Consider the following 57,671-nt stretch of genomic DNA (forward strand, 5'->3'; position numbering starts at 1 on the left):
CAGTTGGAGGAGCAGTTCCGCCTGGCGCAGAGCAAGCGCTTCGCGCCGAGTAGCGAGAAGCTCGGGGCTCGTGTCTTCGACGAGGCCGAACAGATCGCCGCCACCGACCACGACGACGATGACGCCGGCGATGCCGAAGGCACGTTCGCGCTGCCCGATACTGGCCTGCCAGATGTACCCGGGGCGGCACGGAACAGGCCCGGACGCAAACCACTGCCGGCGCACCTGCCACGTCAGCGCATCGAATACGACCTGCCCGAAGAGCAGAAGATCTGTCCATGCTGCGCACACGCACTTCACCGCATGGGCGAAGAGGTCAGCGAACAGTTGCATATCGAGGTGAAGGCGTCCGTGCTGCAGCACGTGCGCTTCAAGTACGCGTGCCGCCACTGCGAACGCCATGCCGAACGCACGCCGGTGATCACCGCACCGATGCCAGCGCAGCCATTGCCGGGCAGCAATGCCAGTGCGGCGATGATCGCCACCGTTACTGCCGGCAAGTATGTCGACGGGACACCGCTATACCGGATGGCTCACGCACTGGCGCGCGCAGACATCGAAGTCGGACGTGGCACGCTGGCAAACTGGATCATCCGGCCCGCTGAACTGCATTACCGCCGGCTCTATGAGGCATTGCGCAAGACGCTGCTGTCGCAGCCGTTGATCCATGGCGACGAGACAACGGTGCAGGTGCTCAAGGAGCCCGGCAAGACCGCGCAGAGCACATCGTATATGTGGGTCTACCGCAGTGCCGAAGACTGTGCGGAGCCGGTCGTACTGTTCGACTATCAGCCGGGGCGGGGGCAGGAATATCCTCAGGCATTCCTCGCCGGCTATGAAGATCTGCTGATGACGGACGGATACGCCGCCTGGCGTACGCTCGAAGGACCAACCCACTTCGGCTGCCTGGCTCACGCCCGTCGGGCCTTCGTCGACGCGCTCAAGGGCATGAAAAAACCCGGCGGCCGCGCCGGGCAGGCATTGGAATACTTCAAGGCGCTGTATCAGGTCGAGGCGCTGGCCAAAGCCGATATGCCCGAAGGCGAGACGCGCGTTGACTACACATACCGGCTGCGCCAGCAGCACAGCGTGCCACTACTCGAAGCGTTCAGAAAGTGGCTGGACGAACAGGCGCCGCAGGTTCTGCCAGAAAGCCTGCTGGGCAAGGCAATCTCATATACACGCAACCAGTGGACGTATCTCTGCCGCTACGTGAGCGACGGGCGTGCCGCCGTCGACAACAACGTCATCGAGCGCGACATCAGACCATTCTGTACAGGCCGATCCTCATGGCTGTTCAGTGACACTGTTGCCGGGGCGAAAGCGAGCGCAATCGTTTACAGCCTGATGCTCACGTGTCGAGCCTGCAATGTCGAACCCTACGCATATCTCGTGCATGTGCTGACCGAATTGCCGCAACGCGCACCGGATGCCGATGTCACAGACCTGCTGCCCTTCAACTTCGCGAAGCTCACGGCTGCAGCACGCAACCCCGTTTGATTTGACCAGCGCATTGGCGCGAACTTCACCAATCGACGCGCTGTCGTGAGACGCCATCTCCCCACCACCCAGGGACGTCAATTCCGTGTGCTGGATCGTGCGCTTACGGCGTATTGATACCAGACTTCGACACACTTGAAGCTACGGTTAAACCGTGTTGCCTCCCAAAGAAACCGTTGCGTTCGACGAGGTGGCGACCGGATGGCTCATTCAAATCCGTCGAGGTTGTCCGGCAGCCGGCAAATGTGTCTGTCCTCGAGCGTTTGTCGTCGAAGTCACTGAGCGTGTCGTGGAGCGATCCGTGTACAGGCCGTTATGCTGATCAGATTTGGCGATTCGGTCTTGCGCAGGTTGACTCATTTTGCGCGTTGACGGGGAGGCCGATCCGTCGCGGTGATCCAGTGTTTAGACCTCGCTTAAGCTCAACGAGGCTTCCCGCCAATCACAACCGGATGATTCTCGCTTCTGCGATACCAGATATACCTGTGTGATGCCGTTCCATCCGTCCTTGACCAATGCTGGCGTTACTGTGGCATTTGGAATGCTTAATCGATTTTCAAAATGGCACCGGAATTAAAGTTATGAACTACATGCATCGAAACGAGATGATTGTGAAGGCGGAGCTATGTAGAAGTACTAAATTGAATGGATTGTTATGTTACTACGCGATCACCACGGGAGAGCAATTTGTTGATCTCTTGGAATCCCGTATCGGGTTGGCGGAGAGAGTTTTTGGGGGATTTTCCCTCGCGGTGGTGACAACGACTTTGCGGCATGGATGTGTTTGGTGAGAAAAGAATGACAACTTTAATAGAATATTTCGCAGTATTTATGGTAATTGTGCTGGCAATCATAGTTGGAATAGATAAGTGGTCGGAAAGGGATAAAAAATACACGATCGACCGGTCATTCCTTGAGGCTACCTATTTACGCAACGAGGCACGACGTTGATGGGAGGCAAGTGCGGTATCCGGCTGTTTCAATCGGAGGGTGGATCAGCTGAGGCTGTGTGGCACTACTCAAAAGACCTGGTGGCTTTAGGGGGGCGGATAAATTTCTCGAATCTCTTGCTTGCAGCGGCAACCAGCTTCGTCATGACAGCCGCGAAAGCAGCTGATATTTCAGGCGTTCCGGTGCGCTTTCGTCCGAACATAAGCGTGAGTCGGGATCCGGCTTTCATGTCGACAACAGCGGGCGGAATATCGACCGCAGATGATGAGCAGTCGGTGGCGTCCGTTACTTCGCGACAATACGTGAATTCCGTTATCCAATCCTTGCAATGGATTCGGGGCCCGCGGGTCGTCACCATCGATAAGAAGGCTGCCTTTTCCGTGCCAGCTGGATTTCTGCTCCTCAAAGAGGGGGACACCGACAGGCTCATGAAGCTTCTTCAGAATCCAATACAACGGCAATACTATCTTTTCTGCCCCCCGGATTTCTCGTGGTATGCCCTGATTTCGTACACGGAAACGGGACGCGTGTTACCAAATGAGCAGCTCGACCCAAAAGCGATACTCGATAGCATCAAGGCGAACACGCAAGGGAGCAACCTGGAGCGAGATGCAAGTGGGTGGGGGCGGATTTCAGTTTCGGGGTGGCGGCGCTTGCCCCGTTTTGATGAACGAACGAAGAGACTTGAATGGGCAGTTTCTGCAGTCGATTCTGAGGGCGTCGCTGTGACAAACTTCAATACCCAAATTCTGGGTCGTACAGGTATCGTTTCGGTCGACCTTGTAGTCGAAGATGCGGGGTTTGAAGCGGCAATATCTAGCGTTCGGGACGCCATGCGCAATCTGGCGTTTTTACCGGGCGAGAGATATGAAGACTACCGGGACGGGGATCCAACGGCGAAGTACGGCGTGAGCGGGCTCGTTGCAGACGGCACGCGGGAAGGCCATGGTGCTACTTTGAGCGGGTGGCTGGTAGTGATGTTTTCCGGAATGATCCTGTTTGCCGGAATGGTCCTGTTCGGTATCGCGCGGCGCGCCTCGAGGGGGCGAAAGCGAAAACCAACCATGATCGATACCGCCCAACGCGAATAGAGCGTGCCGCCATAGAACTCAATACGGAAACTGCGCCAAGGCGGGGCTGACATCTCGCCTGCGCGTGGGGCATCCGTTTCGGGGGCTCAGTGCAGTCTCTTCCAGGACTCAATCCGCTGAGCTCGCCGCACAGTCGTTTGGTACGGCATTTCCGCGGAACCGCTGTGTGATCCATTGCAGTTGATCTTTCAGGGAACCGTACACGACGGCATCGTGCCCAAGACCCGGGTAAAGCTTTCGCTGCACCTGTCCGCCGGCGGCGCAGATGCGATCGAAAACCTTCTGTCCTGCGACCTTGGTAAACAGAATGTCGTCGCCGCCGCCCACCAGCAATATCGATCCGTAAGTCGGTTGTGTGCCCGGCCGGTTGCGCGCGAGGAACAGCTTGACGTAGCGGTTTTCGCGCCAGCCGGGCAATAGCAGTTCGTCGGTGGGTAGCGCTGCAAATGCTCCGCTTGCCGCGCTGCAGCCGTCTTCCACGGAGGTGTCGTATATCGAGAGCGCCTTGCTGGTCAGCACATCGCGTGGCTCGAATTGCGGGTAGACCGTCTTTACTCCATAAATCCAGAACGCCACGAGCCCGTTTAGTACGGGGAGCCTGGCCTTAAGGATTCCGCCGACTGTATCGTCGAGATCGCTTGCGCCAGGGGCAATGCCCGGGTGGCATCGATGGCCTTTCCGGCTTCGAGAGAAGGCGCAAAGAGGCTTGCACCCCAAGCCGGTTGCTGGGCGGACGCGTCGTTCATCCACAAGCCGGTCAACCCAATGACAATCCAGGAAATTGTTGTGCGGAGATAAGTGTGAAAGCCGCTACGATGCGTTCGGTGTGCCAGTGAGTCACACCGCTTCGGAGTCACGTTCAATTCGTGTCGTTCCATTCGATCGTGATGGTCAGAAATCGGTTGAGTGGCAATTCGACGAGCAAGACGTCATCGGCTCGGTGCAGGTTGATGCCAGTGCGGCTCATTACCTCGCGTGCATCGCCGGAAGCGACTTGTATACCGTCTATCGCTAGCGTCCAGTTGCCCCGATTCCAATGATTGCCGATTGACAGCGTAGCCACAGGGGCTTGCCCAGGTGGAGGGCCGAGCCTCAGCGTCAAACGGGACACGTTTGCGTCGAACCAGGCGCTGCGGACATCGAGAGCAGGGCTCATTTCAACGAGCGCCGGCTCATCAAAATGTGCGGTGGCCGCCCAAGGATCGTCGTAAAGTTTGCGCAGTCCATGCGGAACATTCAGTCGCGCATAGGAAAGCAAGGCATTGCCAGTATGCGGATCCATCGCGATCGGTAGCCCCGCGCGGTCGAGCGCTTCGTCGCGGCGCGGATAGAAATACCCCCCGTCCCTCCAGCTGGGCTGAAGGAAGCGGTCGGCGTAGGCAAGCAAGCGTTCCAACGTGTCGTTGTCGCCGACCTCGGCGGCGCACACTGCCGCCCATCCGAAATCGCGCGCCGACGGTGCCGCGGCACTGCTGGGCGACAGCGGCGGCGACGGCCGGATAGTCAGCGTGCCGTCAGGTCCCTCGATCGACCATTTCGCCATTTGCCCGGGATAGTGCTCTTCGACTAACGCCGGATTCCACGCATGCATCATCGCTGCCGTCCAGAAGTCGGTCCATGGCGCCCCGTTCGGCGGTGTGATCACCCGACGTTCCTTCTCCTGGACCATCATGTTGAAGTGACCCGTGCCGCTCAACACGCCGAAGTCGGACCAGGCTCGCAGATAGCCTTCGGTCACCTCGTTAGCCAACGATCCACCGTAGACCACGTCGTGAAGACGAAAGCCGAGAATGGGTATCTGGTTACATACCTGAAACACGCAGTTCGGTTCGCAGGCAATGCCGAGGTAGCCGCGCTCGACCATATTCCAGTAAAGGTGCTCGTTCAGCGAACGCTCGTCGTACGCGAAGTGCTTGCCGCCCAAGGCCCAGAACAGAGGATTGACCGAGAAGGTCAGCGCGCCCGGTGCCGCGTATCGGGCGTCGCGGAACAGGTAGTGATACAGAAGCGCCATCGATTGCACATAGGCGCTGTACATGATGTTGTCGGTCGCGACAGGGTCCCATTGCGGCGGCAATTCGCCCAGCGAGCTATTGAACGGACCGTTGCCGGTGCTGACGTAATGCCAATAGGTCCAGACGTCCGGCGACAACATCTTCTGCACGAGTGCGTCGAAAGGCTGGCGAAACACGGCGGGCGCCGCGGGCAGGCGGTGGACATGGGTCAGCGCCAGCGCATACGACATGTAGGCTAACTGGAATCGGATCGAGCCGAAATCCTCCTGCAGCGAGGTTTTGCCTTGCATGCCCGACCAGTCATCAGGGAGTCTGGCGGCAAGGTTGAGGATGTGCTGCAGATGGCCGGCTTGAAGGTCGTCCAGCGAGGGCACCGTTGCTCGCTGGGCGTTTGTCGTCTCGTTGCTCATTTCGTGCTCGAACGGGTGATCCCAGGCCGCGCGCAATGTCAGCCTTGGATGGTCGGCGTCGAACGGACAGCCGCCTGTCCGCCTAAACCGGTGATCGCCGAACCGGTGGACTGGCGCGAAACCAATTCCACCGCGCCAGGTGCACCAGTTCGTGCTTCAGGTTGATGAACCTGGTCAAACCGGGCGGGGAACTGATCCCCGATCCTGGCAAGAGGCCGACAGGCACATCAAAAGCGCTCCTTTCGAAACTTGGGGGCATCACCGTAAGGTACCTGCGCCAGGTCATAATATTCCGTGCAGGACTTTATCTTCCCCGCTGGGCTAATTTCCAGGATCACCGCGCAGCGCCCGGAAAAGGGCTTGCCGGTCGGTCGGATCGGATTATCGGGTGGTCCTAACGGCTCTCCATCAAAAACCCCTATACACAAATATTGAGCGGCCGTGCCGGTATCCCCGACGACGACATTCTCAACCGTTATCTTGCAGTCGCTCACCGCTGCATGCCACCGCTGATGATGGAGGCGGACTTGCGCCTTCCCCTGCCTTTCGATACCGATAATGGGATCGATATAGGCTCCGTCCTCTTCAAAAATCGCTACAAAGGCATCGGAATCGGGCGACGCCAGCAACTGCGTCCACTCGACGGCAAGTTCGTAATGGCTTCTCGTCATAACATTGTCCTCTGAACACCGGCCAACCAGAAACCGACAGAAATGTGGCCGCTTCATTTCTAATAAAACACTTTAATTAACGCGTTCAGTTAACGTACACAACAAGGTCGCTTCTGTCAAGGCGCAAGGGTGGGGCGATGGCGGTTAGCCGCGAGCAGGAAGCACCGGTTGCGCTAGTGCCTAAGCGTGGATCATGGGGCGCGGGGAAGGGTGCCGAAGTACGCGGCGGGGCGCGCTCGGGTGCGTGCTTCTACTTTCGTTTCGTCGTGAGGATGCGCTTCGCGTTGGCGCCTTGGGCGCCGTCGGCCACCCAACTGTTGACGATCGCATTGACGGTCAATTCGACCATCCGGTAGATGTCGGACCAATGCTTTGTCGGCGTCGTGCGAGGGACCAGCACCACGCCATAGATCGCGGCGATCAGGGTGTCCCCAGCGAGGCGATTGGGTAGCGGCGACTCCGGGAGCGTATCGAATAGCGCGTCGACCGCATCGTAGTACACGTTGAGCGTGCGTGCGACGACAGGCGATTCACCGAAGCCCATTTCGCCGTCTTCGGCTGTGGACTGCCCTTTACCACCCATCGAAAACAAAAAATCGAACTGCTCGGGACGGCTAAGCCAGTAATCGATCGACCGTGTCGACACCTGGCGCACGCGTTCGACGGGATCCTTGACTCCAGCCGCAACCTTCTCGAAATACTCGGCCGCAGCAGCGAGGTCGTTTTCGCGGACCGCCACGAACAACGCCCGGTGGTCCTTGAAGTACTGGTAAATGGACGCAGGCGAATAGCCGGCTTCGGCCGCTATGCGCCTAAGCGAAACCTGGGAGGGGTGCTCTTGCGCAAGAAGGCGGCGGCCTGCGTTGATGAACGCCTGCCTGACCTGTGCCTTGTCTTCGGGGGTTTTCGCGCGACCCAGGCTGCCGCTTCCGGGGATACGTTTGCTCAACTTGTGTGTTCAACGAAAATCGACGGGCAAGTATAGCGCAGACCCGTTGGCGGTTGTGCCGGGCGCCGGCTTGTGCGCATGACTTCGTGCGCCTCGCGGGAAAACCACTAGCAGGGTGTTTCTTGACAAACGCGAGATCGAATAGGATATTGTAATTAATCGCGTTTATTTGTAGATCGGAGCGCATGGGCCTGGGGCGTTTGCGGCTGTCATGCGCGGCGCTGCGGACTACTGATGTCGAATGCGCATTCAACCAGGGGTGAAGTCAATGAAAGTTTCCACAATCGAGCTTGGGCAAACGCCCTATGCGATGACGATCGATGGCAAGCGAATTTTGTCTGCGGACACCGGTGCGGCAATCAACCCTGCCACTGAACAGGAAATTTGTCGCTTTCCGCTAGGTTCGCGAGACGACCTCGAGGCAGCCGTTTCGGCCGCCCGACGCGCTTTCCCGGCGTGGAGCGCGATGCCGATCGAGGATCGCCAGCGGGCAGTCTCCAGGCTTGGCGATCTCATCGAGCGCAATTTTGAGGCGTTCGTGCAGTTGCTGAGCACGGAGCAGGGCAAGGGTCGTACAGCGGCTGAATGGGAAATCGGCGGATCTATTCACTGGTGCCGGGAAATCGCAAAGCAGCGGCTTGACGACGAGGTCTCCCAAACGGACAGCAACGAGGAGATCGTCACGCGGTATACGCCTATCGGTGTGGTCGGTGGCATTACACCGTGGAATTTTCCGCTTCTACTGGCTATCTGGAAGATTGCGCCCGCGCTGGTTGCAGGCAATACGATGGTACTCAAGCCATCGCCCTATACGCCGCTGTGCACGCTCTGGTTTGGCGAACTCGCACAGGAAGTGCTGCCGCCCGGCGTATTGAACATCGTGTCGGGAAGTGACGATCTGGGTCGCTGGCTCAGCGAGCATCCGGGCATCGGCAAGATCTCGTTCACAGGTTCGACGGCGACGGGCAAAAAGGTAATGCAAAGCGCGGCGAGCAACCTGAAGCGCCTCACGCTGGAATTGGGCGGAAACGATCCTGCGATCGTCTTGCCCGATGTCGATCCCAAGACGATCGCAAAGGACCTTTTTTGGGCATCGTTCGCCAATAGCGCGCAGTTTTGCGTCGCATGCAAGCGGCTCTACGTTCACGAATCCATTTACGACGACGTCGCGGCCGAACTCGTTGCCTATGCGAAGGGCGTAAAGATGGGCGCAGGGCTCGAACCTGGGGTCGAACTCGGGCCGCTGCAAAACCGGATGCAATACGACAAGGTACGTGATCTGATTGCCGACTCGAAGTCCCAGGGGCACACGTTCCTGCTCGGCGGCGATGTGTACAAGAGTCCAGGCTATTTCATCCCCGTGACGCTGATCGACAATCCGCCCGAGGATGCACGCTGCGTCACCGAGGAAGCGTTCGGACCGGTGTTGCCGCTTCTGAAATGGCGCGACGTCGATGACGTCGTCGAGCGCGCGAACCGCACCAGCTATGGCCTGGCCGCGTCGGTCTGGAGTCACGACGCCGAGGCCGCACAGCGGATCGCAACACGTCTGGAGGCAGGCACCGTCTGGATCAACCAGGTACACGTGTTTTCACCGCATGTTGCGTTCGGCGGTCACAAGCAGTCGGGCGTGGGCATCGAGAATTCACTGCATGGACTCTCAGAGTACGCCAACTTGCAGACGGTCCGGCGCAAGTTGCTGATGGCGTGAACCGGACCCAGCCAAACGAATTGGAGACCACTAACATGCGAGCCATCAGGGCTGCTGTAGTAAGGGAGAAGTCGGGCCCGTTCGAACTCGAGGAGATCCAGCTCGATGCGCCGCGCGAGCACGAAGTGCTTGTCGAGATACGCGGTACCGGCATATGTCACACCGATGTGGTCGTGCGCGACCAGTACTTCCCGACGCCATTGCCAGCTGTACTCGGCCACGAAGGGGCTGGCGTCGTGGTGGAGGTGGGCAGCGCCGTGACGAAGGTCGCACCGGGTGATCATGTCGTGCTTAGCTACGCGAGTTGTGGTGTGTGCGCGAACTGTCAGAAGGGACTGTACGGCTACTGCCCGGATCTGTACGCACGCAACTTTTCGGGTGCGCGGCCCGATGGTTCGTCGCCTTGTTGTTCTGCGCACGGTCAGCCCCTTTCCGGGTATTTCTTTGCGCAATCGTCGTTCGGCGAATTCGCTCTTGCAACCGAGCGCAATGTCGTCAAAGTGCGGCGCGATGTGCCCATAGAAATCATGGGACCGCTAGGCTGCGGCATCCAGACCGGTGCGGGGGCCGTGATGAACGCACTCAAGCCTGGTGCCGGGTCGAGCATCGCGGTGTTCGGTGCTGGGTCGGTCGGGTTGGCGGCAATCATGGCGGCGCGGGTGGTTGGATGTACGACGATCGTCGCAGTCGATCTCAACGCCGGCCGGCTCGCGCTTGCCCGCGAGTTGGGTGCGACACACACGATCGAAGCTGGCGCGAACGATCCGGTCGAGCAAATCAAGGCGCTTACCGCAGGAGAAGGGGTTCAGTATTCGCTGGAGTGCACAGGGGTTCCCAAGGTGGTGCGTCAGGCAGTCGACAGCCTTCGGCTGACGGGCACTTGCGGTGTCATCGGCGTTGCGCCACTCGGGACGGAAGTCGTCCTCGACCTGAATTCCATCCTTTTCGGGCGGAACGTCAGGGGAATTATCGAAGGCGACAGCATCCCGGACATCTTCATTCCGCAACTCATCGATCTATGGAAGCAGGGGCGCTTTCCGTTCGACCGGCTGGTCAAAAAGTACCCTCTGTCGCAGATCAACGAGGCCGTTCACGCATCGGAGCGGGGCGAAGTGCTGAAGGCGATCGTTATCCCCTGACCGGTAGCCCGGCATCTCAACATCGGCGCAGGGAGTTCATATGCACAATTCTGTCGGCGAATTCATCACCCGGAGCGCGCAGCGACATCCGGACAAGGTCGCGCTCATATTCGAGCATCGAAGCTGGACGTTCTCCGAACTCGATAACGCGTCTTCGGCACTCGCCGCAGGATTCGAGCGACTGGGGCTCGTACGCGGCGATTGCATCACGTTGTACGCGCCGAATTGCCCCGAATGGATAATCGGGTACTACGCCGCAGTCAAGATTGGTGCGGTGCTCAATCCGTTGAACTCGATGCTGACCGCCGAGGAAGCTGCGTACGCTATGAACGATTGCGGCGCACGTGCGGTGGTCGGTGCGGCCGAAAAGATCGCCGCCGTGCAAGCCGTGTCGCACAAAACCCGGCTGGAATGGCAGATTGCATTCGGCGAGCATCTGCCGGCCGGTGCACTGTCGTTCGCTGGCCTTCTCGAAGAGGTGCCGCCCGCGTCGAAGCGGTATCCGGTGGAAGGTATCGGCCTCGACGATCCGTGCTCGATCGGCTACACCTCCGGCACGACCGGGAATCCGAAAGGCGCCTTGCTATCTCACCGAGCCATCGTCATGAATACCGCGATGACTGCGGTGATGCACGTGCGTACCGCACAAGACATCGTTGTGAGCGCGTTGCCGTGCACGCATGTCTACGGCAATATCGTCATGCATACGATGCTGGCGTATGGCGGCACGCTGGTGCTGCACCGGATGTTCGACGCTGCGCAGGTGCTCGAAAGCATTCAGCGCCATTGCGCGACGCTGCTGGAAGGCGTCCCCACGATGTACATGTACCTGCTCAACTTCCCGCGGCTCGGGGAGTACGATCTGGCATCGCTGAAAAGGGCGACCGTAGGCGGGCAGACCATGCCTGAAGCGAAGATGCGCGCCGTGGAGGCAGCGTTCGGGTGCCCGCTGATCGAATTGTGGGGCATGACCGAACTCGGCGGCCTCGGCGCCACGCAAACGCTCTACGGGCCAAAGAAGCACGGATCGATTGGTATTCCGCTGCCGCACCTGCAGGCGCGCATTGTCGATAGCGAAGATGGCCAAACCGGGCTGGCTGCGGGCGAGGTCGGCGAACTGCAGATCCGCGGCCCGGTAACGATGCGAGGCTATGTCGGGAATCCCGCCGCAACCGCCGACGCGTTGCTGGCCGACGGCTGGCTGCGCACCGGCGATCTGGCGCGCACAGACGAGGACGGGTTCATCTTCATCGTCGACCGATCGAAAGATCTCATCATTACCGCCGGCTTCAACATTTACCCGGCGGAACTCGAACGCGTGCTCGCCGAGCATCCCGGCGTTGCCATGGCGGCCGTAGGCCGCGTCGCGGACGAAACCAAGGGTGAGCTTGCGAAGGCCTATGTCGTTGCGAGATCCGGTGTAACACTCGATGTGGCGGATCTCGACCGGCATTGCCGTGAGAGGCTTGCCGCCTACAAGGTCCCGCGGCTCTACCAGATCGTGGATGATTTGCCCAAGACCAGCACCGGCAAGATCCTTCGAAAAGATCTGTTCAGGCTCGATACGTAAGCTGCGTGCTCCCAACGCGGGTCTAGCACGAGAACAGCATGGCGGTGCACGATGGTCGATCGCATAGACGACATGCCGCTTCTGCATGAAGTTTTCCGCTCTTTTGCCCGTGAGTATCCGGCACAATGACATTGCACCGCTCCTTATCGTCGCTGGCGGGGTGCTTACGGCGAGCACCGGTTTCATTCTTGGGAGGAACCTCACTTCCGGCAGCCGGCACTTCACGGACTCAGCGAAAAGACCGATGTGCTGCGCGCGGTCTACCTGAAAGCGCGCGACGCCCTGATTCTGACTTCGAGGAGCGTTGGGGGTGAACGCTCTGCCCGGTTAGAAATCAGCAACGTGCGTCATCGTTTCGGTCACTGGACGCTATACAGGAACGCCGAAAGAGTTGCTTCCGGTAACGCGAGTCGAGTCGATGCTTGCGATACCGTGCATGTCGAATGGCAGGATGAGTTCCTGGTGGTTCGGACCTCGATCGGTGAAGCAGTGAATTTCATCTTGACTCGGAGCTGAACGATGAGTGCACCTGTAGGAGGCGTGTTTGCGCTTACCAATCACTATGGACAGCCAGTTACCAACACAAGCTTTCACGGAAAGTATGTATTGCTGTTCTTTGGCTTCACGCACTGCAAAGTCGTATGTCCACGCGCACTTGCGCGGCTTTCCCAGGCGCTGGAAATGATCGGCGATGTGGCTGGCGATATTCAGCCTCTGTACATCACCGTTGACTCCGATCGCGACACACCTGATGTCATGCGAGCGTTCCTCGAACACACTTATCCACGCTTCCTGGGCTTAACGGGAGATCGGGAGCATATATCCGCCGTCAAGAGTGCATACAAGGTCTACGCGGAACGCAAAGACGATCCTGATGCTCCCGATGGGTATGTGGTGCCGCACACTGCGTTCTCCTTCCTGCTCGATCGCAAGGGCGACTACCTTGCGCATTTTGTCGATGCGGGTGACGCGACGGAACTCGCAGTCAGGCTAAGGCGATGCCTGTCTCCCGGAGAGGCGGGATGACTCGGCGTGTCGCATCGTCCTGGCGCTGTACCGGCCTGTCGTTGCTGCTTATGGCTCTCGGGTATTTCATCGATATTCTGCGGAGTCCAACTGGATCGTTCGGCGCTGTTTGTAGCTCGTCGAGCTCGCCGATCGATAGTCTTCACTTGGATATCGCCGCGATGCCCGCCACACACGTTGGAATGCTGCTCGCTCCTTTTGTGGTGGTCGCGACGGATTTTAGTTGGGGCGCACGGAATCCGGTCGGCGCGTTGGCTCGAACGGGAGAGTTGCTGCTCGAAATGCTGGCAGCCGAAATCGTCGTGCTCTTCCTCTGGGCAGGAACCCTGAGCGCCGGCTTCATGATGGTGGCAATGACGGGCGCGATGGGCGCGTTTGCGGGCGCGAAGAGTGTGGCAATTGCCCAATGCCGTAGTGCGAGCGAAGACGGCAAGCCAGAGCGAGCACTAACGGGAGTTTGATGAAGTAGTTACGTCACGATAGTAGATTCATTTCGCACATGTAATTAGTATTACTATACATAAATTGGAGACACGTCAACGATGAGGTTCACAAAACTGCAGCTTGCGGCAAGCGCCGTCGTCGCGGTAATGGCAAGTACAGCCAACGCTCAGTCGAGCGTCACACTTTACGGGATCGCCAACACCGCGTTTGTCTTTACGAACAAGACGGCGAATGCGTCTGGTGGCAACGCGGGCCAGACATTTGCCGTGGTTGACGGCGGCGACGGACCGTCGTTGTTCGGCATCCGTGGTGTGGAAGATCTTGGCTCAGGATTGAAGGCGGAATTCAGGCTCGAAAGCGGTATCAACATGGCCAACGGTGGTTTCAACAGCTCCAATGGCAACTTCTTCGGGCGACAGGCCTGGGTCGGGCTCGAGGGACAATTCGGTATGGTCAAGGCCGGCTTGCAACTTTCCCCGTTCTTCAGCGCCCTGTACGAATCCGACCCTCGTCAGTTTTCGGAGTTCGGCAGCGGCCTTGTGATCCTCGGGGACAACGTGTTGGTTACGAGTGCCTTCAATGCCAACGCAGTGTCGTATACGAGCCCAACGCTTGCGGGTTTCCAGGGGCAAGCGATGCTCGCGCTCGGTGGGCAGGCGGGTGATTTCTCGGCGGGACGTCAGTGGTCAGCCAGTCTAAAGTATGAAAACGGTTCGGTCATGATCAACGCGGCGATCTATGACGGAAATAGCGGTGGCACCGTTCAAACTCCCTTCCCGAGCACAGTTGCCTTCGAGGGGCGAACCATCGGTGCGGCATATACGTTCGGATCGCTCATCATTAAGGCGTCTTTTGTCAATTACAAGGTGGCGCAGTCTTTCAATTCCAATGTATACGGAGGCGGACTTAAATATCAGATCACGCCTTCAACCGACCTGAACGGCGGAGTGTGGTACTCCACTGACCGGAATGACACTGCGAATCACTCGGTGCTCGCTGCCGTTGGCACTAGCTATCACATCTCCAAGCGCACCTCGGTCTATGTTCAGGCCGCGCTGGTGAACAATCACGGCGCGATGAACACCGGACTCTCCCTATCCGAGTTCAGTCTCCTTCGAGGCGTAGCTGGCACTACCGTCGGCGCAAACGTCGGGATACGGCATACCTTCTGACGAGAGTTTGAAGATGCCTGCGCTGCACCGTATCGTTCCATGGAAGAAAAGGAGACGTCGGCGATTCTGGGGACGCCCTGCTGTACGCGACTGTTCGAGACGTTCGCGCTGGCAGCGGGGTCCTTACTCAGCGAACGTGCACGCTCCGAATGTGAAAAAACTAATCGGGGCGCGAACCGGTCGGTCCTTCCAACGCCTCTTAGCTTCCGGAGATCTCCTCTCTTAACTTGATAAAGGAATTAAGATCATGTTTTATGTAAAAAACGTCCCGGGCTGGGAGCGCGTTGTTCGCATCATTCTGGGTATCGCAGGCGCAGTACTGTCAGTCATTTTCTGGAAAGGCATCATCGGAGTGGTTGGGGTGGTGGCCGCGATCGGAATCGTGTTTTCCGGCGTGGTCGGATTCTGTCCTGCTTGTGCCCTTGTGGGCCGCCGGCTTAATAAGCAAGCGAAGCTCTGATATGCCCAGTGAGGAGCAACGGCAAGCTGCTGTTGACGCGGCGCGATCGGGTGACCCCGTCGCGCTTGACCGCTTGCTACGCTTGTGCCAGCCGGACATACGCCGCTACGCACAGCGCCATTGTTTTATCTCCGACGTCGATGATGCGGTGCAGGAGGTGTTGCTCATCGTGTCGCGCAAATTTGAGTCTGTCCGGGCCGTCGCAGCGTTCTCTGGCTGGCTCTTCAGCATTGTGCGCCACGAGTGCCGGCGGCTCGGCCGTAAGACCTTCAACTTCGATCCATACAACGAAGAAGAAGTTGATCAATGGTTAGCGCGGCACGACGTTCATTCGCTGCGGCTCGAACTCGTCGACGCCTTGGAGTCGCTACCAGCGGAGTACCGCAACGTGCTTCTACTACGCGACTTCGAAGAACTTACCATCAGCGAGATCGCCGAGCGGATCGGTTTATCCGTCTCCGCTACAAAGAGCAGGCTTCACAGGGCGCGTACGCTGGCCCGCGAGTATCTGCTTGCCTGATTGCAAACCGTCTAGCCCCAGCTATTCCCCCATCGGTACGAACATCAGTGTCGTCACCCGGCGCGACGCGACGCGAATTTTCGCGTGGCCACACTGTTGATGAAGGCGAGAGGGCCTTGCGGTCGAACCGCCATGCAAACCCACCGGTGCAGCAAGGATTCTGGCGCGCCACGCGCGGATGCGGCTAACCGGCAAAACGCTGTGAGTTCATGGACCGTCTGACTGAAATCGAACTATTTGTGCGAACCGCAGAACTGGGGAGCATAACCAAAGCTGCGGAAAAGCTGGACTTATCGGTCTCGTCCGCCAGCCGTTACCTGATCGGCCTCGAGACGCGTCTTGGCGCACGACTGGTTGATCGTAGTACGCGGCGAATCTATCTTACACAGATCGGACAGGAGCATTTCGAACGTTGCAGGCAATTGCTTGCTGAACTTCATGAAGCGGAGTCACTGGTGAGCGCCAGCGCCTTGAGTCCGAGCGGCGTTTTGCGCGTCACTTCAACTGTTTCTTTCGGCATGAACCACATCGGACCTCTGTTGCCCGATTATATGCGGCGCTTTCCGAACGTGCGTGTCGATGTCGAAGTCAGCAACCGGTACGCGAATCTGCTGGACAGCAATATCGACCTCGCGGTGCGCACGAGGGAACATGAGGCTGACTCCAGCATCACGATCAGGCGGCTGGCGCAGACCCGACGCGTGCTGGCCGCTACGCCCGGGTATCTGTCGCAGCAAGGCATTCCGCGCACACCGGAGGATCTGCATCGCCATCGGCTTTTGCTTTATAGCTATGCCAATCGACCCGACGAACTGCATTTCACCCGAGATGGGGTGTCGACCGTTTTGCCCGTCAATGGCGCGATGAAAAGCAATGAGGGCCAGGTGATCCGCGCGGCCGCATTACAGGGTCTGGGCATCCTGGTGCAGCCCAAGTACGTGATCTACGACGATATCGTTAGCGGGCGCCTCGTGCCCGTGCTGGATGCGTGGGATCTGCCGCGGCTGACAATCAATCTGGCGTACGCAAATCGAAAGTTCGTTCCGGCAAAAGTTCGGACCTTTATCGACTTCCTGGTCGAGCATTTCGAAAAGATGGATTTCGAGCGAAAGTGGACTCAATAAGTGCACATCGTGCTTTGCGTATCACACGCTTCTGGTCGCGTGGCCTCTGGTTGTCCCGTCCAGTGGGAAACTCATTTGCGGCGCCAGCATGTTCATTCAGGCGATGTTTCCCTACACTTGTTTCATCAACGCTGCGGCGGCAAACCGTCGCCTGCGGCGCCAGCGAAACCGGATTGTCTCAAGCAGGCGATGTCGACACCATGATCAAGCATATAGTGATGTGGACTCTGAAAGGGACCACGCCAAGTGAAAAAGCCGACGGTATCCGCAAGTTAAAGGCGGCGTTTGAGGGCGTTCAGGCCGCGATCCCGGGACTGAAGAAGCTCGAGATCGGTGCTGATTTCAGTGCAATCGACTACGCATGCGACGTCGTGCTCTATTCAGAGTTCGATTCCAGGGAAGCGCTCGACAACTACGCGACCCATCCGGAGCATCTCCGGGTAAAGCGCGATCTGGCTGACTTGCGGATAGCGCGTCATCAGGTTGACTACGTCGTGGAGTGAGGGTGCCCCGAGCGGATCCTCGACGAGCGCGCCGCAGGCATCTTTCCAAAGGCGGTGATGCACGTCCCGCCGAGCTTGCCCGGGATGCTCGAGACGAGGCTGTTCGCCTTTGCTCAAGCACGCGTACGACGTTGTGCGTCCCGATTAACCCTCACCGGTTGCACGGTCAATAACGAATCACCATGCAGACTTACGATTTCGATCTCTTCGTCATTGGAGCAGGCTCCGGTGGTGTGCGTGCAAGCCGCATCGCCGCGGGCTATGGCGCGAGAGTTGCCATCGCGGAAGAGCACCGCTTTGGTGGAACCTGTGTCATACGCGGCTGTGTGCCGAAGAAACTTCTGATGTACGCGTCCCAGTTCGCGCAGGCGTTTGACGACGCCGCGGGGTTCGGGTGGGGTGTGGGAACGCCAGTTCATGACTGGGCTTCGCTGATCGCTGCGAAGGATGCAGAGATCGGGCGGCTGGAAGCGATTTACGTGCGGATGCTGAAGGACGCCGGCGTAGAAACGATCGCGGGGCGCGCGCGGATCGTGGGTCCGCACCGCGTCGACGTCAACGGCGTCATCTTTACCGCGAAGGTCATACTCATCGCTACCGGATCGGCCCCTGTGAAGCCAGTCATCCCCGGAGCGGATCTGATGACCACATCAAATGAGGCGTTCTATCTGGATACGTTGCCAGGACGTATCGCAATACTCGGCGGCGGCTATATCGCATGCGAGTTCGCGGGGATCTTCAACGGGCTTGGCAGCCACGTCACGCAGTTGTATCGGGGCAGGCAGATACTGCGTGGTTTCGACGACGAGTTGCGCAATCGGCTGGCTGCCGAAGTGTCAAGGAGCGGTGTGGATTTGCGCCTCGGGGCGGTCGTCACGGCGGCGGAAAAGTGCCACGACGGCATGCGTGTCTATCTGACGACGGGCGAATCCTTTGAAGTCGATGCCGTGATGGCTGCGACTGGAAGGCGAAGCAACACGTCTGGACTGGGACTGGATACCGTAGGGGTCTTGCTGGACGAGACTGGGGCAATCAAGGTCGATGAATACTCGGCAACGTCCAGTCCGGGCATCTACGCGGTTGGTGACGTAACGAACCGACTTAACCTGACACCGGTTGCGATCCACGAAGGGCACGCGTTCGCCGACACTGTGTTCGGCGGCAGACCGCGCGCGACCGTGCACGACGACGTGCCTTTTGCCGTGTTCAGCCAGCCCCAGGCGGCATCGGTCGGTCTGACGGAAGCACGTGCGCGGAGCCGGCATGCGAATGTCGCGGTCTATAGCAGTGAGTTTCGCCCGATGTATGCCGCACTGTCTGGTCGCGATGAGCGGGCCCTGGTGAAACTTGTCGTAGATGCGTCGACGGATCGGGTTCTAGGCGCGCATATCGTCGGCGCGGACGCCGCTGAAATCATTCAGGGCATTGCAATTGCGATCAAGGCTAAGGCGACGAAAGCCGATTTCGACGCAACGCTGGGCGTTCATCCCACGCTTGCCGAAGAGTTCGTCACGCTGCGCAAGCCGCGATGACCGATCCGTCTGCCAGCACCGGTGATCCAGTGGCACGTCGACGTCGCAGCCGTATTCAAGAGATCGCGCTCCTCGAGCGCATGGGCATTCTGGAGCACACGACATGATTGATCTTTATACATGGGGCACACCGAACGGTCGAAAAATATCGATCGTGCTTGAGGAACTCAACCTCGATTACAGATTGCACCGGATCGACATCACGAACGGCGAGCAATTCGGTGAAGAGTTTCTGGCGCTGAATCCGAACAACAAGATTCCCGTCATTCGCGACAGCAGTGGGCCGGACGGACACCCGGTCACCTTGTTCGAGTCTGGTGCAATTCTCGTCTATCTCGCTGACAAGACGCAGCGCTTGCTACCGATTTCCGGGTTTGCGCGCTATGAAACAATTCAGTGGCTGATGTTCCAGATGGGCGGCATCGGCCCAATGTTCGGACAGACGCATCACTTCCGGCGCTACGCTGCGGAACAGAAATACAGCCTTGAGCGCTACACCGCCGAGACCCACCGGCTATACAAGGTGCTCGACGGTAAGCTGGCGAAAAGCGAGTTCGTAGCCGGCGGCGCGTATAGCATCGCCGATATCGCGATCTATCCGTGGGTTGCGCGCTTTGAACTGCATCAGCTTGACTGGGCCGCGGTTCCGCATGTCAAGCGCTGGTACGACACGCTGAGTGAACGGCCCTCGGTGAAGCGCGGCATGGAGGCACTGTGATGACGAGCCCTTCGACTCTGACCGTATTGGGGCGCGCGAACTCTTCGAATGTGCAGAAGGTGATGTGGCTGTTGGCGGAAATCGGCCAATTCTGTCAGCGCATCGACGTGGGTGGCAAGTTCGGCGGCAACAGGGAGCCGGCGTACTTGCAGAAGAACCCCAATGGTGTCGTGCCCACGTTGATCGACTCAGAGACGGTAGTGTGGGAGTCCAACACCATCGTTCGATACCTGTGCAACCGGTTCGAAGCGCATGCACTGTATCCCGCTGACTACGTGCGCCGAGCTTCGGTCGAGCGCTGGATGGACTGGCAGCTGTCGACGCTGGGCCCGGCGAACGCGCAGTTATTCCAGAGCATCGTGCGCACACCCGCCGGGGAGCGCGTGCAAGACCTGATCGACGGATACCGCGACCGCAACGCGACGCTATTCGCTGTCCTCGACCAAGCGCTGGAGGGGCAAGACTACGTTGAGGGCAACAGTCTGACGCTTGCCGACATCGTACTCGGGCCGTTGACTTATCGTTGGTTCGAGCTACCGATCAAACGCCCCCAATACCCGAATCTGCGACGGTGGTATGACCTGATCTATCAGCGGCCAGCGTTTCAGGAGCACGTTGCCGGAATCGGCCTGAGCTAGCGTTTTATGACCATGGTTCGCATGGGTGCGGACTCGAATGACAAACGGAGGAGTGACCATGTTGTTTCTGATCTACCGTAAAGACAAACCCGGCAACTTGCACGTCCGGCTCGAAAACTTCTCGCGTCATCTGGAATATCTCGGACCGTACTCCGACAAAATCCTTCTGGGTGGCCCGACACTGGGCGAGGGAACTGGAACCGGCGACGGCGATATGACCGGTAGCTTCCTGATTCTGGACGCTGCCGACTGGAACGAAGCCGAAACATTCGTCAAAAATGACCCGTTCACTCAGGCGGGGCTTTTTGCGACGACCATCATCGAACGCTGGAAGCACGGCAAACACGACGACGCGGCGCATTAACGCGTCGTGAGAACGGCAAGGTAGCGTGCCGGCGACGTCGTATCGCGAGTGCGCGCAGATGTTTTAACCAGCACGACGGAATAACTGTCTTTAGTCCCGTGCGAACCACAACATGAGGGAGGCGCCAGTGCGCAACCTTAACGAAGACAACATCACTCAAGCGGTTCTGGCACGTCTGGTCGACATGCCGGTAAGCCGGTTGAAGAGCATTCTCGTCAATCTGATTCAGCATTTGCACGCATTCGCCCGTGAGACCAAGCTGACCGAGGAAGAGTGGAAACAAGGCATCGATTTCCTGACGGCAACAGGGCACAAGTGCACCGACACGCGCCAAGAGTTCATTTTGCTGAGCGACACACTCGGATTGTCGCAACTGGTGGTGGCGCAAAACCACCGGCGCTCCAGCACGGCGACCGAGCAGACCGTATTTGGCCCGTTCCATGTGCCGGGTGCGCCGGAACTGCCGCCTCAAGGGGCCGATATTTCCAACGGCACAGCCGGTGAGCCGTGCTTTATTACCGCACGTGTCATGTCGGCGGACGGCGAACCGCTGGCCGGCGCGAACGTGGACGTGTGGCAGGCCGATGCAGAAGGGTTCTATGACGTCCAAGATTCTGAATGGTCGGACGACAACATGGCGCTTCGTGCCCGCTTCGTCACCGACGAATCAGGCACGTTGAAGTTTCGTACGGTCAACCCCAAGAACTATCCGATTCCCACTGACGGAACGGTAGGGCAGATGCTCGAGGCGATGCACCGTCATCCGATGCGTCCGGCGCACATCCACTTCATGGTGCAGAAGCCAGGCTACGATACGCTCGTCACGCACATCTTCTCGGACGGGGATCCGTACCTCGACTCCGATACCGTGTTCGGCGTGCGCTCGACTTGCATCGGCCGCTTTTTGCGGCATCCCCCTGGTACGGCGTCGGACGGAACGGTCATGGACGAGCCTTTCTTTACGATGAATTGCGATCTTGTTCTTGATCCCATACAGCAATCCTGACGACGCCGGGTGCCACGACCGGGCGGCACGTGTTTCGAGGAGATACAGATCCAGACTCGAAACGGAAGGAGGGAATCAGCGCCGCCCGGCAAAACGGACAGTACACTGTGGGCGCCGACTCGGCTTTGAGTCGCCGTGCCGACAATCGAGTGAGCCGCCCGATCGGTGCATGGCCCCCGCGCTACCCAACAGCGGGATTGCCACAATCCTGATTCGCGATATGCGATGCGACATCGCGAGGTAGCTCGCACTGGATCAGGTTACATTCGCAATGTAAGATCGACCGTCACTCTGTGTTCATGGCGGCGCAGATCCATTCCGCTGAGCTGTTCAAACTGCGTCAGGCGATAACGGACAGTTTTCTGGTGAACATGCAGCCTGAGCGCCGTCGCCTGCAGCGAGCAGTCAAGGTTGAAATACGCCCGGAGGGTTCTTGCGAGGACGCGATTGTGCTTCAGGTCGTGTTCGACCACCTCTCCGAGTATCGCGCCCACCACACCTGTTACATCGACATCACTGCGGATGGATAGCAACAACCCGAGTACGCCCAGTTCTTCGGAGATGGCAATGCTTTTCGCACCGAATTTTGTCGCAGCCAGCAGCGCGACAGCGGCCTCCCGATGTGCCGTTCGGTAGTCTACCGCGGCTCCGCTGATCGAACTCACGCCCCAGTTTGGATCGAAGCCGGGAATCCTGATTGCACCGCTGACCCGGATGGCGACTAGCGCGCGACGTAGTTGTTCAGCTTCGTTGCCGGCGATGAGCGCAATAAGAAGGTTACCGCGCGCTGTAGCTGCCGCGGCGGAACATCGACGGGCTGGAAAACGCACGCTGTGCTTGTAAGCGGTACATGGGCGCCCTAAACCGGCGGTAGCCTATCCTGCCATACCTCGTTTCAATGTCCGTTTTTATCTTCCGGCCAAGCGCTTTCAGCGAGGTTGGCCGGGAATTTCCGTCAGGTGGCCAGATGCGTCCGCGGGATGCACCCCATGAATCCGCTGTTCTTCCTTTGCTCGACCGCACACCGTATCTCATGGTGCGGGATGTCGATTGAACGAGTCTGCATACTGGGCAGGCGGATTTCTGCGTAGTGATCCGGTCCACTGCCGCTACCTGAATGTCAGATGTCTGCGAGGGCCGCGGCTGGAGTCGGTAATCGCACGCGCTGAATCGGCAACGTCGATTCAGCTTCGGGCGGCTGTTGATCTCCTAAAATCTCGCCGGTCTTTCCCAAAGATATGCAGGCAGGGCTATCGGGAGTTCGTAGAGTAAGGGATATAGTCTGCGAGACTATCGTGTCTCTATCGGCTCACAGTTCCATTGTGTGAATCCTGATGGCCAGAACGATTCAGCCCGTTGCCTGTGATCGTTCTGCGCCTGCGCCGTCGTGAAGTTTGCCCGGAATCCCTTCGCTACGTCTTTCCGGACATCAGCCCGGTCCGTTGCTCGTGCCAGACGTGTCCAAAATATTTCTTTTATTCCAACGCGATCCGTCTGATTCCATGACGTTCCGATAGCGAAAATCCGGCCAAAAACAGGTGTTGACGAGGTCTTCCCGAGTGAACAAGATGGGATAAAGAGAGCACGACGGAGCGAGCCATGCCAGTTGCGAAAAGCTATACCCGGGCGCAATGGGATGAGCTTGTCCGCACTCTGGAATCACTGCCGGTCAAGCCAGAGGCCGAGCAGCGCGTCTCTATTACCGATGCGATGAAAGAGATGCGTCTGGTAATCGGTGCGGTGAGGAAGAAGGGATATACGCTGGAAGAAATCGTTGAACATGCACGGAAGAAGGGCGTTGATTTTAGCGTTGGCTCTGTCAAGTACGCGTTATACCCATCGAAGAAAGACAAACCAGCTCGACAGTCTGCAAAGGAATCGGCGCGAGACAATGCCGCGCCATCGCCTCGTACGAAGAAGGTAAGCAAGGACGATGTACCGCGCGCGGAGGCTGTCAGAGAAAATCAAAAGCAGGATGCGGGAGAGATTGTCAGTAGGCCGGGAAGCATGGTGATGCGTGACGCGTTCTCATTCGAGATCAGGCCTGACACCGAGAACCTTTAGAGGATTCAAATGGACATGACGACTTACCCCATCTATCTCGTTGGTGGCAGCAAGGGCGGCGTAGGCAAGAGTTTTGTTGCGCTCGCGCTGGCCGATTATCTGCTACGGCGGGATATTCATGCGGCGCTTGTGGAAACGGATACCTCCAACCCAGACGTGATGAAAGCAGTCCAGGATGATATGCGCTGCATTGCCTATAGCCTGGACGATGCAGACGGCTGGATCGGCCTTGTCAATTTCTGCGACGAGCAACGAGACGCAGCGATCGTTGTCAACACGGCGGCGCGGAGCCAGACGGGTGTTGAGCAGTTCGGGGCGACACTGGCCGGCGCGCTTGGCGAGCTTCGGCGCCGGCTTGTTGTCCTGTGGGTGATCAACCGGCAACGCGACAGCCTTGAATTGCTGAGCGCTTTCAACGAGACGTTCCCGGACGCGGTGATAAACGTCGTACGCAATGGCTACTTCGGTCCGGCGGACAAGTTCACGCTGTATCAGGGGTCGCAGCTTCGCCGTTCCATCGAATCGCGCGGTCACTCACTGGATTTTCCTGATCTTGCGGATCGGGTCGCGGACGAGCTTCGCAGTCAGCGCATGTCGATTCGCAAGGCAGCGGAGACGATGCATATCGGTGAACGGGTCGAGCTATTGCGTTGGCGTTCGTTGTGCGATGCCATGTTCGCCAAGGTAACGGTCGATGGATAGCAGGCAGGGCAGGCCGGTGGACGAGCTCGCCTGTCTGTTTCTCGACGTCACGGGCGAATTGCCCGACGATGCCAGTGTGCTGCGAATGCGTCGGGTATCGAGTGCGCTCAACCTCCGCGACAACGATGCGCTGTGGTCTGTGCTGGTCATGCTCGAGCACTACGGGCGACTCTACGAGGCCATGCCGGAGCGCATCCGGCAGGCAGGCGCGGGCAGTCTGGATGTCGTGCGGTCGGAGGCGCGGGCAGCGACGGATGCGTTGATGACGCAGCATCGTGACGCGCTCGCGCGCTGCAAGGCCACGATTGAACTGGCCGGGCAGATGATCGATGAACATGAGGCGCGCTACCGGGCCGCGCTTGCGGCGCTGAACGATGAGGCGCTGGCTACACTCACGCAGCGGGCGGCGAATCACATTGCCCGCGTTGCCGGTAACCGGCTCGTGGGGGCGACGGCTGTCGCCGTACGTGACCAACAGAAACGGATCGACACGACGCTCACGTCATTCGAGCGCGTCGCGCTGCGGCGGCTCGTGCGGGCGTGCTGTGGGCTGGTCGTCGGCGGACTGATTGTGATGCTGCTGGCCGCGGGCGCAGGCGGGCTGGCCGGATGGTGGGCTGGCGTCCATTGGGTGCGGGCAGACGGCTCGCCGTCTGCCCGCACGGGTTATATACCTCGTCGGTGTCACCCTCCATGAATTCAGCAGCGTGGCGGAGCACGTCTGCAGCCGCGTCGTTTTGGTCGAAGGCGATCATCGGTGCCCGGTAGCCTTCATCTTCGGCGCGGGCAAGGGCCATGTCGTAGTGCTTGCCTTCGTTGTATTGCAGATCGGTGGCTTCAACGAAAGTCAGGGAGAGGTCGGGCGAGCCTTCGGCATTGATGGTGAGCACGGCCATGCGGATGCGGTTGGTCATGATGTGTTCCACCGGTTCAAGTCTGGCAGGCGGCGCATTCGGGCTTGCCGCCTGCCTCGTCCCGTTGCCGGGGCGAAAGGTGGGGTCACGCTACGAGGGGGCCGGATTGCGCGCTGTCCGTGCTGTCCGAAGTCGGGTACGGCCACGACGTCAGCGGGCTACTGGCGACAGGGGCGGCTTCTGCGTCGGCGGGCGTATCGTTGACGTGTTCCGTGCCGTTACCGGCATCCGGCTCAGCATCGACGTCTTCGTCTTCCGGTGTGTCGTCCGCGCCGTTGCCGGTATCGCCCGCATCGGCGCCGTCTTCATCCTCGTCGTCACGGTTTTCCCGTGACGGCGTGGCCGGGGCTTCGCGATCGGTGAGTATTTCCGGGAGCCATGCCACCTTTGCGAGCCGAAGCTCGGCGGCGGCTGCCGCGTCGGTCTTCTTCATCTTGTTGAGGTCGGTGGCGGCTTTCAGTGACACGGCAGCGGAGACAACGTCCGCGATGCGTGCCTTGCTCCCCGACAGCGGTTTCGTGCGGGCGTTGAGCGGTGAGGGCCGCAGGCTGGAATACGGCACGGTGACGAGCGGCTGTTCGTCGCCGAAGTTGGTTTCGAGCGGCGAGACGCCTTCGTCGGTGTTCGCCTTGACGGTTTCGACTTGAGCTTGCATGACTGACTCCAGAAAAATAAAAAGGAAGGTTCCGGGTCGGGTGCTGTCCGATTCCACCAGGACGTGACCCGGATAGGAGTCCTGATGGAATGTGACGGAGCGTGGGAGACAAAACGCTCCCGCCCCTGCGGCGCTTACTCCTTCATCTGGCGCATGGCGTCAGCGAGCATCCACAGCGCACGGTTGAGCTTCACGTTCTGGTCGATGCCGGTGATGGGGCGCGTGGACATGGCGCGCCCGCTGCGAGAGCGCCCGTGCAGGCCGCCTTTGGTGAGGTTTTCCTGCACCCGGTTAATCTTACTGTGTCACAAAATTCATTTGCAGCAAGGTGATGCCTGGTAGTATTGAATAATACAGACTTCGGGCGATCGCGATGAGAGAAGATGTCGACGAATTTGACGCGTATCTGAGTCATCTGGGGCAGGCGCTAGGGCACGCCGATCGTCTTGCGGGTCTGAAGGGTTACTGTTCGGGGCTGGTGCTGCCTTTGTCACGCAAGAGCGTCGAACCGATGGCCGCGCACATTGATCCACTTCACGCGAGCGCGACGCACCAGTCGCTCCACCACTTTGTGGCCAAGGCAGACTGGTCTGACTGTGCGGTATTGCAGCGGGTACGCGAATGGGTGATGCCCGCGTTAGACGCGCACGCTGCGGAAGAGACCGGCTACTACTGGATTATCGACGACACCGGTTTTCCAAAGAAGGGACGTCATTCGGTTGGTGTGGCACGTCAGTACTGCGGGCAGCTCGGCAAACAGGATAACTGTCAGGTCGCCGTGAGCCTGTCGATCGCGACACAACGCGGCAGTTTGCCGATTGCCTGGCAACTGTATGTCCCCAAAGAATGGATTGACGACCGGGAACGTGCCCGTCGCGCTGGCATTCCCGACGATCTGGCTTTCGAGACCAAGCCGCAGATTGCGCTGGCCCAGCTTCGCGAGGCTATGGCATCCGGCATTGCACCGGGCATCGTGCTGGCCGATGCCGGATACGGCGACGAAACAGCTTTCCGGGACGGGATAACTGAACTGGGTTTGCTGTATTCAGTAGGGATCCGGCCGGGCACCTCGGTGTGGGCACCCGGTACGGCGCCGCTGCCTCCTAAACCCTGGAGCGGGCGCGGCAGGCCACCGGCGCTGTTGCGCCGTGCGCCTGGCCATGAACCGATCGCCGTGAAGGAACTGGCCATGCAATTACCCGTGAACGCCTGGCAAGCCGTAACCTGGCGCGAAGGCAGCAACGCAGCACTTTCGTCTCGCTTTGCCGCTGTACGGGTTCGTCCCGCACATCGCGACTATTGGCGAAGCACCGTTCGCGACGAAGAATGGCTGCTTGTTGAATGGCCTGATGGCGATACGGAGCCGCTCAAATACTTTCTCACTACCGCCCCCGGGGAGGCGACACTTGAGCAGCTTGTGTTCGTGACCAAGATGCGCTGGCGCATCGAGCGCGACTATCAGGACCTGAAACAGGAGTTCGGGCTCGGTCATTACGAAGGGCGAGGCTGGCGTGGCTTTCACCACCACGCCACACTGAGTATCGCTGCGTATGGGTTTCTGATGGCTCAGCGACTCAGAATGCAATCAGATGGACGCGATAAAAAAAACTTCCTTGAACGCGCGCTCCCTGCCCTTCCCCCGGATTACATCCCCCGGGGTAGTCCAGCGCGCTCAACGCCACGTTCCTGATTCCATTACTACGTTGCGTATCCTGCTTGGAATGCGGCTCATGCAACGATGGCTCTCTTCCTGAGCGGCAGATAGATTCCCGACTTATTTTGTGACACAGTAAGATTAAAGACCGTCCAGAGATCGTCGTGGCGATCTTCGAAACGGCGCGGCACCAGTAGCTGACTTTCGGTGACCGGGGCGGCTGCCTCGGCGTCGGTCGGGTCGTAGCGCAGGGCGAGGGCGGAGCGGGCGAACGCATGCTGTTCGTCGAGGTTCAGTTCGACGGCTCGCATACCTTCCTTCTGCTCGCGGATCAGGTCGAAGCCGTCGAGAACGTCAAACGCGCCGTTAATCACGTTCTGTACGACGTTGCCTTTATGTGGTACGCGAATATCGGCGATGTTGTCGCCCGCGACCATGCCGTTCCGACAGACAAAGCGGAACGTGCCTGCGAGCATCTGGTAGCTGCTGGTGCCGTCATGAGAATTCAGCAGCACGATCTCATCGGCTTCCTCGCCAGTGATCTGATCAGCATGGCGAAGCCGCAGCATGTGCTTCGTGAATTCGCGCTTGCCCTGATCGCGCACGCGGGTCTGGCAGATCATGAACGGTTGGAAGCCTTCGTTCCGAAGACCGCGCAGGACGTCGATGGTCGGAATATAGGTATAACGTTCCGAACGGCTTTCGTGCTTGCCATCAGCGAAGATGGACGGGGCGACGCGCCGGATCTGATCGTCTGAAAGCGGCGAGTCAGCGCGCAGCATCGGGGAGCCGTAATGGAAAGAGGAAGCGAGTTGCATGGCAGTCTCCACAGTCAAGGTTGAGGACCTGAACCGGGCGATGGAATGTGGTTTGCCGTTGCGGCTGGACACTTTCCGGTGGAACTCGGGGTTGGCTTTGCTGCCGCCTGGCTCCCTGGCTCCCCCCCGTGCGACTCGAGGAGCCGATCGCGGGCAGGCGTCAAGGAAAAAGGCGAGGGAGGGGTGCGGGCAACACGGTCCCTCGCCCCTTGATGCGTGGCCGCTATCGGCTACGGTCGCGGGTCAAGGGCGGGGAGCGGGGAGCCGGGTGCATGCCGTGCCTCGGGTTGACCGGGCAGGGTTTGGCGCAGGACCCGCGGCGATGTGATTGATCGCGACACCGAAATAGACAGTGGGGTATGGCTGTGCCGCGGCTAGGTGACCGAGACGAAATTGAACGAGGCACGCGGCCCGGTTCATACTGCGACAGCTCGCTGTCTTCAATCATCCCTGCAGTCCATCTGCCGTCGTTAGGGGCGCCGCGGGATCTGCGGCTGTTCAACCACGACTAGCGGCCATTCACCGACGCGAGGCTGAATACAGCTTCTCGGCCTGAGCCGTCATTCGAGCATCGGTGCCGGTCAGGCGGGTATGGGGCGCTTTCCTGTCATTCACAGGTCGGTGGTCGCGAATGGCTCGTCCCGCGGAAAGTGAACGAGTACTTGCGACCCTGACGCGCCATTCAAAGCCCCACTTTAGGTGACTGGTATGCAGCCAGAAGATGCCACCCCGCCGGGCAGACCTTCGACAACCAGCCGAAGCCGCCTGTCGTCAGTGCGGCGTGATGTCGCGTAGCACCCGGCCATGAGGACGCGTTGTGGGACAATCCAGTTCGGCAACCACCAGTCTGGAGGGCGAACGCCATGGACTCGTCATACATCAAACTGACAACCCCAATCGTCGACAGCGGGTCAGCGCTGTGGTTCTCCGCGTATGGCTTCGGGTGGGGATACTGCGCCTTCGAACTCAGACCGGAGGTTGTTTGCGAATACCTCGGAGCGGCAGACGACAGCCAGAAGCAGTTGCTGCTCGCGTTTCAGTTGGGAAAGCAAAAGTTAGTGGGAGTTGCGGAACGCAAAATACCTCCATCGAGTGGAGAGCGCATCGAGATTACTGGCCCGGATCTTTAAGCCGCGCTGCAGCAATGCACACGACCGGCCGGTTCGGTCTAAGCACCCGTCATTCGCGCATGAAGTCGGACTGACCGGGACCTGGCCGAACCCGTTCCAGCGACGGTTGGCTCTTCCCGACCCATTGGAGGCAGTCGGAGAACATCCACGACAGTCCGCTTGTCGGGCGACACCAGACCATTGTGGATAGTGAGAAAGTGAAGCAACGCATGCTGACAACCAAGATTAATCGGGGACCGGCCTTATCCGGGCCATCGAAGCGCGGCCCACTCTGCAGGAGTCGTAACGGGCCGACAATCGCCTCGCCGATCGGCCGCAAAGATGCCCAGTCCTGACGAAGTTCACTAGACATACCTGTCTGCAGTCAGGATTGAAGCGAAAACGTCAATATCAATGCTGCCCCCTGAAAGGACCACGGCCACGCGTTTGCCAGCAAAAAAAGGATGGTAGGCGGCTGCAAGCGCCGCTGCACCCGCGCCCTCCACCACGAGATGATTGTGTTTTGCTAACTGACGAACGGAATCGGCAGTTGCGTCGAGCGACGATACAGCGACGCCGTCCACCATCGCGTTGAGGAGTGGCCAATTTGATTCCAGTACAGTCGAAACCCCAATGCTCGTGACGAAGGAATTGGCGTCGACAGGCACCGTGACAGGGCCGCCTGCTGCCAAAGCGGAACGCAGCGGCGTCGCAGCTTCGGTCTCGCATGCGTACACATCCGCGAGAGAACCCCAACGCGCGCACGCCAGCGCGATGCCCAAGACCAGTCCTCCGCCGCCGAAAGGCACCAAAATTGCGTCCACGTCTGGGAGATCTTCAAGAATTTCCTGCCCGATGGTTGCGTTGCCAACGATGACATCGCGACCCGAGCACGGATGAAGGAACGTTCCGTTTTCGTCCACCGGCTTTTCACCGCAGAGGATGGCCCACCATTTTTCGAAACTGATTTCGACGACTTTCGCACCCAACTCGCGAAGCGCCGCAATTTTGCTTTGCGAGGCGGTTTTCGTGATATAGACCCTCACGTCTGCCTGGCGTGCACGCGCTGCCTGCGTCACGCCCAGCGCGAAATTCCCAGTGCTTGCCGTGTACACCCCCTTCGATAACTGAGTGGGCGTAAGGTTGGAAACCGCATTGAGTGAACAACGTACCTTGAACGATCCGCGCGGCTGCAAATTCTCTGGCTTGAGAAATATTGAGCGATCGTTACCCGGGGCCGCATGCGGAAGTAGGGGCGTGCGGACGATGTTCTTCCCGAGCGCGCGCGATGTTTGCTGGATATCCTCGCGAGTTACACCTGACAGAAAATCCGCTTCGGTTCCGCAGTTGGCTATGGGTGCCCGACGATTGTGCAAGATGTCGGGAAGCTCCATTTTCGTTCCTCCTTTCATTATTGGTCAGTGCGGCAATGATCAGTGGCGTACGCTGAAATCGATACGCAAATTGCGGGGCATCATCGAGAATGCAAACACCTCTTCCACCGGAGCCATACCTTCGGATGCTGACAAACGGAAGTTGCGGCACATCATTGCGATCGCGGATCGTATTTCGAGCAAGGCGAGACTCCGCCCCGGGCAAAGGCGGGGCCCGGACCCAAAGGGCACGAAACCAGCGCGATGACGGCTGGCGGCATCGGCGCCAGAGAGCCAGCGGTCGGGGGCGAATGCGTCAGCCTCTGAAGCACTTCTGTCCTCTAAGCCCTGGTAACGTGTTAGCAGCGCGATGACTGTTCCCTTCGGGATGTCAACGTCACCTATCAGGACGTCGCGATTGGTTTCGAGGCCTAGAACGGGTGCGACCGGTTTGAGTCGCATGGTCTCGTTGGCCACAGCATCGAGAAACGCAAGCCGATCAGTATCGCCAAGGTCTTCAAGTATGACCGCCTGTCCAACGACGGAGTCGACTTCCTCTTGCATCCTGCGCTGAACGTCGGGGTGACGACACATGAAATAGGTCATCCAGGCGATCGTGTTTGCCGTGGTATCCTCGCCGGCCAAAAGTATCGTAAATACATTCGCAAACACCTCGTCATCTGTTAGTGGAGCCAAGCCGTCTTCTTGAGCAACTACCAATGCCTCCAAGAAGTTGGTCGGATGTGACGCAAGATCCTGTGACTGCGCAAGGCGTGCGCGACTGTCGCTGATAAATTCACTGACGATCTCGCGAAGCGCCTTTACAGCACGATCTAGCGCTCTGTCGTCGGGCAGTTTGAGGTAGTGCCAATAGGGAAACGGGGTGTTGATCCGATGATTGAGCATCGGAAATATCCGCTCGAGATGTTGCTGGATGACGTCACCCTCGCACTCAAGGGTGTTCATGTCGTACCCAAGCGTGAGGTTCGTCGTCACGTCTACCGTATAGCGCATCAGGTCCTTCTGAATATCAACAGATCGCTGTTCGCGAGCCGCTTTGTCCAGGCGGCGCCTCAGGCGCTCGGTCACTTTGCACAGCGTCGGGAAAAACGTTCGCAAATGCGCTGGGTCCAACGCTTGCGCAACCAACTGGCGTTGCCTTCTCCATGCCTCTCCTTCAGCGGAGAACACGCCGTTCATCCCAAGCTCCCTGGAGACGTTTTCAATTGCATCCCAGCGACGATAGGTTCTCGGCCGATCGCGCAGGATCTGATTGATCAGGTTAGGATCCGCAATAGCGACGAACGGTCGATGCATCAGCCTGTACGTATAGATGGGCCCAAAGTCGCGGCACCACTCCTCCAAGGTGAGATGCAGCCTCGTGGGATGTAACTGGAGTAAGTTACCCAAAATGGGGAGCCCCTTGGGGCCTGGAAGTTGTGCTAGCGAGCGGACTGGGCGCGGAGAGGCCGGCGACGATGGCTGACCAGCATTTACGTGCAAGGCTTTCCACTTCTGCACCTCATCCCTATAAACGAGCACGTGAGCGCCATCGACCAGCGCGCTAAACTGCTTCAGACGGACACCCTTCTGGCTGAGGGCGCAACCCGATGCACATTCAAACTGCCAGCCATGTCCTCGACAAGTCAGAACGCCGTCCTTTACCGAGCCTTCCGACAGCAGCGTGCCCTGGTGTGGACACCGGCCTTCGAAAATCGTTATCGCATCCGAATGCTTAATCACGACGATTTCGACGCCTTCGACTTGTGTCGCGGTGACGCTATCCTCGACAAGTTCAGGCTTCTGCGCCACGACAATTCTTTCCTGGTGACGCAGTTCACCTATACCAGTGCTTACATCCATTGCCCGCTCCTTCGCGCAAGCGCCTCCAACTGCAGACGTTAGGCCAAAGAAAAATCGGTTCAGGAACTGCAGTACGGCCAGACACAATTGCGCGCAGCATCCGCTCGTTAACTGAGAGCGATCTATCGTGGAAGGGAGTTGGCGTGAACATACCGATGGGGGAAGGCACGGAAAGACACAACCGTCACCCGGGTGCGCACGAACAATAGGTCCGGCCCTGCGTAGAGTCTCGTAGCGTGGACGCCGTACGTTCCGCGTGGTGTGTCACTGCGCGATGAGATCCAATCAACAATGATAGGTGCTATAGCGTGGCCGACAAGCCTCTTTTTCAGAGGCGTCGTTTGTATCGATCGAGATGTCCGGTCTGATGGCAATGCAACTGGACACTATGGTCAGATGATAGATGTGGCGGTGTTGCTTTCTCATTTGACCGCGCTAGCGACTCATCAGGCGGCGTAGAAATAGAATGTGGGAAAGGAAAGGTAAGGGTGCGGGTCAGCGCTGCATTGGGTCGGGAGTTTGCTCTGCATGACTCTACGGGTCGCGCGCTTCCCAGCGACGCGGTTGACGGAGCGGTTCAGAACGTAAAGCGGACGGTCAAAACGCCTTTTTTAACGTCTCAAACTGGCCGGGTGCCGACTCACGCAATTTGCATGCGCAGCATCAAGCTCGCGAGGCTGCGATCGGCAGCACACGACCCGTTTCTGCCCCTCCGTTGGCTTCTGCCAACGTCACCACCGCGCTGGCGGATTCAACCGGTCGATGCAATAGTTCGATGGAACCGTTCAGCCGGCGTTTCGTAATCCAACGTCTTCCTTGGACGCTCGTTCAGCCTTCGAGCCACGGCGTTGAGTTTGGCCTGTGAGTAGACCGACAGATCGATGCCTTTCGGGAAGTATTGTCTTAACAGGCCATTGGTGTTTTCATTCGAGCCACGTTGCCAGGGGTGTTTCGGATCGCAGAAATACACGGCAATGTCGGTGGCGATGGTGAACCGTTTATGGTCCGCCATCTCTGTTCCCCGATCCCACGTAAGCGATTTATAGAGTTCCTGAGGCAGCTTTCCAGCGTGTTTGATGAGCGCATTGACTACTGTTTCGCTGTCCTTGCTGGCGATCTTCACCAGCATGACATAGCGTGTCTGACGCTCTACCAGCGTTGCAATCTGGCTGCCGCCGCTGCCACACAGGAGATCTCCCTCCCAGTGCCCCGGCACCGCGCGATCTTCCACGGTGGCGGGGCGTTCACTGATTGATACCGCTTCGCGGATCCTGCCGTGATCGTCCGTTTTCTGCGTGTGATGGCGCGAGCGACGCATGGCCCGGGTGCGCCGTAGATGCTCCAGCAGCTCTTTCTTCAATGCACCCCGTGCCTGAATGAAAAGACTGCGATGGATGGTCTCGTGTGACACGTGGTAGTCCTCGTTGCCCCGCCAGCCTCGTTTGAGCCATCCAGCAATCTGCTGGGGCGACCACTGCAACTGGAGCTTGTTGGCCACGATATGAGCCAGCATCCGGTGCTCGACCAGTTTGCAGACTTTCGGGCGCAGCGACCGATCCCATGCCAGCTGGTCGGCGTGGCTGGCCCGATAGCCGGCCTGCCCACTGTTGCGCTTGATCTCGCGACAGACCGTGGACGGTGACCGCGACAGCCGCCGGGCGATTGACTGAATCGAATCGCCCGCGACGAGGCCTCGCGAAATCTCCTCGCGTTCGGCAAGCGTCAGCGCCAGCCTGGATCGCTGGCGGGGTGCAGGCTGGATTCCTCCAGTTTGCGCCAGAATTCCCTGTACTGACGAGTGATTGCGGTCAAATAGCCGGGCGATGTGCTGCAACGACTCGCCTTTACGCCAGCGTTCCCACATCAATGCCTTCTGGCTTTCGCTGTAATAGATCCGGCGCCTCTGTTTCATTTGCAACACTCCCGCCGCTCATGCGACGTTCATTGTGTTGCATCGACCGGTTGAATCCGCCGCTCCAAAGCGGCCGTTCCGCCGCAACCTCGCCTACCTCTCGCGAAGGACGATTCAGATCGGACGAGCCGTGCTGTCCTTTGTCCGATCCATCAAGCCAGCCCCGCTGGCATTAACCTTTTCAGTTGATTATATTTAACCAACCGGAAGGTTCGCGGCGTGCATATCGCGATGGTTGGGCGTTAAACGCGAAGAACTGAACATCCCCTCACGCCTCAATGCATTAAGGAGGTAGGACCATGGACATCTCGCAAGCGTTTGCTGCGTTAAACGGTAGGTTCATTGATACAGTCAATTCTCACGATACGCCCGGCTGGCTGGCTCTGTTTGCCGAAGACGCCATTCTCATCCCAGCGGGGCAGGAAGCCGTTTCCGGCCGAAAGGGACTCGAAGAATGGGCCGAAGTGGCAACCAAAGTCTGGAACCATTTGGAAATGCAGCAGGCGTTTTGCACATCTGATGGTAACGTGGCTTGGGAATCGGGAACCTGGACTGGGAATATCAACGTACCGGATGATCGGACCATGGACGTTAGCGGAAACTTTTTACTCGTTGCACAGAGGGAAGGCTCCATGTTGCGCATCAAAGCGCACACGTGGAACGTGAATATCGCGACGCCTTGACACGTTGCATTCGATACGAAATCTGAGCGCCGCACGCGGCGCTTGAATTGAAACTGGCACGTACGACGAATCGCAGCCAAATGGCGGCTCGTCACCGATCAGCAGACGTTCGCCAATCGATTACGAAGGACCGGTATTGGCCGAGAGCCGCGGTTCCCAATGTTAGCCGAAAGCGGCCGTCGGGTAAGCTGCGCATTTCGGTGAAGGGCAGTTTTGCGGCGCCAGCGCCCACAGGCAGCCGTCGGCCGTCAAGAGTCATTCGCCCGGCCAGTTTAAGCGACAGTCAAGCGGCGGCCATCGCACCGTCGCCGACGGCCAGCAGCAGGCCGGCCTGCAAGCCGCGCGCTTTCAGATCGAGCAGCAGCTCTTGCCATGACGCCTTCGATTCGCGATACCCGTCACCGATCGCCACACGCTCCTTGCGTCCATCCGGCCTCACGCCGATGATCACCAGCAGGCATTGGCCGTCCGAGTTCTCGCTGCGCAGCCCCGTGTGAATGCCGTCGACCCACCAGTACACGTAGCGCGACTTCGTCAGATCGCGCCGGCTCCAGTTCGCATATTCGTCGGCCCACTGCGCCTTCAGGCGGCTCACCACGTTCGCCGACAGCCCCTTGGCGTCCTCGCCCAGCAACACGCTCAGCGCCTCGTTCATGTCGCCTGTCGAGATCCCTTTCAGATAAAGCATGGCAGTGCGGCACTCACGCGCGGCGACTTCCTCACATACGGCGGTTTCATGGTGGATGGTTTGTTGTTTGCTGGTTTCCGACTTTGACAATCAGATTCTCAGCTGAAACCTCCACCGCCTTCAACTTCACGCCTCAACTCCCCCGTACACCATGCATGGACGCCCCCGGCTTGCCAAGCTCTCGTTTGTAACGGAGGGCAGGTAATGATTGCGGCCATGCATCCGGACTTCGCTGTCCGGCGCGAGGCCGGCGGTCCCTGATGGAATGCGCTGGCCGGACTCTCATCACTTTCGCGTACTCTTGCGCACACTGGTGTACCCAGAGTTTCCCGGCCACGGTCTGACCTGTCTGGCCATCACGTCATGATCGCCTGAGCAATCGGCTGTAGTCTCCTGCTGGTAGTTACGCGGCAAGCATGCGGCTGACAGTTACGCCGTCGCTGCAGGCGCATGGTAATCAGGGTGAAACTCGCGGCCGTGGACCAATAGCGCCCAGACGATCCGCGCGTTCTTGTTCGCGAGCGCGACGGCGGCGACGTTCGCGTTTCGCCGCTGCAGCAGGCTAGTCAGCCAGCCGCTCTTGCATTCCTTGCGTTTGGCAACCTGCAGAAGGGAGCGCGCGCCGTGGATCAGCAATGTTCGCAGGTAGGTATCACCGCGCTTGCTGATGCCCAGCAGCACGTTCTTGCCACCGCTGGAGTTCTGTCGGGGTACCAGACCGAGCCACGCTGCAAGTTGCCGGGCGTTCCTGAAGCTCTTTGCGTCGCCGACAGATGCGACGAGCGCGCTCGCGGTAAGTGGCCCGATGCCGGGGACGCGCGCGAGCCGTCGACTCGTTTCGTCACTGCGGTGCCAGGCCTGAATCTGCGCCTCGAACTCCCGGACCTGCCTGTCAAGCTCCTTCAGATGGTCCATGAGGCGCTGGATGAGCAATCGAAACGAGCCAGTGAGTTCGTTCTCTGCATCTTCGATCAGTTCGGGTACCTGACGCCCGAGATGCCCGATTCCCTTGGGAACAACGATCCCGAATTCGGCGAGCAGGCCGCGGATCTGGTTGGCCTGCGCGGTGCGGGCGCGCACAAAACCCTGGCGCACGCGATGCAACGACAGCACCGATTGCTGCTCGATGCTCTTGACCGGCACGAAACGCATGTTCGGCCGCGCGACTGCCTCGCAGATTGCCTCGGCATCCGCCGCGTCATTCTTGTTCGTCTTGACGTACGGTTTGACAAACTGCGGTGCAATCAGTCGGACCGTATGGCCCATGGCCTGCAGCTTGCGGGCCCAATAGTGCGCGCTGGCGCACGCTTCCATCCCGATCACGCAGGCCGGGAGGTTGGCGAAGAACTCCGCAACGTGATTCCGCTTGAGCACTTTCTTCAGCACCGTTCGACCATGCTCATTTACACCATGGACGGCAAAAACGTTCTTCGCCAGATCGATGCCAACTGTCGTAATCTTCATGATGGGCGCTCCCCTCGGTCAGGTGGTTGCTTCGACACATCCACTTTGGCACATTGATGCCGCTTCGGGTGGGGGCGTCCATCCCATTACTTTCGAGCTTATCTCCTGCTCGCCCTTCGGGGGGCGTTGAGAACCGAGGTCCATGCTTTCCTGGTCACGGCGCAGGACGCGCTGAACGAACTGGCGCCAGCAGAGGTATTGGCCGGCGCTCCGTTCGAGACACGCGCGTCCCTGCATGCGAGTCAGCAAAGGCTCCTGCAACTGCCCTCGAACGAGCGGCAGCGCAAGGTCCTTGCGTTGATCAACGGACCGGGAACAGCCATGGCCGCATGAACGGCTAGCCGTTGCGCACAACTGCCCGTCGGCCCTCGATCGACTTCACATTCGAATACTGCTCGAGCATCGCCGCCAGTTCCGCCTCGATTGCCTGCTGGATGATTCGTCGCGCCCCTTGCTGGATCAGATCGTCCAGACCCGGCGCCCCCTTGATTTCCGCGTCCGTCGTTTGACCGCTCTTCGTTTCCTGAGTATGTTTCGCGATGGTGGTGGAGTTCGATTGGGAAAGTGTTACCGTGGAAAGCAACATTCTCCTTCAATCGCCACCGCCTTCTCCTGCCTCCCGCCTACGCCGCGTACACCACTTTCAACGATAGCTCCTTGAATATTCGCGGTGATGTTTGCTGGGGATTCCTATGTTTGTATAATTGAAGAATTCGTTCTGACGTGAACGATTTTCAGCGTCGGCCGGCGTCTGCTTCGGAATGAAACCCCTGAATGACGCTTAGACGCCACGTGCCGTTCGTCCTCATCCAGACGGCTTCGTACTGGCTCGCAACCGCTATCGTCCCGCTTGCGATGCGCACGCTCGCCGTCATGGAGCCGCACACCAGCGCGAAGCGTTCACCCGTCTGAATCTCGCTCAAGTCGAACTTCACTGCTTCGTAGCGCATCGCGCCGCTCGTGAGCTTGTCGAGGTAGCTTTCGCGGCTGTCGCGCGCGCCTGTCGAATGGATATAGACGAGGCCTTCTTCGAACAGATCGCGCAGCGTGGCCGCGTCGCCCGCCAGCATTGCGGCGCATCGCGCTTCTTCGAGTTGATGAATGATGTCTGCGTCTTCGCCATGATTCATCGATATGTCCTTTTTTCCCGATTGCGCGCGACGGTGCGCCAGTCGCAATGCCGTCGCGCGCCGATGCTTACCTTACTGGCTGATTGCGTCCAGACGCGTCTTGTCGCGACCCTTGAGGCCGAGCATTTCGCGTGCTTCCGCGGGAGTCGCGATTTCCAGACCAAGGCGCGTGAGAATGTCGCGAATCAATTCGACCTGCTGGGCGTTCGAGGTGGCGAGCTTGCCCGGACCGATCATAAGGGAATCCTCAAGGCCGACACGTACGTTGCCACCCATCAGCGCGGCCTGCGTAATCAGCGGCATCTGATGTTTGCCGGCGCCGAGCACTGACCACTGATAGTTGTCGCCGAACAGCTTGTCCGCAATGCGCTTCATGTGCACGAGATTCTCGGGATCCGCGCCAATGCCACCCAGAATGCCCAGCACGAACTGCAGGAAGATCGGACCTTTGACGAGCCCGCGATCGACGAAGTGCTTCAGGTTGTAGAGATGCCCCACGTCGTAGCACTCGAATTCGAAGCGCGTGCCGTGCGCATCACCCAGCCGCTCGAATACTTCTTCGATGTCCGCGAACGTATTGCGGAAAATCGCACGCCGCGTGCTTTCGATAAAGTCTTTTTCCCACGAGTATTTGAACTCTTTCAGCTTGTCGAGAACCGGGAAGATCCCGAAGTTCAGCGAACCCATGTTGCAGGACGCCATCTCGGCCGAAATGTCGAGCGCGCCGGCGAGGCGTTCGTCCAGCGTCATATTGACCGCGCCGCCCGTGGTGAGGTTGATCACCGCGTCGGTTGCCGCGTGAATGCGCGGCAGGAATTGACGATACACCGACGGGTCGAACGCCGGGCGTCCGTCTTCGGCATGACGCGCGTGCAGATGCAGAATGGACGCGCCTGCCTCTGCCGCGGCAATGGCTTCGCGTGCGATGTCGTCGGGCGTCACCGGCAGATGCGGCGACATGCTCGGCGTATGAATCGATCCCGTGATTGCACAGGTAATGATGACTTTACGTGCCAAGTATTTTTTCTCCGTTGAGTCGATCAGACCGGCTCGGCCACGACGACGTTTTCAATGTGTCCGATGCCCTCGATCTCCACGCGCAGCACGTCGCCGATATTGAGGAAACGCGGCGGCTTGGCTGCGCCACCCACGCCCGACGGCGTGCCCGTCGCGATCACGTCGCCCGGTTCGAGCGTCATGACGGTCGAGAGATAAGCGATCTGCTGCCAGACGTTGTAGATCATCTCGCCGGTGCGAACTTCCTGACGGCATTCGCCGTTCACGAGCATGCGCATTTGCAGCGCGTGCGGATCGGCGATTTCATCCGGCGTCACGAGCCACGGACCAAACGGGCCGTGCGTGTTGAACGACTTGCCGAGCATCATCGTCGGCGAGCGCATCTGCCAGTCGCGTACCGAAACGTCGTTGCACACGACATAACCGGCGACGACCGACGCGGCCTCGGCTTCCGACACGTGACGGCAGCGGCGGCCGATGACGACGCCCAGTTCCGCTTCATAGTCGAGCTTGTCCGATACCTTCGGCATTTGCACGGGGTCGAACGGGCCGTTCACGCACGAGACCTGCTTGTTGAACCAGACCTGGCTGTCCGGCACCTGGATGCCTGCCGCTTTCGCTTCCTCGACATGGCGGCGATAGTTCATGCCGATCGCGAGGAACTTCGACGGGTTCGGCACCGGCGCGTCGAGTCGCACGTCCGAAAGCGGGTACGTGACGGCGTCCTCGATGCGCACGTTCCTGACGTATTGCATGAGCGCGGGGCCGCCCTGCAGCAGTTCCAGCATGGTGCGGGGCAATCTGCCGTCGCTGGCGGGCAGATCGATAACCTGCTGGCCTTCTACCTTACCGATCGATTGATATCCGCGGCATTGAAAAGTGACGAGTTTCATTGAAGTCCTGCTAAAGAGTGTTGAATGGTGACGGGTGCGCTCTGCGCGTCAGACACCGTGTTCCGAATTGGCGAAGAAGATCGCGGGCAGATCGGGACCCCACAGGTACATGCCATCCTCCGGCGCGTGATCTTCCGCGACCCAGTCCACCGAAGCGGGGATGAAATCCATCGTCGCGCTGTACTCGCAAAAGCTGCCCCACGGGTCCAGTACGTAGTAGAAGTAGTTGGAACCCAGCACGTGTCGGCCCACGCCCCAGCCTTCGCTGTAACCGGCGGCGGCCATCTGCATGTAGCCGAGGCCGACTTCCTCGACGGTCGGGACATCCCAGCTCAGGTGATGCAGCGCCGGGCCCGAGCTCATTGCAAAGGCGAACAGATGATGGTCGCCGCCGTGGGGCGCGTGGATGAACGCAACGCCGTCACCGGAGCGGTCTGAGAGGCGCAGGCCGAGCACCCGTTGGCAGAAGTCGATCTGTGCGGGAACGTTCGCTGTCGCGAACGCAATGTGCGAAAGTCGCGAGGGCTGCACCCGCCCTGTGCTGCGGCGGTAGGGTGCGCAGCGTACGCCGTCGAGGGGCAGCGCCGGGCTGGCGTGACTCGCTTCGTTCAGCGTCGTCTTGGCGCCGGCGCGGATCTGCAATGCGATGCCGTCAGGATTGCGAATCCAGAAGCCTCCGGCTTCGGCGCCTTCGGGCGGCGCGACGATCTCGACGCCGATCACCACGGCACGCGCGCGCAGCGCGTCGAGTTCGTCCTCGAAGCAGTGCAGCGTGAGCCAGTCGATCTTCTTGCACGGCCCTTCGCGCAGACGGCCCCAGACGTGCGGCGAGCCGAACGTGCGCACCAGTAGGCGAGCGTCGCCGTCCGGCTGGACATCGAGTCCAAAGGCCGTATAAAAGCGCCGTGCATCGTCGAGTGACGGCACGCTCATGCTGAAGGCGCCGATCGAATGAATGCCGAGGCGGTCGCGCCTGCGTTCTTGGGTCATTTAGGTCTCTTGGCCTTGTGGGGTGGTTTCAGTGTCGGGTTGCATCGCATACCGCCAGGCGTCGACGAGCGCATCGAGTTCGCCAGTCGTGCGGGCCGCGCCATAGCTGTAGAAGTCCGGACGTGCGATCACCGCCGCCACGCCGAGTTGCGCGAAGTAGTCGGCATACGCACCGTTGATGTCGACGAAGCCGCCTTCGCCGAAATGCGTGACGATCACGCCGCGCTCATCCAGCGCCTGCCGGTTAGTCAAGCTAAGCGCGTCGAGCACGGATTTATTCGTCGCAATCAAGGCGAAGCCAACGCCGAACACATCGTCGAACAGGCCGCGCCGGCCGTTGATCTCGACGAGGCCTTGCGGCGTCAGGCAGCCGCTGCCCGGTGTTTCCGCTTCATACAATCCCGCGCCGAGACGCGGTCGCGGCGCCTCGGGCGGCCGGAAGCCCGGTGTCGCCTGCGCGGACAGCATCTGGAGGTCGCGTGCGGCGGCCGCGTCGGGATTGGTGATGCAGATCACCTTGCCCAGTTCGATCGAGAAGTTGATGATCTCGCGCACGTGGTTCGATCGCTCGGGACCATAGCTGTCGAGCAGCGCGTCGCTGCCTTTGCCCGCGAGAATCGCGTCGAGCCGCCATGCAAGCGCCGCCGCGTCGCGCAGACCGCTGCACATGCCTTGCCCCGCGAACGGCGGCATCAGATGCGCGGCATCGCCCGCCAGCAAGACCTTGCCCGCACGCCATTGCTTCGCCCAGCGTCCGCGGAACGTATAAACCGCATGGCGCTCCAGAACCGCGTTGCCGGGCGTGACGTTCCAGCGGGCGAGCAGGTCCCACGAAACCGAGTCCAGGTTCATCTGCTCCGCGGTTTCGCCGGGCAACAGCATGAACTCCCAGCGACGGCGGCCGGGACCACCTGGCACGATGGTCGTCGGCCGCGCCGGATCGCACAGTTGCCAGGTTTTCGGCATCCACTCGCGCGGCGCAAGCGGTTTGACGTCGACCACCAGCCAGTCGAACGCGAAACCGAGATCTTCGAACTCGAGGCCGAGCGCGTTGCGCACCATCGAGTTCGCGCCGTCCGCGCCAATCACATAGCGTGCGCGGATCGTGTCCTTCTCGCCGCCGGCAACCCACTTGCCGTCCACCAGCCTTCCCGCCTCGATATCGACGCGCACGCCGTCGGCTTTTTCGACGAGCGCGTTAGCCGACCAGCCCTGACGCACCGTGACATTCGGCAGTGCCTTGACATGTCCGTCGAGGACGCGCTCGAGCTCCGGCTGCGCGAACAGCGTCGATGCAGGCCAGCCACTCAGGCCCGTGCCGCCCCAGTCGAAATCCATCAGAACTTCGTTGCTTGCGTTGCGCCACTGGTAGCGGTCTGTAACCTCCGCGATGCGGTTGATATCATCTATGACCCCGGCCGCCTGGAAGAGCCGGGCGATTTCGTGGTCGTAATGGACGGCGCGCGGCAGCGGATAGAGGTCGGGCCAACGCTCGACCACGCTCACGCTGCGCCCCGCGCGTCCGAGCATCAGCGCAAGTAGCTGACTCGTCGGGCCATAGCCGATAATTGCAACGTCGACGATCCTGTCTGCCACCATTTTTCTCCTGAGTCGGGCATCGTCACAAACTGACGATATAGTACAATTCATACTCTATTGTCATGTTGACCAACTCATTCATGCAATGGGGGAAACCCCGGGTACCGCGCTAATGACCAAGCATTCGAAAAGCGACAACCAGGGCCTCGTCCTCGCGAACGAGGACCACCGCGTACGGACCGGCGCCGTGCGACGGGAATCCACGCGCCGTAAACTGTTGAGCGCGGCCGTCGAAGTTTTTGCGGCCAAGGGGCCCGACGCGGCGTCGATCGACGACTTCCTCGCGGCAGCGGGCGTCGCACGCGGCACGTTCTACAACTACTTCAAGACGACCGCCGAACTGCTCGACGCAGTCACGTCGGAGTTGAGCGACGAGGTCATTGCCCGCATCGAGGTGTGTGTGGGCGCGATCGACAATCCCATCGAGCGGGTGTTGACAGGCTGCCTGCTCTATACGCAGGTGGCGATCAAGCATCCAGCGTGGGGGGCGTTTATTACGAGGACGGGCATCCGTGGCGGGGCCAGCGGACGGTTGACGGACGTGTATCTTCCGCGTGACCTCGCAAGAGCACGGGAGCAAGGCATCGCCCAGTTCACCAACGTCCGTGCTGCGAGGGACCTTTTGATCGGCGCGATCCATCAGAGCGTCGAGACGGTTTTGTCGGGCGCGGCGTCCGCCGAACACCCGCGCGAGGTCATGCAGTTGGCACTCGCGGCGCTTCGCGTGGCACGCCCGACTATCAGGCAGCTCAATGAAAAACCGCTACCGGAAATTGAAGTGCCAGATGGACTGAAATCGCTGGAGGCGAGCTCCAAGGCTCACGCCGGGTGACGTCGCTGCGCTCGGCCTGCTTCGCGCCGGTTCCATCCGAAGAGCGAAGCCCGGGGATGTCAAGGAATGTGGATTTTGAACCGGTGCGCTGAGGCCGAAACTGGTTGTCAGCTTGATTCATTTCATTTCTTAAGTTCCTCGGGGTGGCTGCGTTTCGCATCCATACCGAAAGGCTGACCGTCTTCTGGCCGCATATAGATTGCGTAGCGGATAGGCGCTGCGAAGGCTCGGCGTCGGAAACGGCTCGGGAGAGTGAGTTCGCTGTTGCACGAAGCTGCCATCGGGTTGCTCGATGGCACCACCGTCGGCAATCCGCCGCATTGCTGACGCACCGCCCAGACCGTCGCAATGTCGGCAATGGCCGAACTCCAGTCTCCCTGTGCGAGTAGACGAATGGCCGTTGTACCTTGAAAGCCGACGTGGAGCGCGCCGGGACGACGGCCCGCCATGGAGGCGAACTCCGACTCAGCCCGACGCGTGCTAGCGTGTCCTGATCGGCTCTGAGAATCGCGCGGGCTCCCCGATGCGGGGTTTCGCGATACGCACAATTGCCCTTGACATGAGTTTGATCGCGCCTGCTGAAGATTGAGACACTTGCCAGTCGTGGTTGCGCAGCATTTTCCGGTCGAGCGGCCGCTGCGCTCGCCGGGGTTGCAGCACGGTTTGCATCGTTTCCGGTCGGTAACATGGCCGCAGTTGGGATCATGGCTTCTTCAAGCTTTGCGAGGATCGCGCTGGAAAGTGCCTGACGGTATCGAAGACGGTATTCCTGAAGAAGTCGGCATTCGGATGCCCTGTGTTCGCGATGTTTGAACGAAAGTGCGCGTGGATTCTCTGTTGCGGTCTGTCCAGAGCTGAAAACTGCCGACTGGATTTTTCGGTATGGCTGACGGTATCGTCACTCCCGACCGGCCGGAGAAGCCGTATACACAAGGCTCCCCGTCACCGATTGACGATCGAGTGGGGCATATCAATAACGCGCCGGGCAGATTGCCGTCGATTATTCCACCGTCGCGACGTCGATCGCTCCGGCCGGTGTGGCGTGCTCTCTAATTTCGGCCGACGCGTCCCCTTGAGTTTGCTCGGTGGGTGCACCTTGCCCCGTCAACTGTTCCAGCCGCGCACCCAGCAGTTGCCATGCGGCGCGTTTCTCGACCGTATACGGATACCGCTGATAGATGCGTTTCATGCGGTTCTGCTCGCGATGGTTCATACATTTGTCGATCACAGCGGGTAATACGCCGATCGACTGCATCAAGGTGGCGGCTGTTCGGCGCAGGTCGTGCGGCGTCCATTTCTCGTCGCCGAGAACGAGAGAGTTAGTTTTAGCGGTTCGGTTGGCGTGTGCGTCACGTTCATAGAACACCAACTGGCGATCCGACACCTGCTTGGTGATGCTTTTGAGGCCGATGTGCGTTTCGGGTTTGTCTTCGCGGCGGTAGGCGGGCAGCAGCCATTCCTTGCTGTCGGACAATTGGATGAGTGCGCCCATGAGCTTCGCGGCGAAGTCGGACAGAAATACGATGTGAGCGTCCCCGTTCTTCGCGTTCTCAAATGGCACGCGCCAAATTCGCAGTTCAAGGTTGACGTCGCGTTTGCGTGTCTTGATGACCTCGCCCACACGCGTGTTGGTTGCCAGGATCAGCATCAACACATGCTTTGTCGTTTTGGGCAAATTCGCGGACTCAAGAGCGTTCGGTAGGGCACTGATCTCATGATCCGAGAGCGTTCGCTCCCGTTCACCGTCTGTACCACCGACATCCTTCTTTAAGACCATAAGCAGGGGATCGACGGAAACGTATTCTCGCGCTTGGCACCATTTCAAGAACTGCTTGAGATCTGTGAGCGTCCGGTTGGCGAGGCGGTTGGCGCCTCGCGCGATGATCGCATCAAGTGACGACATGATGTGAGCGCGACGCACGTCTTCCATCGCCATGTCGCCGACCACTGGTAGCACATCCTTTTCGAATGCGCGACGGATTTCTTGCCCCTTGTCGGCCCGCTTCTGCAGAGCGGAGTCGGTCCACTCATTGAATCGCTGTCTGAACGTCTTCCGTGCGAGCTTGTCCTCGAGGCTACGGACTTCTGCGCCCGTCTCGGCTAGCTTTTTCAGCTTTTCGATGCGTTTGTGTTCCAGCGGATCTTCTCCGCAACTAATGCGTGCGCGCGCACTGTCACGGGCATCCCTGATTTGGCGAAGGCTCGACTTCGGGAATGTGCCGAGGCGCAACTCGCGTACCCGACCGCCTGCTCGATAGCGCAGCGAAAATTGGACGGAGATGCCCTTTGCCCCTGCGCGGACCACGCCAAAGACACCGTGTCCGTCAGCGAGACGTCGTCCATTGTCTGCCGGCGTTAGCGCTTGCAATTCCCTCGTGGCGAGCGTGCCCATTGCATTCTCCCGTGGGCAAATTTTGCCCCCACAATTGCCCCCACAGATTCGGGGGCTTGCATGGCATTGTAGTGGAAATTGCGGGACAAGGTATCCTAATAATTCTCTATAAAATCAATGGATTGAAGGCGCATTCCGGAAGATGTTGGAAGTCCGTGGAACCGACAAAAACTTGCATGGGGTGCAGGTGGTCGGAGGTTCAAATCCTCTCGCCCCGACCAAAAAGATCAAAAGGACTTATGGTGAAAGCCGTAAGTCCTTTTTTCTTGCCCGTCGCGCGGGGCAGCATTTCCCGCTGTCAACGCTTCGCCCACGCTCATCTGCATCCCAAAGCCTCGATTGCTTTGCTTATGCGCTCGGTTTCGGCTGTCTTGCACATCGCGACCGCCGTGGCCAGCATCGACCCGCCGCCCCATTCTCGAGAAGCCGATTTTTTGCAGTTGGCGTCACGGCGCGTTTTCCACGCGGTGAGCCTCTTCTTGATCGCCGCTTTGCAACTCGCCGACACCGCGGCCTTGCCCTTGACGACCTGCTCCAGCTTCTGCTCCGCGACGATCTGATCGCGCCACGCGCACAGATTCATGCTCATCTGATTCGCGTCGCAATGCGACAGGGCCGCGTCGACCTCACTGGCGGGCAGTCCACTGCGGGTTGCGATGACGCCGGCTGGATTGGATGCGGCGGCCAGTGCCGAACTACGCAGGCGTGCCTATCCCGCAGGTGCAATTGTTCGCTACGTCGTTGTCGTAGCGAAGGACAGCGTCCTCGTGCATCCGCAATCCAGTCCATCCGGCATCGCTCAACTTTTTTGATTCGTTTGGCAGGCTCAGCTCCTCAAGAATAGGCGACTGCAATCTGGCAGACATGTCGCCGGCACGCGTTCGCATTCGCAAGCGCACACGAATCACCGCCCTTGAGCCCCCAACGCCACAAACCGCTCCAGATGATGATCCTCATCCCCAAGCTGATGATCGATCATCACGAGCCGCTTCGCGTAATGCGCGAGCGGCAGTTCCCACGTCATACCGATCCCGCCGTGCAACTGGATGCATTCCTCCGCGACTCGCGTGCCGATCCGGCCGATGCTGTACTTCGCCGCCGACACCGCGCGCTCGCGCGCGTTTCGTTCGCCGTCGAGCGCTGCCGCCGCGTTGATCACCGCCGAGCGCGCCTGCTCGATTTCGAGCAGCAAATCGGCCATGCGATGCTGCAACGCCTGGAAGCTGCCGATCGGCACGCCGAACTGCTTGCGCGTGCGTAGATAGTCGAGCGTGTAGTCTTTCGCGACGTCCATTGCGCCGACCGCTTCCGCGCACAGCGCGAGCACGCCGCAACTCAGCGCATATTCGAGCGTCGCAAAGCCGTGATCCACTGAGCCGAGCACGGTGTCGTCGCGGAGCGTGACGTCGTCGAACGTCACTTCGGCCGCGCGTCCTCCGTCGATCTTGCGGTAGCCGCGCACGCTCACACCCGTCGCGTCCCTCGGCACCAGAAACAGCGTGATGCCGGCTTCGGCATCGTCCTCGCCGCTCGTGCGTGCCGAGACGAGGAACACCTGAGCATGCTCGCCATGCTGAACGACGGCCTTTGCGCCGTGCAACGTCCACACGCCGCTGTTGCCATTTACGCTGCGGCGCGCGCGCGTCGTCGCGACCCGGGCAAGCTCGTAATGACTGTCCGGTTCACCATGCGCAAGCGCAACGATCCGCGAGCCGTCGATCAACGAACCCAGCGCCGCATTCTGCACGTCGCCGCCGCTGCGAGCGATCGCCCGGCCGACGACCAGCGTATCGAGAAACGGTTCGACGACGAGCCCGCGGCCGATACTCTCGAACACCACGGAAATATCGAACCCGCCGCCGCCAAAACCGCCGCTCGCTTCGTCGAACAGTGCGCCGATCACGCCAAGCTCCGCGAAGCGTGCCCACAATTCGGTGCTGAAGCCTTGCGTCGAGCGTGCGATTTCATCGCGCGTCGCGAAGCCGTACTGCTCGCTGATAAACCGATTCAGCGTATCCGCCAGCATGCGGCGCTCTTCGGTGTGCTGGAAATTCATGACGTGCGCCTCTTACAGTCCGAGGATCATTTTGGAAATGATGTTCTTCTGGATTTCGTTCGAGCCGCCGAAGATCGATAGCTTGCGATTATTGAAGTACTGCGACGCGGCACTCGCGGCTTCGTCGGGGCCGACCGGCACGCCGTCGAAGCCTTCGTGCAGCGCTTCCTCGACGAATGGCTGCGCATAAGCGCCCATCGCACGCCGCGTCAGCGACGAGATCTCCTGACGGATCTCCGTGCCGCGAATCTTCAGCATCGAACTCTCGGCACCGGGCACGCCGCCGCCCGCCACGGCCGCGATCACCCGAAGATTGGTCGTCTTCATGTTCTCGAGATCGATCTCGACGCGCGCCATGCGTGCCGCGAACGCCGGATCCTCGGCGAGCGGCCGGCCGTGGCGCAGCTGTGTCGCGGCGATCTTGCGCAGACGGTTGAAGGCGGCGACGGAAAAACCGACGCCGGCGATATTGGTGCGCTCGTACGTAAGCAGATATTTCGCGTAGGTCCAGCCCTTGTTTTCTTCGCCGACGAGATTTCCGACCGGCACGCGCACGTCGGTGAAGAACACTTCATTGACCTCGTGCTCGCCGTCGAGCGTGATGATCGGCCGGACTTCGACGCCCGGCGTGTTCATGTCGATCAGCAGAAAGCTGATGCCTTCCTGTTTGCGCACGTCGGTCGCGGTGCGCACGAGGCAGAAAATCATGTTCGCGTAATGACCGAGTGTGGTCCACGTCTTCTGGCCATTGACGAGGTAGTGCTCGCCCTGCGCGTCCTTGCCGCGCACTGCCGTCGTCTTGACCGACGCGAGATCGGAGCCCGCGCCGGGCTCCGAATAGCCCTGGCACCACCAGTCGGAACCGTCGAGAATGCGCGGCAGCCAGTGACGCTTCTGCGCCTCGCTGCCGTACTTGATCAGCACCGGCCCGAGCATGTTGACGCCGAACGGCACCACGCGTGGCGCGCCGGCGAGTGCGCATTCGTTTTCGAAGATGAATTTCTGCACTGCGCTCCAACCCGGGCCGCCGTACTCTTTCGGCCAGTGATTCGCGAGCCAGCCTTGCGCGTTCAGAATCGCGTGCCACTCGGCCATGTCGTCGCGCGTCAGACGCCGCCCGCCGTGCACCTTGCCGGCGAGACGTCGCGGGAGCTTGTCGCGCAGAAACGCCAGCACGCTGGCGCGAAACGCTTCTTCCTCGGAGGTGAAGTTCAGATCCATCGCAGTCGTTCCGTCAGTGTTCGTGGTGGTTCAGGCCGTCGTGTTCAGGCTCGCGAAATCGGCGCCGCGCTCGACCAGCTCGACGAGCAGCGGCGACGGCCGCCAGAACAGCGGGTCTTCCTTCGCGAACTCGCGGATGTCGGCGAGAATCGTCGGCAGGCCGACGCTATCCGCGTATTTCATCGGACCGCCGCGGTAGCGCGGAAAGCCGTAGCCGTACAGCAGGGTAACGTCGACGTCGAGCGGGCGCAGCGCAATACCTTCGTGGACGACGTTCGCGCCTTCGTTGATCATCGCGGCCAGATAGCGGCGCATGATCTGCTCGTCGGTGAAGCTGCGCGGCGTGATGCCCGCGCGCGCACGCTCGGCGTCGATGATCGCCTCGACTTCGGGATCGGGCATGCCGCCGCGCGATCCTTCGGGGTACAGATAGAATCCGCGGCCGGTCTTCTGGCCGAACCAGCCGCGCTCGCACAGGCGGTCGGCGATCTGCACGTAGCGCGCGTTCGGCTCGCGCGTGGCCGCGCGGCGTTTGCGCGCCGCCCAGCCGATGTCGCCGCCCGCGAGATCGACCACCTGAAACGGGCCCATCGGCAAGCCGAACGCCCGCACCGCCGCGTCGATCTGATACGGCGACGCACCGTCTTCCAGCAGCGCGTCCGCGGCGGCGCGGTACACGGCAAGCAGGCGATTGCCGATGAAGCCGTCGCACACGCCGGCGCGCACCGGCGTCTTGCGCAGCTTCTTCGCGAACTCGAACGCGGTCGCGACGACGTCGGCGCTGACCTGCTGCGGCACCACGACTTCAAGCAGCTTCATGATGTTGGCGGGCGAGAAGAAGTGCAGGCCGATTACGTCGGCGGGGCGCGAGATGCTGGCTGCGATCGCGTCGATGTCCAGATACGACGTGTTGGTCGCGAGCACCGCACCGGACTTGCAGACGCGATCGAGCTCGGCGAATACGGCCTTTTTGACGTCGAGATCTTCGAACACGGCTTCGATCACGAGGTCGGCGTGAGCAAGCGCATCGTACGACGTGCTGCCGCTCCAGCGCGCCATGGTCGCGGCTTTCTTCTCAACGGTGAGGCGGCCTCTGGCGATCAGCCCGTCGTAGACCTTGTCGATGTGCGCGCGGCCACGCGCGAGCGCCGCCTCGTCGCGTTCGATCAGCGTGACGGGCAGCCCCGCGTCAAGCACTGCGACCGCGATGCCGGCGCCCATCGTCCCGCCGCCGATCACGCCGATCGCCTCAAGCGCGCGCGGTGTCGCGTCGCGCGTTTCGGGCGCCTTCAGCACTTCGCGCTCGGCGAAGAATGCGTGAACCAGGCCGGCGCGCTGCGGGCTGTCGAGGCATTGCAGGAACAGCTTGCGTTCGAGCTTCAAGCCCTCCTCGAAGGGCTGTTCGATCGCGGCTTCGACGGCATCGACGATTTTCAGCGGCGAGAACAGGCCGCGCGCTTTCTTCGCGGTTTCGTCACGCGCTTTCGCGACGGCGGCGCGGCTCGCGGCGCGATCGATCAATGCGGCGGCGTCGCGCGTGCGGCGTACCGGCGCGTGCGCGGCGAGCAGCTCGTGCGCGTAGGCGAGCCCTTCGGCGAGTATGTCGCCACTGTCGCCGAGACGGTCGACGAGGCCGAGCGCGAGCGCCTCCTTCGCGCTCGCGTGACGGCCGCTCAGCATCAGGTCGAGCGCCGCCGGCGCGCCGATCAGACGCGGCGTGCGTTGCGTGCCGCCCGCGCCAGGCAGCAGACCCAGCTGCACTTCGGGCAGGCCGAGCTTCGCGCCGTCGACGGCGATCCGGTAATGCGCGGCGAGCGCCACTTCGAGCCCGCCGCCGAGCGCCGCGCCATGCAGCGCGGCAATCACGGGTTTCGTGCATGCCTCGATGCGGTTGCACACGTCCGGCAGCGAAGGCGGCACCGGCGGCTTGCCGAACTCGCGAATATCGGCACCGGCGATGAAGTTGCGCCCCGCGCCGACGATCAGCACGGCTTCGACCGCGCGGTCGGCGTCGCCGGCTTCGATCGCGGCCAGCAGACCGCGCCGCACGTCGGCGGATAGCGCGTTGACCGGCGCGTGGTCGATCGTGACGAGCAGGACCTTGCCGTGCAATTCGCGCGTGACGACGTCGGCCGAGGAGGAAAGGGTCATCGTAGGTGTCTCCGTTCGAGGATGGCGAGGCGCGCCGGATCGTCCCATTCTGGAGTGGTCAACGTTCATTGACAATGACACCGTTGATTGACAGACTGTCAAAATTATTTTGACAAAGACTGGGCCATGGACGTCAACTCGCTGACCCTGCTCGTCGACATCCTCGACGCCGGCAATCTGAGCGAAGCGGCACGCCGGCTCAAGATGAGCCGCGCGAACGTCAGCTATCACCTGAATCAGCTCGAGCGTTCGGTCGGCCTGCAATTGGTGCGACGCACCACGCGTCGCGTCGAGCCGACCGAGATCGGTCTGCGGCTCTACGAGCACGGCCGCACGATCCGCAACGCGCTGCTGGCCGCGCGCGAGTCGGTGACGACACTGGGCCAGAGCCTGCAGGGGCGCGTGCGGCTCAGCGTGCCGAGCGGCTATGGCCAGCTCGTGATGTCCGACTGGCTGATCGCGTTCAAGAGGCTGTATCCGGGTATCGTGCTCGATGTGATGTTCGAGAACCGCGTCGAGGATCTGATGCGCGACGAGATCGACATCGCGGTGCGCGTGATGTCGGAGCCGCCGCAAAACCTCGTCGCGCGGGACATGGGGCCAGTCCGGTACGTGGCCTGCGCATCCCCCGAATTCGCGCGGACACACGGCCTGCCCGCGACGCTCGACGACCTGCGCACCGCGCCGCTGATTACCGCGGCCGTGATCGGCAAGCAGTTGCGGCTCGCCGCGTATCTGCGCGACGAGCGTCATGAAGTCCTGCTCGAACCGACGATTATTTCGGAAAACTTTCTATTTTTGCGCCAGGCGGTGCTGGCCGGTCTCGGTGTCGGACTCGTGCCCGACTACGTGGTGCAGGACGATCTGAAGCTCGGCGCCGTGCTGACCGCGCTCGATGCCTGGCGGCTCAGCATCTTCGGCACGCACATGTACATGCTGTACATGCCGAATCGGCATCACACGCGCGCGGCGGCGACGTTCATCGACTTCGTGCTGGAGCAGGCGCAGGGCTCGGGCAGGGGCGGCGCGAACTGAAGCTGCGAACTTCAGGCGCCGAGTCTGCGCGCGATGGCCGTCGTGACCATCGGCACGCCGACGCGCAGCAGCTTGCGCACGCCTTCGTCGCTACCGACTTTGCCCACCGCGTTGTCGATCATCGCCTGCATCACGCTCGCCGGATAAAACTCGCGAAACAGCGTGTTGGCGCCGGTTTGCTCGAACACGTGGTGCAGGAGCGACCCAACGGGGGGGCCGATGCGCTTGAACAGGCCCATCTTGACCACCCGGTTGTTCCACAGATGCAGCGTGTACGCATTGGAACAGAGCGCCGCGCACTCGTCGAAATAGCGCGGCAGGAACACCTTGTAGTAATCGTTGAAGTGCACCGGATAGAACAGGCTTTCGGGAAGACCGGCCTTCACGCCGTAGATGGCGGTCAGCAGACGCGGGCCGGTGTCGCCCCACTTCAGTGCCGTGCCCTTCATTGCTTCGACACGTTCGATTAATTCGTGCAAGCGCGGCTGATCCGGGTCGAGCCGCAGCATCGCCGTGCAGATGCTCGATGAGGTCTCTCGCCCGATCAGGTCGCCCTTGGCGTTGAGATCGAAATCCCGCAACAGCAGCAGATCAGTATCGACCCAGATCTCGTCGGTCCTCGTGAACATCACGAAGCGGAAATAGTCGGTGAAATGCGCCATCGACGGTACGCCGTGAATCGGGAAGTCGTTCAGCGAGTCGCGCGGCAGTATCGTGGTCGCGTCCTTCGCGATCACGCCGGGCGGCAGAGTGTCGATCGGCTCGTAGCTATAAAGCGCGACCTCGCTGCCGTACAGCGTGAACGAATTCAGACAGGCGATCTCGTAGGGAGAAAGTTCCGGGCCATGCCAGAACGATGCAAACCTTGCCTTGCGCATATGTCATCCGGTAGCGATCGTGCGGCGCAACATGCGCGCCGAACCTGTGTAACGATCCTAGACGGGCGCGGCACAGGTCAGATGTAAAGGGCTTGAATCGCACAGGAGTTGTCGCAAAACGTTGAGTCCAGCGCAACGAGTCGGCGATTATGAGCGGGACTATGTCGTATCTGGCGAATTCAGTTGCGCACGGCAATGCATCAACCGAGCGCGCAAGGTCGTGGGCTAAACTGCGGAACACCGGCCCTGCGCGCAGAGGCAGCAAGCGACGGGCCATGCATCACGCCATGCAGCGACAACGACGATATCCAGGAGACCCGATGAACCTCGACGGCGAGACTTACGATTCGCTCACGGCCAGATTCGCGTGGCGTATTCCACCGCGCTACAACATCGGCGTCGACACATGCGACAAGTGGGCCGATGGCTCGGGGCGTCTCGCGCTGATCTACGAAGACGCCGACGGCCGCGCGACCCGCTATACGTTCGACGAACTGAAAGCCCTGTCCGACCGCTTCGCCAATGCGCTGCTCGCGGCGGGCGCGCGGCGCGGCGAGCGCATCGGCATCTTTCTGTCGCAATCGATCGAAACGGCCATCGCGCATCTCGCGGCCTACAAGGCCGGCATGGTCGCGGTGCCGCTGTTCGCGCTGTTCGGCGTGGACGCGATCGCGCATCGGCTCGGCGACAGCGGCGCGCTCGCGCTGATCACCGATCACGCCGGCGTGCAAAAGATCGCCGAAATTCGCGGCGCGCTGCCCGAGTTGCGACACGTGTTCAGTGTCGATATCGAGCAGGATGACGAAGCATCGGACGCGCCCGTGCGGTCGTTCTGGCAGGCGTTGAATGGCGCTTGCGCCGAGTTCACGCCGGCCGACACCGCGGCGGACGATCCGGCGATCATCATCTATACGTCGGGCACGACCGGAAAACCGAAGGGCGCGTTGCACGGGCATCGCGTTTTGCTCGGGCACCTGCCCGGCGTGGAGATGTCGCAGCAGGGCTTTCCCGCGCGCGCGACGCTGATGTGGACGCCCGCGGACTGGGCGTGGATCGGCGGTCTGTTCGACGTGCTGCTGCCGTCGTGGCATCACGGTGTCGCGGTGCTGGCGCGCCGTTTTGCGAAATTCGACGGCCACGCCGCGTTCGATCTGCTCGCGCGTCACGCCGTCTCCCATGCGTTTCTACCGCCGACCGCGCTGAAGATGATGCGCGGCGTCGAGCGGCCCGCTCATCTGCGTCTCGCGTTGCAAGCGGTCGCGAGCGGCGGCGAATCGCTGGGCGAGGAACTGATCGGCTGGGGGCGCGACGCACTCGGCGTGACGATCAACGAGTTCTACGGGCAGACCGAGTGCAACGTCGTGGTGTCCTCGTGCGCGGCGCTGTTCGAACCGCGCTTCGGCGCGATCGGGCGCGCGGTGCCGGGGCACTATGTCGCGATCGTCGATGCCGCCGGCAACGAGCTGCCGCCCGGCGCGATCGGCGATATCGCGGTGGCCGCGCCCGATCCGGTGATGTTTCTCGGCTACTGGCGGAATGTTGCGGCCACCAACGACAAATTCCGCGGCAGGTTTCTGCTGACCGGCGATCTCGGCACGCGCGACGCGGACGGCTTCATTCGCTTCGTCGGCCGTGGCGACGACGTGATCACGAGCGCCGGTTACCGGATTGGGCCGGCGTCGATCGAGGATTCGCTGCTGCGTCATCCGGCCGTCGCGATGGCGGCTGTGGTCGGCGCCCCCGATCGCGAGCGCACCGAAATCGTGATGGCGTTCGTCGTGCTGAAAGCGGGTTTCGTCGGCGACGATGCACTCGTGCGCGAGATCCAGCAGCACGTGAAGACGCGTCTGGCCGCGCACGAATACCCGCGCGAGATTCGCTTCGTCGAAAGCCTGCCGATGACGGCCACCGGCAAGGTGATCCGCAAGACGCTGCGCGAGGCGGTGACGCACGGTCCGGACGGGATCTCACCGGCGAAAAACTGAGTCTGCTACGATGACCAACCCACGATGGGAATCACAGCGGAGAGATTGGATGCGCCCCGAGAGTGCAATGCGTTTCGACCAGGAGTTCGCGCCGCGCATTGCCGAGGCGATCGCCGCGTGTATCGCAAAGACCGTGCACACCGACGTGTTGCCGCATGGCGAACAGGGTCAGCCCACCCGCGTGCGGATTCACGCCGCGCCGCTCGATGAGCTCGGTCATTACCCGCATCCGTTGAATCTGTATCTGACCTGGGACAGCGACGAAATAGAAAGGCTGATGGGCGAGCAGGGAGCGACGCGTTTCGCCAGATATCTGGCCGCGCTGCCGCGCAAGCTCAATGCGTGGACCCAGGCGCGCGAACTCGATTTCTCCACGCACACGCAGGGTGAGCCGGTTACGTTGATCGGCGGGCTCGATTTCGAATCGTAGACGCTCGCGCGCGATTGCGGGCTTGCGTTCGAAAGCTGGATGAAAAACGGCCGCTGTGCCCGAAGAGCCAGCGGCCGTTGCTTTTGCAGCGTTGGGTTACAGCGACGCTCAGCCGCCCAGCGCCGGATCGCTCATGCTGTTGTTTGCCGTCTCGACATGACCGGCGATGCGGCGCGCGAACGTCGGGTCCGTATCGACGGTGATCGCGAGATCGTACCAGCCGTATGCGTTGCGCAGATCGAGGTACAGATTGTCGGTGTCGCCGCCGCGTACCGAATGCTTGATCACATGGCTCGCGTCGTACGCGTTGACGATCGTGAACTGGCAACGCGCGCTGCCGACGTTCTCGAGCCGCAGTTGCAGATTGCCGTTCGCGACATCGTAGCCTTCGGCGACGGCCGGCCGTGCGGTGTCCGAACCATTCCACCAGTTCCGTGCGACCACCTTGCCCGCGAAGCGGCGCAGGAAGCCGTTCGGCCCGTGCACGCTGAAGTCGTAGCTGCCGTCGGCGTTGAGCAGCAGCGCGTCCTGCAGATGCTTGCCCGCTTCGACGGTATAGCTGCGCGGCGCGTCGGCGCTATTGGCCGCGTACACGAGGAATACCGCGCCCGCGCGGCCCGTGTTGACGAAGCGCATCGTCAGCTTGCCGTTCGAGCCTTCGTCGACGCGCACGAACAGTTCGTACGGCAACGCGCGCGCCGGGCGCACGCCCGCTTCCTGCTTCGGCACCGTCTGCACCGTCGGCGGTTGCGGCACGTAGTCCGGGTGACGGTTCTGGTCGGGCGGCACGTAGCCGCTCGTGCCCGGCAGCGACGGCACCGACGCGTTCGGATTCGCGAAGTTGAACGCGGAGGTCAGATCGCCGCACACCGCGCGACGCCACGGCGTGATGTTCGATTCGCCGAGATTGTGCTGCTGGCCGAAGCGCTTTTCGATGAAGCGGATCACCGACGTATGGTCGAACACTTCCGAGCACACGTAGCCGCCTTTGGACCACGGCGAGACCACCAGCATCGGCACGCGCGGTCCGAGCCCGTACGGCCCGGCGACGTTCTTCGCATCGCCGGCATAGAGTTCGTGCGTGATGTCGACGGTCGACAAACCGTTCGCGCTCGACGCGGCCGCGAACGGTGCGGCGATGTGATCGAAGAAGCCGTCGTTTTCGTCGTAGTTGATCAGCAGCACGGTCTTGCTCCACACGTCCGGGTTCGACGTGAGGATCTGCAGCACCTGATCGATGTACCACGCGCCGTAGTTGGTCGGCCAGTTCGGATGCTCGCTGTACGCTTCGGGCGCGACGATCCACGACACCTGCGGCAGCGTGCCGTTCTGCACGTCGCGCTTCAGAATGTCGAAGTAGCCGTCGCCGTTGGCCGCGTTGGTGCCGGTCCGCGCGTTGTCGTATAGCGGGTTGCCCGGCTGCGCGTTGCGGTACTGATTGAAATACAGCAGCGAGTTGTCACCGTAGTTGCCGATGTACGCGTTCTGCGTCCAGCCCCACGAGCCGTTCGCGTCGAGCCCGGTGCCGATGTCCTGATAGATCTTCCACGAGATGCCCGCGTTCTGCAGCACTTCGGGGTAGGTCGACCAGCCGTAGCCGAGTTCCGAATTGTCGATTACCGGACCGCCGCCGCTGCTGTCGTTGCCGA

50 protein-coding genes and 5 pseudogenes (2 of these 55 running past the window's edge) are annotated in these 57,671 nt (G+C 60.5%); 28 read left to right on the forward strand and 27 right to left on the reverse strand.

Translation table 11 applies throughout. From position 1 onward, the window contains the following. From tnpC to OKW39_RS18670, 3 genes are all read left to right on the forward strand, one after another. On the forward strand, positions 1-1,500 hold the 3' portion of the coding sequence (gene tnpC, locus OKW39_RS18660; RefSeq protein WP_429562207.1) for an IS66 family transposase. The gene continues 96 nt to the left of window position 1, outside the view; the window shows 1,500 of its 1,596 coding nt (coding positions 97-1,596); its start codon lies beyond the left edge, outside the window; its stop codon occupies positions 1,498-1,500. A 245-nt stretch (positions 1,501-1,745) separates the two neighbouring features. Beyond that, a complete protein-coding gene (locus tag OKW39_RS18665; RefSeq protein WP_429563219.1) occupies positions 1,746-1,991 on the forward strand; it encodes a DUF3331 domain-containing protein in 246 nt (81 codons plus the stop codon). Positions 1,992-2,450: 459 nt separating this feature from the next. Then, a complete protein-coding gene (locus OKW39_RS18670; protein WP_429563503.1) occupies positions 2,451-3,542 on the forward strand; it encodes a DUF2167 domain-containing protein in 1,092 nt (363 codons plus the stop codon). 108 nt (positions 3,543-3,650) lie between these two features. Here OKW39_RS18670 and OKW39_RS18675 read toward each other — a convergent pair whose 3' ends face one another. The 4 genes from OKW39_RS18675 to OKW39_RS18690 all read right to left on the reverse strand — a co-directional run bounded on the left by OKW39_RS18675 (position 3,651) and on the right by OKW39_RS18690 (position 7,587). Then, the gene (locus OKW39_RS18675; RefSeq protein ID WP_429332977.1) at positions 3,651-4,118 is read right to left on the reverse strand and encodes a hypothetical protein; all 468 of its coding nucleotides are present in this window, start codon (positions 4,116-4,118) and stop codon (positions 3,651-3,653) included. Positions 4,119-4,401: 283 nt separating this feature from the next. After that, positions 4,402-5,967 carry a hypothetical protein gene (locus OKW39_RS18680; RefSeq protein WP_429563220.1) on the reverse strand — a complete coding sequence of 522 codons (1,566 nt, stop codon included), beginning with the start codon at positions 5,965-5,967 and terminating at the stop codon, positions 4,402-4,404. A 227-nt stretch (positions 5,968-6,194) separates the two neighbouring features. Continuing rightward, positions 6,195-6,638: a nuclear transport factor 2 family protein gene (locus tag OKW39_RS18685; protein WP_429332975.1), complete on the reverse strand. Its 444-nt coding sequence runs from the start codon at positions 6,636-6,638 to the stop codon at positions 6,195-6,197. Positions 6,639-6,888: 250 nt separating this feature from the next. Further along, positions 6,889-7,587, reverse strand: a complete 699-nt coding sequence (locus tag OKW39_RS18690) for a TetR/AcrR family transcriptional regulator (protein ID WP_429332974.1) — start codon at positions 7,585-7,587, stop codon at positions 6,889-6,891. 268 nt (positions 7,588-7,855) lie between these two features. Here OKW39_RS18690 and OKW39_RS18695 point away from each other — a divergent pair, with 268 nt between their 5' ends. The 15 genes from OKW39_RS18695 (at position 7,856) to OKW39_RS18765 (ending at position 21,514) form a co-directional block, all read left to right on the forward strand. Further along, complete coding sequence (locus tag OKW39_RS18695; RefSeq protein ID WP_429332973.1) at positions 7,856-9,298, forward strand: aldehyde dehydrogenase family protein; 1,443 nt, start codon at positions 7,856-7,858, stop codon at positions 9,296-9,298. Positions 9,299-9,333: 35 nt separating this feature from the next. Beyond that, entirely contained in the window at positions 9,334-10,437 is a 1,104-nt protein-coding gene (locus OKW39_RS18700; protein WP_429563221.1) for an NAD(P)-dependent alcohol dehydrogenase, read from the forward strand. A gap of 40 nt (positions 10,438-10,477) precedes the next feature. Further along, positions 10,478-12,007 carry a class I adenylate-forming enzyme family protein gene (locus OKW39_RS18705; protein ID WP_429563222.1) on the forward strand — a complete coding sequence of 510 codons (1,530 nt, stop codon included), beginning with the start codon at positions 10,478-10,480 and terminating at the stop codon, positions 12,005-12,007. 519 nt (positions 12,008-12,526) lie between these two features. Further along, complete coding sequence (locus tag OKW39_RS18710; protein ID WP_429563223.1) at positions 12,527-13,033, forward strand: SCO family protein; 507 nt, start codon at positions 12,527-12,529, stop codon at positions 13,031-13,033. Then, positions 13,030-13,494 carry a hypothetical protein gene (locus OKW39_RS18715; protein WP_429563224.1) on the forward strand — a complete coding sequence of 155 codons (465 nt, stop codon included), beginning with the start codon at positions 13,030-13,032 and terminating at the stop codon, positions 13,492-13,494. The genes OKW39_RS18710 and OKW39_RS18715 overlap by 4 nt, the downstream gene beginning before the upstream one ends. An 81-nt stretch (positions 13,495-13,575) precedes the next feature. Continuing rightward, on the forward strand, positions 13,576-14,649 hold the full coding sequence (locus tag OKW39_RS18720; protein WP_429332967.1) for a porin: 1,074 nt from the start codon (positions 13,576-13,578) through the stop codon (positions 14,647-14,649). Positions 14,650-14,896: 247 nt separating this feature from the next. Beyond that, positions 14,897-15,109 carry a YgaP family membrane protein gene (locus OKW39_RS18725; RefSeq protein ID WP_429563225.1) on the forward strand — a complete coding sequence of 71 codons (213 nt, stop codon included), beginning with the start codon at positions 14,897-14,899 and terminating at the stop codon, positions 15,107-15,109. Position 15,110: 1 nt separating this feature from the next. After that, positions 15,111-15,629 (forward strand): RNA polymerase sigma factor, encoded by a 519-nt coding sequence (locus tag OKW39_RS18730; protein WP_429332965.1) that lies wholly within the window; start codon positions 15,111-15,113, stop codon positions 15,627-15,629. Positions 15,630-15,838: 209 nt separating this feature from the next. Next, complete coding sequence (locus tag OKW39_RS18735) at positions 15,839-16,753, forward strand: LysR family transcriptional regulator (protein ID WP_429332964.1); 915 nt, start codon at positions 15,839-15,841, stop codon at positions 16,751-16,753. 200 nt (positions 16,754-16,953) lie between these two features. Further along, complete coding sequence (locus OKW39_RS18740) at positions 16,954-17,256, forward strand: Dabb family protein (RefSeq protein ID WP_429332963.1); 303 nt, start codon at positions 16,954-16,956, stop codon at positions 17,254-17,256. 182 nt (positions 17,257-17,438) lie between these two features. Then, on the forward strand, positions 17,439-18,788 hold the full coding sequence (gene gor, locus OKW39_RS18745) for a glutathione-disulfide reductase (RefSeq protein WP_429332962.1): 1,350 nt from the start codon (positions 17,439-17,441) through the stop codon (positions 18,786-18,788). A gap of 103 nt (positions 18,789-18,891) precedes the next feature. Further along, entirely contained in the window at positions 18,892-19,506 is a 615-nt protein-coding gene (locus tag OKW39_RS18750) for a glutathione binding-like protein (protein ID WP_429332961.1), read from the forward strand. Further along, positions 19,506-20,144, forward strand: coding sequence for a glutathione S-transferase family protein (locus OKW39_RS18755; RefSeq protein WP_429332960.1), 639 nt, complete (start codon positions 19,506-19,508; stop codon positions 20,142-20,144). Before OKW39_RS18750 ends, OKW39_RS18755 begins: the two co-directional genes overlap by 1 nt. A 58-nt stretch (positions 20,145-20,202) precedes the next feature. Beyond that, entirely contained in the window at positions 20,203-20,508 is a 306-nt protein-coding gene (locus OKW39_RS18760) for a YciI family protein (protein ID WP_429332959.1), read from the forward strand. A 127-nt stretch (positions 20,509-20,635) separates the two neighbouring features. Next, entirely contained in the window at positions 20,636-21,514 is an 879-nt protein-coding gene (locus OKW39_RS18765; protein ID WP_429332958.1) for an intradiol ring-cleavage dioxygenase, read from the forward strand. A 260-nt stretch (positions 21,515-21,774) separates the two neighbouring features. Here the strand turns inward: OKW39_RS18765 and OKW39_RS18770 are convergent, their stop codons facing one another. Further along, complete coding sequence (locus tag OKW39_RS18770; RefSeq protein WP_429332957.1) at positions 21,775-22,344, reverse strand: PucR family transcriptional regulator; 570 nt, start codon at positions 22,342-22,344, stop codon at positions 21,775-21,777. 769 nt (positions 22,345-23,113) lie between these two features. Between OKW39_RS18770 and OKW39_RS18775 the strand changes: the two genes are divergently transcribed. The 3 genes and pseudogenes from OKW39_RS18775 to OKW39_RS18785 all read left to right on the forward strand — a co-directional run bounded on the left by OKW39_RS18775 (position 23,114) and on the right by OKW39_RS18785 (position 25,048). Then, a complete protein-coding gene (locus OKW39_RS18775; protein WP_429363474.1) occupies positions 23,114-23,578 on the forward strand; it encodes a hypothetical protein in 465 nt (154 codons plus the stop codon). 9 nt (positions 23,579-23,587) lie between these two features. Continuing rightward, positions 23,588-24,280 (forward strand): protein mobD, encoded by a 693-nt coding sequence (locus OKW39_RS18780; RefSeq protein ID WP_429563226.1) that lies wholly within the window; start codon positions 23,588-23,590, stop codon positions 24,278-24,280. Further along, a pseudogene (locus tag OKW39_RS18785) lies at positions 24,273-25,048 on the forward strand (hypothetical protein). The gene OKW39_RS18780 and the pseudogene OKW39_RS18785 overlap by 8 nt, the downstream one beginning before the upstream one ends. A gap of 231 nt (positions 25,049-25,279) precedes the next feature. Here the strand turns inward: OKW39_RS18785 and OKW39_RS18790 are convergent. Then, a complete protein-coding gene (locus OKW39_RS18790; RefSeq protein ID WP_429563227.1) occupies positions 25,280-25,906 on the reverse strand; it encodes a hypothetical protein in 627 nt (208 codons plus the stop codon). Positions 25,907-25,983: 77 nt separating this feature from the next. After that, positions 25,984-26,151 (reverse strand): annotated as a pseudogene (locus tag OKW39_RS18795) (DUF932 domain-containing protein); the annotation flags it as partial. Positions 26,152-26,222: 71 nt separating this feature from the next. Here OKW39_RS18795 and OKW39_RS18800 point away from each other — a divergent pair. Next, positions 26,223-27,539 carry an IS701 family transposase gene (locus OKW39_RS18800; protein ID WP_429561931.1) on the forward strand — a complete coding sequence of 439 codons (1,317 nt, stop codon included), beginning with the start codon at positions 26,223-26,225 and terminating at the stop codon, positions 27,537-27,539. A gap of 71 nt (positions 27,540-27,610) precedes the next feature. Here OKW39_RS18800 and OKW39_RS18805 read toward each other — a convergent pair. Beyond that, positions 27,611-28,321 (reverse strand): annotated as a pseudogene (locus tag OKW39_RS18805) (DUF932 domain-containing protein); the annotation flags it as partial. An 863-nt stretch (positions 28,322-29,184) separates the two neighbouring features. On the opposite strand from OKW39_RS18805, the gene OKW39_RS18810 reads away from it, so the two are divergent. Then, entirely contained in the window at positions 29,185-29,451 is a 267-nt protein-coding gene (locus tag OKW39_RS18810) for a hypothetical protein (protein WP_429363482.1), read from the forward strand. Positions 29,452-29,795: 344 nt separating this feature from the next. Here the strand turns inward: OKW39_RS18810 and OKW39_RS18815 are convergent, their stop codons facing one another. The 3 genes from OKW39_RS18815 to OKW39_RS18825 form a co-directional block, all read right to left on the reverse strand. Further along, positions 29,796-30,824, reverse strand: a complete 1,029-nt coding sequence (locus OKW39_RS18815) for a pyridoxal-phosphate dependent enzyme (protein WP_429363484.1) — start codon at positions 30,822-30,824, stop codon at positions 29,796-29,798. A 39-nt stretch (positions 30,825-30,863) separates the two neighbouring features. Then, on the reverse strand, positions 30,864-32,666 hold the full coding sequence (locus OKW39_RS18820; protein ID WP_429563228.1) for a cytochrome P450: 1,803 nt from the start codon (positions 32,664-32,666) through the stop codon (positions 30,864-30,866). Positions 32,667-33,417: 751 nt separating this feature from the next. Beyond that, positions 33,418-34,578, reverse strand: coding sequence for an IS30 family transposase (locus tag OKW39_RS18825; protein WP_429363488.1), 1,161 nt, complete (start codon positions 34,576-34,578; stop codon positions 33,418-33,420). 299 nt (positions 34,579-34,877) lie between these two features. On the opposite strand from OKW39_RS18825, the gene OKW39_RS18830 reads away from it, so the two are divergent. Beyond that, positions 34,878-35,261, forward strand: a complete 384-nt coding sequence (locus OKW39_RS18830) for a YybH family protein (RefSeq protein ID WP_429363490.1) — start codon at positions 34,878-34,880, stop codon at positions 35,259-35,261. Between the two features lie 295 nt (positions 35,262-35,556). Here OKW39_RS18830 and OKW39_RS18835 read toward each other — a convergent pair. The 8 genes and pseudogenes from OKW39_RS18835 to OKW39_RS18870 all read right to left on the reverse strand — a co-directional run. Further along, positions 35,557-36,005, reverse strand: a pseudogene (locus tag OKW39_RS18835) (transposase); the annotation flags it as partial. Between the two features lie 373 nt (positions 36,006-36,378). Then, positions 36,379-37,413, reverse strand: a complete 1,035-nt coding sequence (locus tag OKW39_RS18840; RefSeq protein ID WP_429562540.1) for an IS110 family transposase — start codon at positions 37,411-37,413, stop codon at positions 36,379-36,381. Positions 37,414-37,753: 340 nt separating this feature from the next. Further along, positions 37,754-37,954: pseudogene (locus OKW39_RS18845) on the reverse strand (IS256 family transposase); the annotation flags it as partial. Positions 37,955-38,147: 193 nt separating this feature from the next. Further along, positions 38,148-38,543, reverse strand: coding sequence for a nuclear transport factor 2 family protein (locus OKW39_RS18850; RefSeq protein WP_429563229.1), 396 nt, complete (start codon positions 38,541-38,543; stop codon positions 38,148-38,150). 72 nt (positions 38,544-38,615) lie between these two features. After that, positions 38,616-39,560 (reverse strand): 3-keto-5-aminohexanoate cleavage protein, encoded by a 945-nt coding sequence (locus tag OKW39_RS18855; RefSeq protein ID WP_429363494.1) that lies wholly within the window; start codon positions 39,558-39,560, stop codon positions 38,616-38,618. 23 nt (positions 39,561-39,583) lie between these two features. Further along, the gene (locus OKW39_RS18860) at positions 39,584-40,453 is read right to left on the reverse strand and encodes a fumarylacetoacetate hydrolase family protein (RefSeq protein ID WP_429334960.1); all 870 of its coding nucleotides are present in this window, start codon (positions 40,451-40,453) and stop codon (positions 39,584-39,586) included. A 48-nt stretch (positions 40,454-40,501) separates the two neighbouring features. Beyond that, a complete protein-coding gene (locus OKW39_RS18865) occupies positions 40,502-41,443 on the reverse strand; it encodes a VOC family protein (RefSeq protein WP_429563230.1) in 942 nt (313 codons plus the stop codon). Then, positions 41,444-43,093, reverse strand: coding sequence for a bifunctional 3-(3-hydroxy-phenyl)propionate/3-hydroxycinnamic acid hydroxylase (locus OKW39_RS18870; protein WP_429562543.1), 1,650 nt, complete (start codon positions 43,091-43,093; stop codon positions 41,444-41,446). Between the two features lie 61 nt (positions 43,094-43,154). Between OKW39_RS18870 and OKW39_RS18875 the strand changes: the two genes are divergently transcribed. Then, the gene (locus OKW39_RS18875) at positions 43,155-43,874 is read left to right on the forward strand and encodes a TetR/AcrR family transcriptional regulator (protein WP_429563231.1); all 720 of its coding nucleotides are present in this window, start codon (positions 43,155-43,157) and stop codon (positions 43,872-43,874) included. Positions 43,875-43,996: 122 nt separating this feature from the next. Here OKW39_RS18875 and OKW39_RS18880 read toward each other — a convergent pair whose 3' ends face one another. The 6 genes from OKW39_RS18880 to OKW39_RS18905 form a co-directional block, all read right to left on the reverse strand. Next, a complete protein-coding gene (locus OKW39_RS18880; RefSeq protein WP_429363500.1) occupies positions 43,997-44,323 on the reverse strand; it encodes a hypothetical protein in 327 nt (108 codons plus the stop codon). A gap of 551 nt (positions 44,324-44,874) precedes the next feature. After that, positions 44,875-46,266 carry a tyrosine-type recombinase/integrase gene (locus OKW39_RS18885; RefSeq protein ID WP_429363502.1) on the reverse strand — a complete coding sequence of 464 codons (1,392 nt, stop codon included), beginning with the start codon at positions 46,264-46,266 and terminating at the stop codon, positions 44,875-44,877. A 316-nt stretch (positions 46,267-46,582) separates the two neighbouring features. Then, complete coding sequence (locus OKW39_RS18890; protein ID WP_429563232.1) at positions 46,583-46,855, reverse strand: lysozyme inhibitor LprI family protein; 273 nt, start codon at positions 46,853-46,855, stop codon at positions 46,583-46,585. A gap of 315 nt (positions 46,856-47,170) precedes the next feature. Further along, positions 47,171-48,322 carry an acyl-CoA dehydrogenase family protein gene (locus OKW39_RS18895; RefSeq protein ID WP_429334952.1) on the reverse strand — a complete coding sequence of 384 codons (1,152 nt, stop codon included), beginning with the start codon at positions 48,320-48,322 and terminating at the stop codon, positions 47,171-47,173. A 12-nt stretch (positions 48,323-48,334) separates the two neighbouring features. Next, positions 48,335-49,543: an acyl-CoA dehydrogenase family protein gene (locus OKW39_RS18900; RefSeq protein ID WP_429563233.1), complete on the reverse strand. Its 1,209-nt coding sequence runs from the start codon at positions 49,541-49,543 to the stop codon at positions 48,335-48,337. Between the two features lie 30 nt (positions 49,544-49,573). After that, on the reverse strand, positions 49,574-51,694 hold the full coding sequence (locus OKW39_RS18905; RefSeq protein WP_429563234.1) for a 3-hydroxyacyl-CoA dehydrogenase NAD-binding domain-containing protein: 2,121 nt from the start codon (positions 51,692-51,694) through the stop codon (positions 49,574-49,576). A 126-nt stretch (positions 51,695-51,820) separates the two neighbouring features. Between OKW39_RS18905 and OKW39_RS18910 the strand changes: the two genes are divergently transcribed. Beyond that, entirely contained in the window at positions 51,821-52,729 is a 909-nt protein-coding gene (locus tag OKW39_RS18910; protein ID WP_184063703.1) for a LysR family transcriptional regulator, read from the forward strand. A gap of 11 nt (positions 52,730-52,740) precedes the next feature. On the opposite strand, the gene OKW39_RS18915 is transcribed toward OKW39_RS18910, so the two are convergent. Continuing rightward, a complete protein-coding gene (locus tag OKW39_RS18915; RefSeq protein ID WP_090800964.1) occupies positions 52,741-53,607 on the reverse strand; it encodes a hypothetical protein in 867 nt (288 codons plus the stop codon). Positions 53,608-53,927: 320 nt separating this feature from the next. On the opposite strand from OKW39_RS18915, the gene OKW39_RS18920 reads away from it, so the two are divergent. Next, positions 53,928-55,592, forward strand: coding sequence for an acyl-CoA synthetase (locus OKW39_RS18920; protein WP_429563235.1), 1,665 nt, complete (start codon positions 53,928-53,930; stop codon positions 55,590-55,592). Between the two features lie 49 nt (positions 55,593-55,641). Further along, positions 55,642-56,022: a DUF5594 family protein gene (locus OKW39_RS18925; RefSeq protein WP_429334947.1), complete on the forward strand. Its 381-nt coding sequence runs from the start codon at positions 55,642-55,644 to the stop codon at positions 56,020-56,022. A 108-nt stretch (positions 56,023-56,130) separates the two neighbouring features. Here OKW39_RS18925 and OKW39_RS18930 read toward each other — a convergent pair whose 3' ends face one another. Continuing rightward, positions 56,131-57,671: the 3' portion of a phosphocholine-specific phospholipase C gene (locus OKW39_RS18930; RefSeq protein WP_429363516.1), read on the reverse strand. The gene runs 577 nt beyond the window's last position; 1,541 of the gene's 2,118 nt are visible here — the last part of the coding sequence; its start codon lies off the right edge, out of view; it ends in the stop codon at positions 56,131-56,133.

It is taken from the genome of Paraburkholderia sp. MM6662-R1, from assembly GCF_050436245.1.
Classification (GTDB): domain Bacteria; phylum Pseudomonadota; class Gammaproteobacteria; order Burkholderiales; family Burkholderiaceae; genus Paraburkholderia; species Paraburkholderia tuberum.

What these genes read in the sequence shown, in the direction of transcription:
- OKW39_RS18895 (WP_429334952.1), bottom strand. Translation starts at nt 48,322, where the DNA reads ATGAATTTCCAGCACACCGAAGAGCGCCGCATGCTGGCGGATACGCTG.
- OKW39_RS18885 (WP_429363502.1), bottom strand. Translation starts at nt 46,266, where the DNA reads ATGGGCACGCTCGCCACGAGGGAATTGCAAGCGCTAACGCCGGCAGAC.
- OKW39_RS18915 (WP_090800964.1), bottom strand. Translation starts at nt 53,607, where the DNA reads ATGCGCAAGGCAAGGTTTGCATCGTTCTGGCATGGCCCGGAACTTTCT.
- OKW39_RS18830 (WP_429363490.1), top strand. Translation starts at nt 34,878, where the DNA reads ATGGACATCTCGCAAGCGTTTGCTGCGTTAAACGGTAGGTTCATTGAT.
- OKW39_RS18925 (WP_429334947.1), top strand. Translation starts at nt 55,642, where the DNA reads ATGCGCCCCGAGAGTGCAATGCGTTTCGACCAGGAGTTCGCGCCGCGC.
- OKW39_RS18920 (WP_429563235.1), top strand. Translation starts at nt 53,928, where the DNA reads ATGAACCTCGACGGCGAGACTTACGATTCGCTCACGGCCAGATTCGCG.
- OKW39_RS18870 (WP_429562543.1), bottom strand. Translation starts at nt 43,093, where the DNA reads ATGAATTGTACTATATCGTCAGTTTGTGACGATGCCCGACTCAGGAGA.
- OKW39_RS18735 (WP_429332964.1), top strand. Translation starts at nt 15,839, where the DNA reads ATGGACCGTCTGACTGAAATCGAACTATTTGTGCGAACCGCAGAACTG.
- OKW39_RS18740 (WP_429332963.1), top strand. Translation starts at nt 16,954, where the DNA reads ATGATCAAGCATATAGTGATGTGGACTCTGAAAGGGACCACGCCAAGT.
- OKW39_RS18815 (WP_429363484.1), bottom strand. Translation starts at nt 30,824, where the DNA reads ATGGAGCTTCCCGACATCTTGCACAATCGTCGGGCACCCATAGCCAAC.
- OKW39_RS18715 (WP_429563224.1), top strand. Translation starts at nt 13,030, where the DNA reads ATGACTCGGCGTGTCGCATCGTCCTGGCGCTGTACCGGCCTGTCGTTG.
- OKW39_RS18800 (WP_429561931.1), top strand. Translation starts at nt 26,223, where the DNA reads ATGAGAGAAGATGTCGACGAATTTGACGCGTATCTGAGTCATCTGGGG.
- OKW39_RS18890 (WP_429563232.1), bottom strand. Translation starts at nt 46,855, where the DNA reads ATGAGCATGAATCTGTGCGCGTGGCGCGATCAGATCGTCGCGGAGCAG.
- OKW39_RS18705 (WP_429563222.1), top strand. Translation starts at nt 10,478, where the DNA reads ATGCACAATTCTGTCGGCGAATTCATCACCCGGAGCGCGCAGCGACAT.
- OKW39_RS18670 (WP_429563503.1), top strand. Translation starts at nt 2,451, where the DNA reads ATGGGAGGCAAGTGCGGTATCCGGCTGTTTCAATCGGAGGGTGGATCA.
- OKW39_RS18825 (WP_429363488.1), bottom strand. Translation starts at nt 34,578, where the DNA reads ATGAAACAGAGGCGCCGGATCTATTACAGCGAAAGCCAGAAGGCATTG.
- OKW39_RS18900 (WP_429563233.1), bottom strand. Translation starts at nt 49,543, where the DNA reads ATGGATCTGAACTTCACCTCCGAGGAAGAAGCGTTTCGCGCCAGCGTG.
- OKW39_RS18720 (WP_429332967.1), top strand. Translation starts at nt 13,576, where the DNA reads ATGAGGTTCACAAAACTGCAGCTTGCGGCAAGCGCCGTCGTCGCGGTA.
- OKW39_RS18750 (WP_429332961.1), top strand. Translation starts at nt 18,892, where the DNA reads ATGATTGATCTTTATACATGGGGCACACCGAACGGTCGAAAAATATCG.
- OKW39_RS18695 (WP_429332973.1), top strand. Translation starts at nt 7,856, where the DNA reads ATGAAAGTTTCCACAATCGAGCTTGGGCAAACGCCCTATGCGATGACG.
- OKW39_RS18840 (WP_429562540.1), bottom strand. Translation starts at nt 37,413, where the DNA reads ATGAAGATTACGACAGTTGGCATCGATCTGGCGAAGAACGTTTTTGCC.
- OKW39_RS18725 (WP_429563225.1), top strand. Translation starts at nt 14,897, where the DNA reads ATGTTTTATGTAAAAAACGTCCCGGGCTGGGAGCGCGTTGTTCGCATC.
- OKW39_RS18910 (WP_184063703.1), top strand. Translation starts at nt 51,821, where the DNA reads ATGGACGTCAACTCGCTGACCCTGCTCGTCGACATCCTCGACGCCGGC.
- OKW39_RS18905 (WP_429563234.1), bottom strand. Translation starts at nt 51,694, where the DNA reads ATGACCCTTTCCTCCTCGGCCGACGTCGTCACGCGCGAATTGCACGGC.
- OKW39_RS18700 (WP_429563221.1), top strand. Translation starts at nt 9,334, where the DNA reads ATGCGAGCCATCAGGGCTGCTGTAGTAAGGGAGAAGTCGGGCCCGTTC.
- OKW39_RS18685 (WP_429332975.1), bottom strand. Translation starts at nt 6,638, where the DNA reads ATGACGAGAAGCCATTACGAACTTGCCGTCGAGTGGACGCAGTTGCTG.
- OKW39_RS18710 (WP_429563223.1), top strand. Translation starts at nt 12,527, where the DNA reads ATGAGTGCACCTGTAGGAGGCGTGTTTGCGCTTACCAATCACTATGGA.
- OKW39_RS18865 (WP_429563230.1), bottom strand. Translation starts at nt 41,443, where the DNA reads ATGACCCAAGAACGCAGGCGCGACCGCCTCGGCATTCATTCGATCGGC.
- OKW39_RS18860 (WP_429334960.1), bottom strand. Translation starts at nt 40,453, where the DNA reads ATGAAACTCGTCACTTTTCAATGCCGCGGATATCAATCGATCGGTAAG.
- OKW39_RS18755 (WP_429332960.1), top strand. Translation starts at nt 19,506, where the DNA reads ATGACGAGCCCTTCGACTCTGACCGTATTGGGGCGCGCGAACTCTTCG.
- OKW39_RS18810 (WP_429363482.1), top strand. Translation starts at nt 29,185, where the DNA reads ATGGACTCGTCATACATCAAACTGACAACCCCAATCGTCGACAGCGGG.
- OKW39_RS18780 (WP_429563226.1), top strand. Translation starts at nt 23,588, where the DNA reads ATGGACATGACGACTTACCCCATCTATCTCGTTGGTGGCAGCAAGGGC.
- OKW39_RS18760 (WP_429332959.1), top strand. Translation starts at nt 20,203, where the DNA reads ATGTTGTTTCTGATCTACCGTAAAGACAAACCCGGCAACTTGCACGTC.
- OKW39_RS18820 (WP_429563228.1), bottom strand. Translation starts at nt 32,666, where the DNA reads ATGGATGTAAGCACTGGTATAGGTGAACTGCGTCACCAGGAAAGAATT.
- OKW39_RS18850 (WP_429563229.1), bottom strand. Translation starts at nt 38,543, where the DNA reads ATGAATCATGGCGAAGACGCAGACATCATTCATCAACTCGAAGAAGCG.
- OKW39_RS18775 (WP_429363474.1), top strand. Translation starts at nt 23,114, where the DNA reads ATGCCAGTTGCGAAAAGCTATACCCGGGCGCAATGGGATGAGCTTGTC.
- OKW39_RS18875 (WP_429563231.1), top strand. Translation starts at nt 43,155, where the DNA reads ATGACCAAGCATTCGAAAAGCGACAACCAGGGCCTCGTCCTCGCGAAC.
- gor (WP_429332962.1), top strand. Translation starts at nt 17,439, where the DNA reads ATGCAGACTTACGATTTCGATCTCTTCGTCATTGGAGCAGGCTCCGGT.
- OKW39_RS18880 (WP_429363500.1), bottom strand. Translation starts at nt 44,323, where the DNA reads ATGGCGGGCCGTCGTCCCGGCGCGCTCCACGTCGGCTTTCAAGGTACA.
- OKW39_RS18730 (WP_429332965.1), top strand. Translation starts at nt 15,111, where the DNA reads ATGCCCAGTGAGGAGCAACGGCAAGCTGCTGTTGACGCGGCGCGATCG.
- OKW39_RS18680 (WP_429563220.1), bottom strand. Translation starts at nt 5,967, where the DNA reads ATGAGCAACGAGACGACAAACGCCCAGCGAGCAACGGTGCCCTCGCTG.